The organism is Streptomyces sp. NPDC051286, from assembly GCF_044455345.1.
Classification (GTDB): Bacteria; Actinomycetota; Actinomycetes; order Streptomycetales; family Streptomycetaceae; genus Streptomyces.
Window position 1 is genome coordinate 1 of record NZ_JBITER010000015.1, and the last position, 56041, is coordinate 56041.

The following is a 56041-nucleotide window of genomic DNA, read 5'->3' on the forward strand; positions in this document are numbered from 1 at the left end:
CGAGTTCGAACGCACCATCAGCGAAGCACGAGCCGAGCACCACCAGAAGGACCAAGCCGCGTAAGGAAGGCCTCTACGTTTCCAGGGGATTGACATCCACGACCTCCCCAGGGAGCGACAGCACGACAGGCCACTACTCCCACGGGACCGCCGACCCTACGCCCGACCAGCGGAAACGCAGACCTCAAGTCCGGAAAGACAACAGCTTATAACCCGGACCACCGATTGATCACAACTCAATACGAGCCCTAGAGCTCAGAGGGCGATCGGCTTGTATGCCAAGGCCCGGTCGACGATCTCTTCGGCGCTCAACTCCTGGTCGGAGTCCCAGTAGATGTAGTCGCTGATGTGGGGGCACACCAGTCCGCGCTCCAGGGCGTCGAGGATCTCGCCTGTCTCCGATTCGTCGGCAACAACGTCCAAGAGGCACTGGACTAGGGACACGGCCTCTGCGCGGCTCATCGTTCGCTGCGGCTGCATGGTCACCGCGCCGTCGTCAGTCGGTGGCCGTCGTGGCTCCGGACATGAGGGCCTGCCCCGTCGAGGGCGTCGAGTAGCCGGACCGCGTACACCTCTGCCATCCGCTCAGCGACCTCTTCGGGGGTGAGCCAGTCAACTGCCGTCGACTCGGCGGAGGTTCGCTCGATGCCTCCTGACGGCTTGCAGCGGAACACCAGGGCGACGATGCCGCGGGTCGTGTTCTTGTAGACCCCTGTGAGCTCGTCGACCTCGACCCGGATGCCGGTTTCTTCCCGGCGTGTACCTGCAGACGCCGTACGGGACTTCATTACCCGCGAGATCGAGGAGGTTGCCTGATGGCCTCCCAGCGCAAGCGCAACCCCAACGGCGCGGGCACGATCACCAAGCGCAAGGACGGCCGCTATCAGGCTGCCGTCTACGTCCTCCAGCCGGATGGCACCCGGGCTCGCAAGTTCGCCTACGGCAAGACCTGGGCTGAGTGCGACGCCAAGCGCCGCGAACTACTCGACAAGGTCGACCAGGGCGTCCCCGTGCCCACCCGTTCGGCCAGGCTCTCGGAGTGGCTGCCGTACTGGCTCGACAACATCATCAAGCCCCGGCGCAAGCTGAGCACGTACGACAAGTACGAAGCTCACGTGCGGCTCTACGTCGTGCCCATGCTGGGCTCGAAGCGGCTGGAATCTCTTGGCGTTGCCGATGTCCGGCGCTTCATCGTTCAGCTGGAGAACAAGACGACCGCGGCCACTGCCAAGGAGTCTCACCGCGTGCTGCGCACGGCTCTCAGCGCCGCCTGCCGCGAGGAACTGGTGACCCGGAACGTGGCCGCCCTCGTCGAGCCGCCGCGTGCCAAGTCCCGGGAGCTGAGCCCCTGGACACTCGACGAGACCCTGGGCTTCCTCGCCGCCGCCCGTAAGGACCCGCTGTACGCGGCCTTCGTGCTCGCCATCGCCATGGGCCTCCGCCGGGGCGAGATCATCGGTCTCCGCTGGACCGATATCGACCTGGACAACCGCGTGATCTACGTCCGGCAGCAGACCCAGCGACGGCGCGGAGTCCTCTATGACGACGAGACCAAGAACCGCCGCCATCGTGCCCTGCCGCTCCCGGCGATGTGCATCCCGCCGCTGCGCTGGCATCGGATGCGCCAGGCGGCCGCGAAGCAGCGTGCGGGGGAGTCCTGGGACGAGAACGGCCACGTCTTCACCACCCGCACCGGTCGCCCGGTCGAGCCGCGCAACGTGTACCGCTCCTTCACCCGCGTAGCCGACTCCGCCGGCCTCCGCGTCGTCCGGCTGCACGATGCCCGGCACGGCTGCGCGACGCTCCTCACCGCGGCCGGGGTCGCGCCCCGCGTCGTGATGGAGATCCTCGGGCACAGCCAGATCAGCATCACCATGGACGTCTACACGCACGTCGTCCACGACACGCAGCGCGAGGCCATCAGCCACATGGACCGGCTGCTCAAGAGGCGCCCTAGCCGTGAGTGACCGCCCTCGTTGATGTCAAAAACTGATGGCAAAGGCCCCGGACCATGATCGGTCCGGGGCCTTTTGCCTGGTGCCCCCGGCAGGATTCGAACCTGCGACACCCGCTTTAGGAGAGCGGTGCTCTATCCCCTGAGCTACGAAGGCGGGGATCTGTCGGAAAACGTGTCTGAAAGTCTGCCGAGGTAGGCGGACCGATCAGGCGTGCTTGGCGACAGGTCGCGGTGGCAGCCCGGGAGGGCGTAGCCACCGCGGTCAGTGTAGCGGGTGGTGCATGATCCGTAGGCGGAGATACGTGCGCACTGGCTCAGGCAGCGAGGGCGTGGATGATCTTTGCTCGGGCGGCGGAGTTGCTGAGCCAGGCGTAGCCGATGTAGATCGGCAGCGCCGAATCGGCCCGGCTGTCGCCGCTCACGCGCGGTCCGATCCGGGAACGCGACTGGACCCGCCCCGGCGGGACGCGGGGCCGGGCCGGCTGTCAGACGTCTGCGGAAGCCGGACCGCCCACGGGCGTCGTCACCGCGATGCGCACCGCGCCGGTGTTCGAGGCTGCGACCTGTGCGATCGTGCCCTCTTCGGGGTGGCGGGCGACGACGACAGGGGTGCCCCCGCGCGTCGGCACCTGGCGCACGCTCCATCCCTCGCTCTGGAAGTACGCCTGCGCGAGTGCCAGGGCCCGTGCCGTCTCGTCCTCCGGCAACGGTTCGCTCGACCAGGTGTGGTGGACCGAGGTCCCGGACTCGCCCTGGACCGTGCTGAGGCCTTCCCCGGGCTGCGTGGGCGCCGACTCGATCCGCAGGGCGTCGTAGATCCGGCTGGAGTGGGCGAGGGCACGGCGCGTGGTGGGATTGTCGGCCTGCAGGTCCCCCAGTGCGGCGGGGTCGGCCATAGTCGACGCCGAGGACTTCCCCGGCGGGAGGAAACAGGGCGATGTCACCTTGAGAGAGGCGAGGCCCGCGCCCTTGGCGCGATCCACGACGCCGGTTATGGCGTCCATCCAGAAGTCGTCGGGCTCCGTACGCATGTAGACCGACGGAAAGGGGCCGGACCAGTCGTCCTCGCCCGACGAGTTGTACTTGTAGCCCTGCTTCAGCCAGGCGTCTCGTGCCTGCCGCACGAGGTTCTTGGCCTCGACCCCCGGAACACCGGTCAGTTTGTAGGCGAGGGTGACCTGCACGCGGTCGTCAGGGCCGTGGTCGTCTCTGGCGATGCAGGGGCCAACGGGCTGGGGGCCGATGCGCTCCAGTGTCGGCTTGGGGGACATCCCGTCCACCGCCTGGTGAATGATTTCCTCTGCCCGGTCGATCGCCTGCTGCTCATTCATCGTGACCTGCTTCGGTGTCTCTCCGCCGTTTTCCTGTCCGTCCTCCTGCGCCCCGCACGCGGTCACCGTGATCGTCATGGCCAGCAGTGCGGCAGCCGGGATTACTTTGCGTAGATTCACGGCTGTCCTCCAGTAATGATCTTTGCCAGGCTGCCAAGGGGCTTTTCGTCCCAGTACTGGGAGTGCGCGGGCATCATTTCGCCGCCCGAGCCCGGCAACTTCCCGTCGGGGACGTCGAAGACCCTGCCGCCGAAGTTGTCGGAGACCGGGTCGGTTCCGTGGACGATCGAGTGGTTGTCGAAGAGCTCCATGTACGCCTTCGGGTTGAGGGGGGCCAGGGGGCCTGCCGGGGGCGGGGCGAGGTTGATGAGGTCGTTCTTGGCGGTGGCCGCGAAGACACGGTCTGGCGCGATGTTCAGGTCCTTCGCGTGATCCACGCCCACGCCCGGACTGCCCACCATGATCGCGTTGTCGACCGGCAGGTCCAGGTGGGATCTCATCGTCTGGCCTGCCACCAAGGACCCATAGCTGTGACCCAGGAGTGTCTGGTTCACGTCGCGATGATTGGCTTCCTCGATGCCCTGCAGGAAGTTGCCCAGTGGCTCCTCTGCCTTGTCGGCCCACTTGGTCTCCGTCGCATCGGTCGCGATGGCCTGCGGGGCGTCGTACCCGAGCCACACGATCGATGCCGTCGAGTGGGCGGGATCCTGGCGCTCCGCCTCCAACTGGAGTGCCGCAGCCCTGCCGACGTCCCCGTCGATGGACTCCAGCTTGGCGAACGTGCCGGGCACGTACGTCACCACGTTGTCGGCGGTGTCCGGATTTCCGATGGAGACGATGGCGCGCCCCATGTCGTTGCCGTCGAATCCGAGCAGATAGGGGCGATTGCTCTCGCTCGTGTAGCTGTCGAAACGACTCTGGATGGCGTCCATGCCCTTGTAGCCGTTCTCAAGCTGCTTCTTCTTCTCGTTCCACTCCTTCCACTCCTCGGTCGGGACCATCGCGCCCTTCACGTCGCGACCCGTGATGGGGCTGATGTAGGGCTTGTAGTGCTCCGGTTCCTTCTTGAGCCAGGCGTCGTACTCCACCTGCTTGGCGGCGCGTTGTTCCGCGAGCACCATGCGGTTCGCGTCGTCGCGTACGTCGGAGGGAAGGCCATCGAGCGCTCCGATGCTCGCGGGGTGCATGGAGACGTAGGCTGCGCGCTGCTCCTCGGAGAGGTCTTTCCACCAATTGGCGTTGTCCTGGGGCCAGCCGTTCTTGGGCGGTGGCTTGATCGTGTCGAGGTAGGCATCGGCTGTCTCGCGCACGCCCCCCGTGTCCGACGTGACGTCCGTCCAGTCCCGGGCGGACACGGTCAGGTCGTCATCGGCCTTGAGGGCCCGTACTTTCGGCGCCCACTTCGCGTCCGCGTCCGTGGCTTCCTTCAGCGCGTCGGCGATCCGATTCGCGTACCCCATCGCCTTGCCGTAGTTCGGGTTCGGGTGGATGTTCGCCGCCTGGCGCTCCAGGGCATCGGAGGTCTGGCTGCCTCCGGCGCTCCCGGTCACCGTGCCGCCGTCAGCGACCTTCTCGTCGCCCGGCTTCTGACCCGCTGGATACGCGACCGAGCCGTCCCCGTTCACCCTGCAGCCGTCCGCCTGGGCGTCCTCGACCGCCGCGGTCAGCTTCTGCTTGGCGGCCGCCATGTCGTAGGCGAACCCGTTGAGGGCCGTGCTGATCACGCCGCATTCGGTCAGGGCGTAGTGGAAGTTCTTCGCCAGGGCTTGAAGCTGCCTCTGTGACGCCTCCGCCGCCTCACCGTTCAATGTCTTGCGCATGCCCGCGGCGACGGTCTTCTCGATGTGGTCCTTGGCCGCCTGGGCCATGCTGCCCATGGAGCGGTATCCGTCGGCGGCGTCCTCGAACTCGGACGGTTTGAAGGTTTTGAGGGTGGCGTAGTCCATGCCGCCGTCACCGGCCCTGCGCCTGGCCGCCGACGGCGTCCGTGTCCGCGTACGCGAGGTTCAGCTTGTGCATCTCGCCCTTGACCGCCTCATCGGTCGTCAACAGGTCGCGGCCCACCTGCTCCAGGATCTTCTGAAGTGAGCCGCACCGCTCGCTGACGCTTTCGGCGTACTTCTTCCACGAGTCGTACACGTCTTGCTGCGCCGCCGCGCTCAGACAGCCCGTGATCTCGCCGAGCCCTGCCTGGCCGTCCTCCAGTTTGGTCAGCGCGGTGCTGACGCTCTGGCGAAGGGAGCCCACCCCTTCCCCGGCCGTGGTCCACGCCTTCTTGCTGGACGTCAGGCCGCCCGTTACGGCGCTGGGCCCGGAGCCGGGCTCAATCGGAACATGGTTGAGCCGCATCGCTACGGGCTGCCGATTCGTCACATCGGCTTTGATCTGTTCCCACTCGTCCCACGCCATGCGTGGTCTCCTCCCCGTGGCCCGGGCACCGTCCGGGAGAGCGGCATTCAACTTCCGGTGTGCTCAATGAGGTTGCTGGTGCGGACGTTACGGGTCGGGTGCGCTGCGTGACGTCCGCGCGTTCGCTCAACCGGGCCTGAGTATCCGTACCTAGGCGTAGAGGTGCGTCCGCGACTGCGTACGACGACGAGGCGTGCAGCGGGGCAGGTGAAGGGGGTGCGCGGGGCGGGGCGGTGCCTTGACGGGGGATGGGGGCGGGCATAGCGTCGCGGAGTCCTGAGCAGGCGCTTGAAAGGTCGTTCGTGCCGCACCCCGATCCGACCCCATCCGCCGCCTCCACAGCTTCCCCGTCCTCCGCCGAATCGCCCGCCGCGGCCGAATCGCCCGCCGCCGCAGCGTCCGCCGCCCGAATCGACGCCGCGCTCACCGGACCCGGCGCGCCGTTCGCTGTCGTGCGGGCTCAGGACGGCGTGCAGGCGGGCTCGCTCATCTATGCGAGCGGGCCCAGGACCCTTCGCGAGTTCGTCGAGACCACCTGGGCCTTCGGGGACCACCCGTTCCTGATCGGCGCCGGGCGCAGCTACTCGTACGGGGAGTTCTTCGCCGCCGCATCCGCACTGGCGTGCCGGATGACCGAGGAGTACGGGCTCCGCCCCGGTGACCGGGCCGTTGTTGCGATGCGCAATCACCCCGAGTGGCAGATCGCCTTCTGGGCGGCGCAGCTGGCCGGTCTGGTCGCCGTACCGCTCAACGCCTGGTGGACGGAGGGCGAGTTCGCCTACGCGCTCGACGACTGCGAGCCGCGGGTGCTGCTGGTGGACGGTGAGCGGCTGCCGCGGGTTGCCGCCTGGGCGGAGAAGGCCGGGGCGCGCGTCGTCGTCTTCCACCACCGGGACGGCGCGGTTCCGGAGGGGGTCGAGCGGTACGAGGACCTGCCCGCGCCCGACCCGTTCGCCGCACCGCCCGAGGTCGGGATCCGGCCCGAGGACGACGCGACGATCATGTACACCTCGGGCACCACAGGGCGGCCCAAGGGCGCTGTCGCCACCCAGCTCGCCCAGGCGGGGGCCGCACTCAACCCGCGGTTCCATGCGGCCGCTTCCGCGCTGGGCCGCGGGGTCATCCCGGGACAGGGGCCCGCTCCTGTCACGCTGATGACCTTCCCGTTCTTCCATGTCGCCGCGTTCACCGGTTTCTACGCTGCGATGGCCGCGGGCGGCTCGCTCGTGGTCATGCGGAAGTGGGACGCCGAGGAGGCGCTCCGGCTGATCCGGGAGCACGGCGTCACCCACTACGCCGGCGTCCCGGCCACCGCCCTTCAGCTGCTCGCCGCCGCCGAGCGTGCGGACGACCGGCTGGAGAGCCTCCGGATGCTGAACACCGGTGGCGCCGCCGCCCCGCCCGACCTGGTCGCACGGCTCACCGCCCGCTACGGCGAGCGGATCGAGCCGCGCAACGGCTACGGCCTCACTGAGACGAGCGGCGGCGTCCTGGCCAACTTCGGCGCCGAGTACCGGCTCCACCCAGGCAGTGTCGGCCGGCCGACACCCGTCACCGAGGTGCGGATCACCGGTCCGGCGGGTGAGACGCTGCCCGAGGGGGAGATCGGCGAGCTGTGGCTGCGAGGCCAGTCGCTGGTCCGTGGCTACTGGCGCGATGAGGCGGCGACGGCCGAGGCGTTCACGGACGGCTGGTTCCGGACCGGTGATCTCGCGCTGGTGCGCGACGGGCGGGTCACCATCGTCGACCGGATCAAGGACATGGTGATCCGTGGCGGCGAGAACGTGTACTGCGTGGAGGTCGAGGCCGCGCTCCACGACCACGTGGACGTCGAGGACGCGGCGGTGCTGGGGGTGTCGCATCCGGTCCTGGGCGAGGAGGTCGCGGCGGTCGTCCGGCTGCGGCCCGGTGCCACCGTCACGGCCGACGAGCTGCGGGCGCACGTCGGGCGGAGCCTGGCCGCCTTCAAGGTCCCGGCCCATGTCCTCGTGCGGGACGAGCAACTGCCCCGGAACCCGACCGGGAAGATCCTCAAGCGTGAGCTGCGCAGGGTGGTCGACGAGGAGGTCCGCACTCTCAGACGCAGCGAGGAGGGGGTGTGATCAGAGGCGGGTGACGCGGACCCGGTAGTTCCCCCTGGAGTCCTTGTCGACGACGGATATGCGTATGCCGTTGGTCCGGTCGGTGAAGCTCTGGCCGGGCTGGAACGGGGCGTCGGAGAGTTCGGCATGCACATTGGGCAGCCGCGTGCAGCCGCCGCTGTCCTTGGTGCTGTCCACGACGGAGATCGGACCCTCGCCCGTGTCGACGTCGGAGCTGACCTTGTAGATCAGTACGCCGGGCCGGCAGACCGCCTGGTCGTTGCCCGCCTGGGTCCGTACCTCCATCGCGTAGCCGGACTGCCCGGTCAGCGGCACGAAGGCCAGCTTCCGGCCGCCCCGGGTGGCAAGGGGCGTGAGGACGTGGTCGGTGGTGCCTGGCTTGGACGCGCAGCTGACCTGGTTCTTGTCGAGCCAGCCGAGTTTCCACTTGTGCCAGCCGAGGAAGTCGTTGTTGGCCCCCCAGTCCTCGGACATGATGTCCCAGTGCCCGACCGAACCGCCGCCCTCCATGGTGTAAAGGTCGGGCAGGCCGAAGATATGGCCGTTCTCGTGCGGCAGGACGCGGTAGCCGGTCTGTGCGTACGAGCCCGAGCCGTCGTCCTGGCGGCTGTAGATGAAGGACGTGTTGGAGAGCGGGGCACCATCCGCGAGCGGTGCGTCGTCGTTGCCGGAGAAGGTCACGGACAGGACGGTGTCCAGGGCGGGGGGTCCGGCGTTCGGTGTGACCAGGATGTTGACCAGGTCGTACGCGCCGAAGTCCACCTTCGGGTCGGCGAGGGCCACGATGTCCTGGACCAGGTGCCGGTAGCCCGGCTCGTACGTTGAGCCGCGCCCTATCCCGTACGCCGAGAACGGCAGAGGCATCCGAAGCCAGCTCTTCACGGGGGCGTCGGGCCGGTAGATGAGCCGGCCGTACGAACTGGTGCGGAACCAGTTGGTGGTCTGCGGGAAGAATTCGGCGAGCCGTTTGAGCGCCGGCTCCGGTCCCGGCGCGTCCGGGAAGTCGATCATCAGGTTCAGTGCGTGGACCTGGCCCGTGGAATGGGCGTACCCCGTCGGCGTCGGCATACCCTCCGACATCTGCACGCCCATCGTCGCGGCTATTCGGCACGGTCCGACCCCTGCCGCCTCGGTGCTGGTCACCGGCCCCGCGCCGGCGTGGCCGGGCGGCACGAGCGTGCTGCTGGCGGAGGCCAGAGCCCCTATGACCAGGGCGCTTGCCCCCGCCAGTGCGACCGGGTGGCGCTGGTTGCGTATCCGGCGGCGGGGCTGCTGCATAGAGGCGCCTTCGGGGTCCGCGGCAGTCGGCCGACCCTGACTGCCCTCTCTGAATCACCCTCGGGCGGGCGGTACGGCGCCGCGCGCTGGGTGCGCCGATCGGTGTAATTTCCCGCCTGCGTGATGTGACCCAGGTCACGGTGGAGCGGGAAATAACCGGGGATCGATTCCCCGTTTGAACCTGGTGTCCCCAGCTAAACGGGGAGGCGGTCCCCGCTTGCCCGAGGTTGTGCGCGCGGAGGCCATCGCAGGACCTGCACGGCCAGGAAGACCCGGAAGAGAAGGACCATCTCGTGAAAACCGCTGACCGCCCCGCCGCCGGAACCGTGCCGCGCCGTACGACCCGCCCGCGGGCCGACGCGCTGCGCAACCGGGAGCGGATCGTCGCGGCCGCGCGCGATATGTTCGTCGAGTTCGGGCCGGATGTGCCGCTCGACGAGGTGGCCCGCCGTGCAAGCGTCGGCAACGCCACGCTCTACCGGAACTTCCCCGACCGCGCAGCACTGATCCATGAGATCGTCCTCTCGGTCACCTCCCGCACCACCGAACGCGCGGAAGAGGCGGCGGCAGAGGAAGCCGACCCCTTCGCCGCGCTCTGCCGCTTCGTGCACGCGGCGGCCGACGAACGCATCGGCGCGCTCTGCCCGATGCTGTCCGGCAGCTTCGACAGGGACCATCCCGAACTGCTCGCCGAGCGTCGCCGCTTCGAAGAGGCCGTCGAAGGGCTCGTGGCGCGAGCCATGTCCGTGGGGCGCCTGCGCACCGACATCGCCGTCGGTGACGTACTGGTCGGCCTCTCCCAGCTCACCCGGCCGCTGCCCGGCATCGCCTGCCAGGGCATCGACCGCTTCGCCCACCGTCATCTCCAGCTGTTCCTGGACGGCCTGGAGGCTCCGGCCCGGTCCGTTCTGCCCGGGACAGCGGCGACCTTGGAGGTTCTGCGGCGTCGCTCATGACGCCCGTGCCCGGCTCCTGAGACAGGTTCCGGGCCGCGTGTCCGCCATGCCCTCGCCACCCGACTTACCGCACGTCCACTTCCACCACCCTCACCTCCTCCGCTTTCACCGCTGACCGGGTGCACCTCTTCGCGGTCACGGATCACGGTTCACGACTCCTCGCGTCCACGCGCGTCCTTAGGTGGCTAGCCCATGTCAAAAACAGCTGATATCCGACTTCCCGACCCCAATCGCTGGAAAGCGCTGGCCTTCATCGCGCTCGCGCAGCTGATGGTCGTGCTCGATGCCACGATCGTGAACATCGCGCTGCCGCACGCGCAGACGGCCCTCGGCATCACCGATGCCAACAAGCAGTGGGTCATCACGGCCTACGCCCTCGCCTTCGGCGGACTGCTGCTCTTCGGCGGCCGGATCGCCGACCTCTGGGGACGTAAGCGCACCTTTGTCGTCGGTCTGGTCGGCTTCGCGCTGGCCTCCGCGCTCGGTGGTGCAGCGCAGAACCAGGGCATGCTGTTCGGCTCGCGTGCGCTCCAGGGTGCCTTCGGCGCCCTGCTCGCCCCGGCCGCACTCTCGCTGCTCGCCGTGACGTTCACCGACGCCAAGGAGCGCGCCAAGGCGTTCGGCATCTACGGGGCGATCGCCGGTGGCGGCGGCGCCGTCGGCCTGATCCTCGGCGGCTTCCTCACCCAGACGCTGAACTGGCGCTGGACGTTCTTCGTCAACATCCCGTTCGCCATCATCGCCGCCGCGGGCGCGTACTTCGTGATCCGTGAGCCGGCCGGCAGCCGTAACCGCTCCTCGCTCGACATCCCGGGCGTGGTCCTCTCCGCGCTGGGTCTGGTCTCGCTGGTGTACGGATTCACCCGTGCCGAGTCCTCCGGCTGGTCGGACCCGCTGACCGTCGGCATGTTCGTCGCCTCCGGTGTGCTGCTTCTGTCGTTCGTCCTGACCGAGGCCAAGGTCGCGTCGCCGCTGCTGCCGCTCCGCGTGCTGATGGACCGTAACCGCGCCGGCGTCTACCTCTCGCTGGGTCTGGCGGTCATCGGGATGTTCGGGCTGTTCCTCTTCCTGACGTACTACCTGCAGGTCGTGAGGGGTTACTCGCCGATCAGGACGGGCTTCGCCTTCCTCCCGATGATCGCGGGCATGATCACCGGTTCGACGCAGATCGGCGCACGGCTGATGACGCGGGTCCCGGCCCGCAAGCTGATGGGTCCGGGCTTCCTGACCGCCGCCGTGGGCATGCTGCTGCTGACGCAGCTGGAGGTCGACTCCTCGTACGCGGCGCTCATCCTCCCGGCGCAGCTCCTGCTGGGACTGGGCATGGGTACGGCGTTCATGCCGGCCATGTCGCTGGCCACGCACGGGGTCGAGCCGCGGGACTCGGGTGTCGCGTCCGCGATGGTCAACACCTCGCAGCAGGTCGGCGGCGCGATCGGCACCGCGCTGCTGAACACCGTCGCCGCCTCGGCCGCGACGGCGTACGCCACCTCGCACGCCGCGCTCGGCGCGACCGACCCGCAGCTGCTGAAGCTGCAGTCGATGGTGCACGGCTTCACCGGTGCCATCTGGTGGGCGGTCGGCATCCTGGTGGTGGCCTCCGCGATCGCGGTGACGTTCATCAACGCCGGGCGTCCGTCGACCGCCCCGGCCGGCTCGGGTTCCGGTGACGCCGATGGCGTGGAGGACGAGTTCAAGGTGCCGGTCGTCGCGCACTGACGCGGGACGCGCGACGTGAAGTGATGTGAACACGGGTCTGCCCCGGTTCCGCTCAGCGGAACCGGGGCAGACCCGTATGGGTGTGCGAAGGCGGCTCAGCGGAGCCAGGGCAGGTCGGCGTCCGTACCCTCCGGCTCCAGGCCGGTGGCGATGACCTGCATGATCTCGCCGAACGAGCGCACCTGCTCCGGTGTGAGCCGGTCGAACATCGCCTGGCGTACGGCGCGGACATGTCCCGGCGCGGACCGGCGGAGCATCTCGTACCCCTCGTCGGTGAGGACTGCGTTCTGCCCGCGCTTGTCGGACGGGCAGTCCTCGCGGCGCACCCAGCCGTTCCGCTCCAGCCGGGCGACGGCGTGCGAGAGCCGGGAGCGGGTGATCTTGACGTCCTTGGCCAGCTCGGTCATCCGCATCCGGCGGCCGGGCGCCTGGGAGAGCTGGACGAGCAGTCCGTAATAGATGTGCGGCATACCGGCATCGCGTTGCAGCTGGCGGTCGAGGTGGTCTTCCAGGAGCGTGGTTGCGTGGAGGTAGGCGCGCCACACGCTCTGTTCTTCGTCGGAGAGCCAGCGGGTCCCGCCGGTGGATGCCGTGGTCATGTACCCCACTGTACGACCTTTTCTTGAAAGTTGAACTAGATGCGGCTAAGGTCTCTTTGAGTGGGAACTTGAAGCTTCAATGAGCTGATCCCACCGCCGCAGAAGACTTGCTTTGAGCAGTAGTGGATGGGGAGTGTCATGACTGTCACCGCGGAGCGCATGCCCGCCCTCTATCTCTCCCACGGTGCGCCGCCGCTGGCCGACGACCCCGTCTGGCCCGGCCAGCTCGCCGCCTGGTCCGCCGAGCTGCCGCGCCCCACCGCGATCCTCATGGTCTCCGCCCACTGGGAGGAGGCTCCGCTTGCCCTCGGCGCCACCGAGGCCGTCCCGCTCGTCTACGACTTCTGGGGCTTCCCGGAGCACTACTATCGCGTGCAGTACGCGGCCCCGGGTGCCCCGCAGCTGGCGGAGAGCGTACGCAAGCTGCTGCGCGGCGCCGGTATGCCGGTCCAGGACATCCCGGACCGCGGGCTCGACCACGGGGCGTACGTCCCGCTGGTGGAGATGTTCCCGGGCGCCGACATCCCCGTACTCCAGATCTCCATGCCGACGCTGGACCCGCAGAAGCTGATGGACATCGGCCGCAAGCTCGCGCCCCTGCGCGACGAGGGCGTCCTGATCGTCGGCAGCGGCTTCTTCACCCACAACCTGGCAGCCCTGCGGCACGCGGGCGGCGGCAACCCCGGCTGGTCGGTGGAGTTCGATGACTGGGGGCACCGGGCGCTGCAGGCGCAGGACATCGACGCGCTGCTGGACTTCGAGCGCAAGTCCCCGGCCGGGCGGCTGGCCCACCCCCGCACCGAGCACTTCGCGCCGCTCTTCGTGACGCTGGGCGCCTCGGAGGGCGAGCTGGATCAAGGGCGCAGCATCATCGACGGGTTCTGGATGGGGCTTGCGAAGCGCTCGGTGCAGTTCGGCTGAGTGCTCAGAGGGCCGGGGGGATCAGTTCGATCGAGCGGAGCGCGGCGGCCAGGGCCGTCGTGTCACCGACGTCCAGTGCGGTGTCGGTGAACTTGATGGTGTGGTCGTTGCCGTGGGCCGCCGCCCGCGCGAAGATCTCGTCCGCGGAGGATGCCGACGGCGCCGCGGTGCACGGGACGGGGTCGGCCGGGCTGTACGCGGCGGTGACCGCGGCGCTCGCGGCCCAGGCGGCGGCCAGGCTCTGCGGCCACAGTTCACGGGGGAGGGCGGGCAGCGTACGCAGCACGGCGTTGGGTGCGGTCGCGGCGTGCACCAGCATGATCGGATCGCCATGGCCGTGGGTGGCGTAGCGGTGGGTCGCCGCGCTGACCAGTTCCGCCAGCCTGGCGCGCGCCACGTCCGGGTCGTCCGCGTACTGCTCCGGCCACAGCGGGAACGTGGTGAGCAGCGCCAGCCGGTCGCGGATGCCGCCGCTCTGGTCGGCCACCGGCGGTACGGCGTCCAGCGCGGCCGCGGCACTCGGCGCGGGCGCGAGCGACGCCGGTGGGCTCAGCGCGGGCAGCGGCTGGTGGCGGGCGGCCCAGTAGCCCAGGCCATGCGCGAGCTCGGTGACCCGGGGTGCGTTCGCTCCGCCGCCGAGCAGGGTGCGCACGGCGTGGCCGACCCGGATCACGGGGTGGGTGGCGCCCGCGGCGATGCCAGGCAGCAGTCGCGGCCACCATTCGGTGAGGACGTCCTGCCAGGGGCGCCCGGCCGTCTCCTGCGCGAAGTACATCGTCCAGTCGGCGATCCTCCGCGGGTCGCCCAGGGCTTCGTGCCAGTTCTCCGCGGTGATCCGGGTCGCGGGGGCCGGCATGTCCTCCAGCTTGTGGCTGTAATAGTCGAGCCAGCGGTGGACGGCCGGTGCCTGGCCGTGCCGTACGAGCGCCTCGACGGCCATCGGCCCGTGGTTGCTCAGCCAGCCGTCGCGCTCGGGACCCGCGGCGTGGAGCCGTTCCAGCGCCTCGTCGAGCGTGCCGGTGGGGTCGACCGGTGCCAGGTCCGGTGCGCTTGCCGAGTCTGTCCTGCCTGTCCTGCCTGTCGTGTCGGTCATGCCGGAACACGCTAGGCGCGGGGCCCGCCGCCGGTAACGGGCTGCGGACCTACGTCGAGACCCCGCCGGGTCCTAGGTCTCCCGCCCCAGCCGCTTCTCGTACCAGGCCACGTCCCAGTACGTGTCGAACTTCCGGCCCACCTCGGCGTACGTACCGACATGGTGGAAGCCGAAACGTTTGTGCAGTGCGACCGAGGCGTCGTTGGGCTGGGTGATGCCCGCGTACGCGCGGTTCAGGTCCTCGTCGGCGAGCGCCTCGAAAAGCGACGTGTAGAGGAGGGTGCCGATTCCGCGTGCGGTGGCCCACGGCGCGCAGTACACGCTCACCTCGACCGATGTGGCGTATGCCGCCTTGGGGCGGAAGGGGCTGCTGGTGGCGTAGCCCAGGATCGATGCGGGGCCGACAATGCGGACATCCTGAGCAACCAGAAGGCGGTGCGGGCCGTCTTCAGGGTGGGAGCGCAGCCACGGCAGCCGCTGTTCGGGTGTGAAGGGAGCGGTATCGAATGTGAGAGCGGTCTCACATACGTAGTGGTTGTAGATGTCCGTGAGAGCCACCAGATCACCCTCGATGCCGGGCCTGACCTGCACCTCTGTACCGAACTCCGACACGGGCACTCCCCCTCGCAGCCGGACAGGGTACTGCATGATCGCGAAAATGAATGCCAGCCATGGGAATTCTGTCCGGATTCCAGTCGTTGTTTCCATCGGATGCAGGGCACCCGAGAGGGTGTCGCGACCTACTCAGCAAGGGAGCACGCATGGCAACCCGTGCCGTCGCCCGTCGTTCGTCCGCCAGTGGCGGGACCAACCGGGCAAGCAGTGTTCGCGCCGCGGGCGGAGAGATCGCCGATCGCGACCTGGTCGGCATGTACCTGGACGAGATCGCGCGCACGCCGCTGCTCGATGCCGCCAAGGAAGTCGAACTGTCGCAGACCGTCGAGGCGGGCGTGTATGCGCGGCAGATCCTCGACGGTGCGGTGGAGAGCGAAGCCGGTGGAGCGACGCGTGAGGAGCTGGAGGCGCTGGTCGCCGAGGGCGAGCGTGCCAAGGACATCTTCATCCGTTCCAACCTCCGACTGGTGGTTGCTGTAGCCCGCCGCTACCCGCGGGCAGGTCTTCCGCTGCTGGACCTGATTCAGGAAGGAAACGCAGGCCTGGTGCGTGCGGTCGAGAAGTTCGACTACGCCAAGGGCTTCAAGTTCTCCACGTATGCGACGTGGTGGATCCGCCAGGCCATCACCCGCTCCATAGCCGACCAGTCCCGTACGATCCGACTCCCCGTCCACCTGGTGGAGGAGCTCGGCCGGATCCGCCGTGTGCAGCGCGAGTTCAACCGTGAGCACGGGCGTGACCCGGAGCACGAGGAGATAGCCGCAGAGCTGGACTCCACGCCCACGCGCGTCGGTGACGTCCTCGACTGGGCCCGCGACCCGGTCAGCCTCAATATGTCCGTGGACGACGAGGGCGAGACCCAGTTCGGCGATCTGCTGGAGGACACCTCCGCGGTGTCGCCCGAGCAGTCCGTCATGACGCTGCTGCGCAGCGAGGAACTGGAGGACCTGATCGGCAAGCTCGACCACCGCACCGCGTCGATCATCCGAATGCGGTACGGCATCGAGGACGGCCGTGAGCGGACCCTCACCGAGGTGGGCAAGCAGCACGGGCTGACCCGGGAGCGGATCCGTCAGATCGAGAAGCACGCGCTGCTCGAACTGAAGCGAATGGCCCACGACACGGGTTTTGACGCTGCGGCGTGACCCCGCGTCCAGTAGCCTCCGATATGGGTCGCTTCGTACGGACCCCCTGAGCTGAGTCCCGGCGCCCACCCCCCCTGGCGCCGGGGCTCATTCCTTTGCGCCGGGATGCGCGGGCCGCTCCGCCGGTGGCGACTCGGACGGAGCGGTCGCGCGGGTCAAACGGGCACCCAGCTCACTCAGGTGCGCCACCAGTTCCGGCGGCTCGTGAGCGGTGAACTCGCAGTCGACCAGCGCCAGCCGGAGCGCCACCCACTCCAGCGAGTCCGCCATGACCGCCCGCAGCCGGCAGCTGTGCTCGCCGGTCGGCTCCAGCGGGCGGAACACCGAGGGCAGCCGGGCGGTGACGAACTCCGCCGGGGCCGCGAAGCTCACCTCGACCGCCAGTTCCGGCTGCCGGCGCTGGATGGAGTCGGCAAGGAACTCCGCGGCGTCGCCCGTGGGCAGCTTGCGTGGGGTGAAGCGGGCCCCCGTGGCGAACGGCTCGCTCACCCGGTCGACGCGGAACGAACGCCACGCCTCGCGCCCCAGGTCGTACGCCACGAGGTACCACCGCCACCCCGTGCTCACCAGCCGGTACGGCTCGACCAGCCGCTTCGTCTCGGCGCCGTCCCCCGCCCGGTAGGCGAACCGCAGCCGCTCCTGTCCGGTGACCGCAGCCGCCATCACCGTCAGTGTCTGCGGGTCGATGGTTGCACCGTCGCCGCGGGCCAGGGGCACCGTCGCGTTCTGCAGGACCGAGACCCGATGCTGCAGCCGTGACGGCAGCACCTGTTCCAGCTTCGCCAGCGCCCGCACGGACGCCTCGTCGACCCCCTCGATGGCATGCCCGGCGCCCGCCCGCAGCCCCACCGCGATGGCCACCGCCTCCTCGTCGTCGAGCAGCAGTGGCGGCATGGCGGTGCCCGCGACGAGGCGATAGCCGCCGACCGAGCCGCGCGAGGCCTCGACGGGATAGCCGAGGTCGCGGAGCCGGTCGACGTCGCGCCGGATGGTGCGCGGGCTGACCCGGAGCCGCTCGGCGAGTTCGCTGCCCGGCCACTCACGCGGTGTCTGGAGGAGCGACAGCAGATTCAGCAGTCGTGCCGGGGTATCAGTCATGGACCCAGGATGCCTGCCCATTGGGTCATGATCTGACCTAATGGGCCTCTACCTTCGTCGTATGAATTCTTCCGAATCCCCTCTGCCGTCCACGGCGGCCGCTCCCGCGGTGTCCTCGGTCCCGTCGGACCGGCGCCGGTGGTTCGCGCTCGCCATCGTGATGACCGCGGCCTTCATGGACCTTGTCGACGTCACCATCGTCAACATCGCCATCCCGAGCATCCAGCGGGACACCGGCGCCTCGTTCAGCTCGATCCAGTGGATCACCGCCGGATACGCCCTGGCATTCGCGGCCGGTCTGATTACCGGCGGCAGGCTCGGCGACATCTACGGCCGCAAGCGGCTCTTCCTCATCGGCATCGGCGGCTTCACGCTGGCCTCGGCGCTCTGCGGCTTCGCCGCGAACCCGGAGATGCTGGTCGCCTCCCGCATTCTGCAGGGCGGCACAGCGGCGCTGATGGTCCCGCAGGTGCTGTCGATCGTGCACGCCACGTTTCCGGCGCACGAGCGCGGCAAGGTCTTCGGCCTCTTCGGCGCGGTCGTCGGTCTCGGCGCGGTCTTGGGACCGCTGCTGGGCGCGCTGCTCACCGAGTGGAACATCGCCGGTCTGGAATGGCGGCCGATCTTCCTGATCAACCTGCCGGTCGGCATCGCGGGGCTGGTCCTGGGGCGGAAGTTCATCACCGAGTCCAAGGCGCCGAAGGCGCTCCGCCTCGACCTGGTCGGTGTCGCACTGGTGACGCTGGGGCTGCTGATGCTGCTCTACCCGCTGACCCGGGGGCGTGAGCTGGGCTGGCCGCTGTGGGGGTACGCGTCGATGATCGGCAGCGCGCTGGTGTTCCTGGTCCTGGTGCTGTTCGAGCGGAGGAAGGCGCGCAAGGACGGTTCGCCGCTCGTCGAACTCTCGCTGTTCCGGGTCAAGAGCTTCGCGGCGGGCATCGCCGTCCAGCTGACCTTCGGGATCGCCCTCGGCATCTTCTTCCTGGTCTGGACGCTGTACATGCAGGTCGGCCTCGGCTGGAGCGAGCTGCGGGCCGGCACGACCGGCATCCCGTTCTCGATCGCCGTCTCGTTCGCCGCCGGGATCTCCGTACAGAAGCTGGTGCCCCGGTTCGGCCGCAAGGTACTGCAGGCGGGCGCGCTGCTGATGGTCGCCGGGGTGCTGCTCTACATCTGGGAGTCCGACCGGTACGGCATGTCCATCGCGCCCTGGCAGATGGCCCTGCCGCTGGTGGTCATGGGGATCGGGATGGGGCTGATCGTGGCCCCGCTGACGGACGCGGTGCTGTCCGAGGTGCCGAAGGAGCACTCGGGGTCGGCGTCCGGGCTGATCAACACCGTGCAGCAGATGGGCAACGCGCTGGGGCTCGGCCTGGTCTCGGTCGTCTTCTTCGGGTCGATCAGCGACCGGCTGGCGCCGGACGCGGTGGGTCCGGCGTTCGCCGAGGCGTTCCAGCACTCGCTCTGGTGGGTGGCCGGGGTACTCGCGGTGATCTTCCTGGTGATGTTCGCGCTGCCCGCGCGGCCGCGCCAGCACGTGGAGGGCGGCGAGGACGTCCAGGTCGCCGACGGTGTGCCGGGCGAGGTGGCCAAGGAGCCCGTGCTGACGTCCTGAGGGTGTCTGCCCCCACGCAAAGGTGCCCGCACCCACTCGGGGGCGCGGGCACCTTTGCGTGCGGCTCGGCGGCAGCCGCCCTCGGCCATCGGGCGACGGGCGGCGCAGCGGTCAGCAGATACGCGTACGGCTCTCCATCGCCTTGCGCGCCGTCTTCTCGTCCCCGTACACCTCGCACATGTGGCGACCGTCCGGCGTCGCCGTGTGCTCGACCTCCCAGAGACTCGTTTCACTGCCGTCGAGAAGCAGGAACGCGTGCTCGTACAGCGTGAATCCGGCGTCCCGCCCGTCGACCCGGCACTGCCTGCCGAAGATCTGGGTGATGTGGTGGGCGAACGCGGCCCGCAGGAGGCGCGCGGTCTCCTCGCCCGGAACGTCGCTGTTCTCCGCGCGGCGCAGGACCCGGCGGGCGTGGTCCGCGGAGTTGTCCGGCGCGTACATCCGGGGCAGCGGGGCCGATGGAGTGGCCATCAGGACCGTCAGTATCTCCAGGTCGGCCTGCGAGCCGTCCTCTCCGAACGCGGGTACGTCGGAGAAATTGCCGGACAGCCGGGCGGAAGCGAGATGGACGTCCGCCTCGTCGTCGTACAACTCGTGGCGCTGGAAAACGGGCTGCCTCCGCGACCGAGGGTCCGCCGCGTCCCCGGCGGTGCTGTGGACCAGCTCCCACAAGGTGAGCGCGGAGCCGTCGGCCAGCAGGTAGGTGTGCCGGTAGGTTTCGCGATGCAGCACGGAACTGTGGTGCGAGGAGTGCAGGGAGCTGCTGTGGGCCAGCGCGGTCCCGAGTTGCTCGACCGTGCAGTCGGGCAGGTCGAAAGAGTTGAGTGCCCGTCGTAGGAGTCGGTCGAGATGCTGCTCGGTTGTCTCGTACGGATCGCTCAAGGTGCTGTCTCCAGGCCGTCGCCGCGTGTTACTTGATGCGTGCTTAACGTAGTCCCTGGGTCCGACATCGTGACCGGGGTTCCTGAAAACGTATGACGCGTGCGGAAGGTTCCTGGCGTTTCGTCCGAACTTCCTTCTGCGGATGGCGAGTCGGTGGGCTCCCGGCTGCGGCGGGCGTCAGCGGGCGCCGTAGAGATCGTTGTACGAGGGGTGGACGCCCGCGCCCGGGCGGAGGCCGACGCCCTCCGCCGCCCGTACGGCCTTCACTACGGCGCGGGTCAGGGTGTCCGCGCCCGCTGCCAGGAGCTCGTTCAGAGCGATCGGGTTCTTCTGCGGCAGCGGGCGCTCGCCCGTGGCCAGCGCGAAGACCGTGTCCCCGTCGGTCAGCAGATGTACGGGCCGCACGGCGCGAGCCAGCCCGTCGTGCGCCGTGCCCGCGAGCTTCTGTGCCTGCGCCCGGGTGAGATCCGCGTCGGTGGCGACGACGGCGAGCGTGGTGTTGAGCGTGGGGAGCGCGTTCGCCTCCCGTGCTTCGGCCAGGCGGCGCACGGCGGTTTCGTGGACCTCCGCCGCGGGGTGCACGGGCGGCTCCGCGGCGCCGTACTCCCCATACAGCACCCCGGTCACCGGATCGACCACGGAGCCCGCCGCATTCACCACGACCAGCACGCCGACCGTGATTCCGGACGGCAGTCGCACGCTCGCCGTGCCCACTCCGCCCTTGAGCTGACCGGCGACCGCGCCCGTACCCGCACCGACCCCGCCCTCGGCGACCGGGGCCCCCGGCTCCGTACCGGCTGCGGCCTCCACGGCGGCGCGGCCGGTCGAGGCGTCCGGGCGGGCCCGCCAGTCGCCGCCCCGCCCCAGATCGAAGATGCACGCGGCCGGGACCACCGGCACCACCTGCGACGGATCGGGGCCGACCCGCACACCCCGCCCCTGCTCCTCCAGCCAGGCCATCACGCCGGACGCCGAGTCCAGGCCGTAGGCGCTGCCACCGGTCAGGACGACGGCGTCGATCCGCTGCACCAGATTGCGCGGGTCGAGTGCGTCCGTCTCCCGGGTGCCGGGGCCACCGCCGCGTACGTCGACAGCCGCGACGGCGCCGCCCTCGGGGGCGAGGACGACAGTGGTGCCGCTCAGTGCGCCGTCGCCCGGCACCTGCGCATGACCGACGCGCAGCCCGGCGACATCGGTCAGTGCGTCCACCACCCCTGCCGCCGGTGACAGCGGAATCTGTGCATCCTGTCCGGTCATCCCGTGCTCCTCACATCCGGTTCGGCGGAACCGCGGCGGCCGGTGCGCCCGGTGCCGGGCGCCGTGACAGCGGCACCCCGACGGCCACCGTCGCGGCCGTCACCAAACCGGCCGCGAGGACCGCCCACTCTCTGCTGAACGTACAGCCAAGGATGGCCACCGCGGCCAGGGGGAGGGGCAGTTGCTCCGCGAGGTCGCGCTTGAAGTGGCGGGCGTGGACCAGCCACACCGTCAGCAGACAGACCGCGGCGGGGACCGTCACGGCGGCCGAGGCGGCCGTCGTCGGCACATGCGCGTTGCCGATGAGCTCCTCTCAAGCTCGTGGATGCTCACGAGAAATAGCAGCAGTGCATGGGGACGGCCTGCCGCACGCGAGGGGACGCTGCCGGCGCCCCAACTCCTCGTCGGACGCAGCCCCGACCGCATTCCCGAACTGCCAGGCGCCCAGCGACGCGGTCCGGCCGCCTACGGCGACGCCTCGGACATGCGCACGGCGCTCGAGGGCGCGTCGACCCTCATCCTGGTCTCCGGACACCGCACGGGGCGCCGACTGGAGGAACACGCCACCGTGGTCGAGGCTCACCCACGAGGACATCGCCGACGTGATCACGGCCGTCGCCCTCGACGAGGGGCCCCGCTCCGAGCACGACGGCGTGAGGGCAACACCGCAACGGCCCGGCGGGGCGCGGGCTTCCTCTGCCTGTGCTTCGCGGTCGTCCTCGGGCTCCGGATGCTCGCCCCGAAGGGTCGCTGACAGCTGCCGCACCCGGGAGAGCCGCCGTACCCTGGACACATGAGCACCGCCCCCGCCTCCGGACCGCGCGATTCGAAACCGACACAGCCGGCACACCCCGTACAACCGGAACAGAGGAAGCCCAAGCCGGCTCTGATCTTCGACGATCCACTGGACCAGCAGTCCACGGACGATACGGACCGAGGGTGGGGTGAGCGGGCCCCGGTCGGCGACGGCTCCGCCGACCTTGCGCGCTTCCTCGACGAGAAGCCGCCCCACCACGTCTGAGCTGCTCGTCGTGCCCGCACCCCGGTTCCCTGGTGCCGCACGCGCCCACGAGCGGGATGATGACGCCCCTGACGATCGCGGTCGCGATGCCGGTGAATGCGGCCCCGATGGCGACCGCGGTCGCCACGCCGATCACATGGCCGCGCAGCAGGAAGGCCTTGAAGCCCTCCGCCGGGCCGGCCTTCTTCTTCTCGCTCACGAGTGAGGCTTCCGCCACGTGTGCCGTAGGCGGAGCGAACCGTTCCGCAACCTGGGGCAGTACGAGGCAGAACCACCCGATCCATGCCTTCGGTCCGGTTGCTTGACGGCGCATCAGTGCGCAGCGCGCGGTGGGTCGGGTTCAGCACAGGGTCACCGCCAGCCGGCCCGAGATCCCCGCGCCCGCCAGCGACGCGGCCGTGCTCCGTGGCACGGACAGCACGACGAGCGCGCCGCCCGCCGCAGGACCTTCCGCGGGATCCTCGGCCCAGCCCTCGGCCGGCGCCCGCGGGACCGCCGCCACTCGGGCCCCCTTCGCCACCACCCTGGCATCGGCCCCGGCGCCCCCGGCCGCGATCACATCGACGCGGTCGCCGGGGCGCAGCAGCCGGACAGTTGCCGCATCCGCGATCCGGACGGGTGCCGACACCAGCGGAACCGGCCGTCGCTTCACTCCCGGCCCGGCACCTGCCGCGCCACCGGCACCGCCTGGCGCCTCACCGCCGCCCAGTCCCGCGGCGGCCAGAGCCGCGGCCGTCAGTGCCAGCCCGGCCGCCATTGCGCGACGCTGCCGCCCCATCGCACGCCGCAGCCGGCGCCCCCCGCCCCCGCGCACCCGTAACGGCGCGAACGAGGGCACCCCGCAAGGCACGGGCGCCGACACCGGCGGCCCCGGGACGGACGGACGTACATGGGACGAGGAAGAGGTCGCAGAAGCGGGCGGGAACATGGCCAACACCACCAGTCGTGAGGAGCGCGGAGTCCGGACGAACGCCGACACCCCTCACCCTCCGCCTTCCGCGAGATTCCCGCTGAGCCCTGTGGACAGCCCCCACGATGTGGACAACTCCGTCACCCGCTCGTCACCGGGGCACCCCTCTACGGCAGTTCGAGCCCCGTCTCGATCCCGTCCAGCGCCTTCGCACAGGGACAGTGACGATCCTCCTCCGCAGGCAGCGCGGTCACCGCGTCGAAGAGCACCGACCGCAGCCGGTCCACGTTGGCGGCGAACACCTTCAGCACCTCCCCGTGGGAGACGCCCTCGCCTGCCTCGGCACCCGCGTCCAGGTCCGTCACCAGCGTCATCGTCGTGTAGCAGAGCCCCAGTTCGCGGGCGAGCACGGCCTCGGGATGCCCGGTCATCCCGACCACGGACCAGCCCATCGCCGCGTGCCAGCGCGATTCGGCCCGGGTCGAGAAGCGCGGCCCCTCGACGACGACGAGCGTGCCGCCGTCCACCGGCTCCCAGCCCCTGCCGCGGGCCGACGCCAGCGCGACCTTGCGCCCCTCGGGGCAGTACGGGTCGGCGAAGCCCAGGTGCACCACGTTCGGCGCCACCCCGTCCGCCCGGGTCTCCCCGTCGTAATACGTCTGCGTACGGGCCTTGGTGCGGTCCACCATCTGGTCCGGTACGAGCAGCGTCCCCGGTCCGTACTCCGGGCGCAGCCCGCCGACCGCGCACGGGCCGAGCACCTGACGTACGCCGACGGACCGCAGCGCCCACAGGTTGGCGCGGTAGTTGATGCGGTGCGGCGGCACATGGTGGCCGCGTCCGTGGCGGGGGAGGAAGGCGACCCGGCGGCCGCCGATCTCGCCGAGGAACAGGGAATCGCTCGGCTGTCCGTACGGGGTGTCCACGCGAACCTCGGTGACGTCCTCCAGAAAGGAGTACAAGCCCGAGCCGCCGATGACACCGATCTCTGCGTTCACCATGCGGTCACACTAGTGCCCCTCCCGGCAGGCTTTGCCCCGTCGCAGACACTGCCGGTCACGGCACCAGCGGGGCCGTACATGCCCAGGGCCCCGCCGATCGGATCGGCAGGGCCCTCGGATGAAGTGTGAAGCTGCGTACCCCGGCTCAGGCGGCCGACGTACCGCTCGACGACGACGCGGAGGACGACGACGAGGAAGAGGAGGAAGCGGTGGACGACGACGCGGACGACTTCGAGTCCGACCCCGTCGAAGAAGACGAAGCGGAACCGGATGCCTTCGCGGACGAAGACGACGGCGTGCTGCTCGACGACGATCCGCGGCTGTCGTTCCGGTAGAAACCGGAACCCTTGAAGACAATGCCGACCGCCGAGAACACCTTCTTCAGGCGTCCCTCGCAGCTCGGGCACACGGTCAGGGCATCATCGGTGAACTTCTGCACCGCCTCGAGGCCCTCGCCGCACTGGGTGCACTGGTACTGATAGGTCGGCACTTGATCCTCCTGGCACTCTGACTCAATGAGTGCTAACGACGCTCCATACTGACGTATTCCGTTGGATCAGTCCACCGTGACCGGCTCTCGGTGACCGATACCACGTGCCACGGTCCGCCCCGATGCCCTCGGTGCCAGCCGCGAACGCAGGGTCACCAGCGTCGCCAGGGCCAGCAGGGTCCCCACCAGCGGCACCACGAAGCCGGTGCTCGCGCCGTGGGCGTCCGCGAGCCGTCCCGCGACCGTCACCGCAGCCGCCTGGCCGAGCGCGATCGAGCCCGTCAGCCAGGTGAACGCCTCGGTCCGCGAGGACGCCGGAACCAGCGTCTCGACCAGCGTGTATCCGCTGATCAGCGCGGGTGCGATGGAGAGCCCGACGAGCAGTCCGAGCCCGGCCAGCAGTGGCACGGAGTGCACCGCCCACAGCCCCGAAGCGGTCAGGGTCAGCGCTGTGTACCCGGCGATCAGCCTGCGCCGCGGTCCGGTCTTCCAGGCGATGGCGCCGCAGGCGATCCCGGCCAGCATGTTGCCGGCCGCGAAGATCCCGTACAGCAGGCCGTTCGCGCCGGGCCGGCCGATCTCCTCGGTGAACGCGGTCAGCGAGACCTGCATGCCACCGAAGACCGCGCCGATCCCGAGGAAGGCCACCGCGAGCACCCGTACGCCCGGTACGGACAGAGCGGAGACACGCTGTCCGGAGGCGCCGGCCGCGGCGGCGCGGACCGCGGGCTGGGTGCGGTGCTGCGCCGCGAAGAGCAGCCCGCCCAGCAGCGTCAGCGCCGCTTCCGCGATCAGCCCGGCCGCCGGGTGCACGCCGGTGCACAGCGCGGTGGCGAGGACCGGCCCGATGACGAAGGTGAACTCGTCCGTCACCGACTCGAAAGCGGCGGCGGTCGGCATCAGCGGCGAGGCCTTCCGGCCCGGGGCCGCGCCCAGCAGGGCGGCCCAGCGGGCCCGCACCATGGGCCCGATCTGGGGGACGGACGCACCCGTCGGCACGGCGGCCAGGAACAGCAGCCACAGCGGCGCGTCCGCCAGGGCGAGTGCGGTCAGTGCCGCTACGGACGCCGCGTGCACGAGGACGCCCGGCAGCAGTACGGCGCGCTGGCCGATGCGGTCGGCGAGCTTGCCGCTCTGGGGTGCGAACAGCGCCATGGAGACGCCGGTGACAGCGGCGACGGCACCCGCGCTGCCGTACGAACCGGTGGTGTGCTGCACCAGCAGGACGATGCCGATGGTCAGCATCGCGAAGGGCTGCCGTGCGGCGAAGCCCGGAAGAAGGAAGGTCCACGCACCGGGGGTGCGCAGCAACTGCCCGTAACCGGGGCGGTCGGAGACCGTGGATGCCACGGTCCATGCCTTTCTGCCGCCTGGTAGCGGTGCCCCCGCCGGTCCGCACCTTGTGGGTGCCGGTTCTGTACGGGGGGCTGCCGAGAGCTGTCCTCTTCGCGCGGAACTGCGGTAGATGCCGGGCGCTCGCTGCAGAGGCGGAGGACGCCACGACCGCCATACGGTCGCGCCAGCTCTGCATCAGGCAGAGTTGGTCGATCAGGTTTCCTTCATGCTACAGGCAGGAGCCTGCCTGCCTGCGATGGTGCGCGGGCTCCTGGTCGTGCGCTTCGGATGGTCAGTGATGGGCCCTCGCGCCGCTGCTGCGCCCGTCGGTCCCCAGCCAGCTGGCCAGCTTGCCGCCCTCGCCGACTGCCCGCAGCCGCGACTCCGCCGCGTCACGCACCGGATCGGTCGCGACGACCAGCAGTTCGTCGCCGCGCCGCAGCACCGTCGACGGCGCGGGGACGAAGCTCTTGCCTTCCCGTACGACCAGGGTGACCGCGGCGCCGGCGGGCAGTCGCAGTTCGGAGACCTCCACGCCATGCATCTTCGACTTGGCGGGGATCGCCACCGACAGCAGATGACCGCGCAGCCGTTCCAGCGGCGCCGACTCGATGCCCAGGTCAGCGGCCTCGGACGGGTCCTCGGCGATCTTCAGGGCCTTCGCCACCCAGGGCAGCGTCGGTCCCTGGATCAGGGTGTATACGACGACGAGCACGAAGACGATGTTGAAGACCCGGGTGGAGCCCTCGATCCCGGACACCATGGGAATGGTCGCCAGGATGATGGGTACGGCGCCGCGCAGCCCCGCCCATGACATGAGGGCCTTCTCCTGCCAGGACATCCGGAACGGGATCAGGGAGATGAAGACCTCCATCGGGCGCGCCACCACGGTCAGCACCAGACCCACGACGACCGCGGGCCAGAAGTCGTCGAGCAGATCGTGCGGCGTGACAAGCAGACCGAGCAGGACGAACATGCCGATCTGGGCCAGCCAGCCGAGCCCGTCGGCGAAGCCGCGGGTGGCCGGCCAGTGCGGCAGCTTGGCGTTGCCGAGGATCATCGCGGCCAGATAGACGGCGAGGAAGCCACTGCCGTGGGCCATGGCGCCCGCCGCGTAGGCGGCCACGGCGATCGCCATCACCGCGATCGGGTAGAGACCGGACGCGGGCAGGGCCACGCGCCGCAGTCCGAACGAGCCGAGCCAGCCGACGGTGATGCCGACGGCCGCGCCGATCGCCAGTTCCAGAGCGATCTCGCCGACCAGGACGTACCAGCTGTCGACCGGTCCCTTGGTCGAGAAGGCCACTACCAGGATCACCACGGGGGCGTCGTTGAAGCCGGACTCGGCCTCCAGCACGCCGGTCACGCGGGCCGGCAGCGGCACCTTGCGCAGCACGGAGAAGACGGCTGCGGCGTCCGTCGACGAGACGACCGCACCGATGATCAGCGCCTGCCGCCAGCCCAGGCCGACCAGATAGTGCGCCCCTGCCGCGGTGACGCCCACACTCACCGCGACGCCGACGGTCGACAGCATCGCGGCGGCGGGCAGCGCCGGCTTGATCTCTTTCCACTTCGTACCGAGGCCGCCCTCGGCAAGGATCACGACAAGGGCCGCATAACCAAACATTTGGGTCAGTTCGGCATTGCTGAACTTGACGTGGAAGATCCCGTCCTGCCCTATGGCGATCCCGATGCCGAGATACAGGAGCAGGCTGGGGAGCCCGCTGCGGGACGAGATGCGCACCGCCGCGACGGCGACGAGCAGCACGAGCGAGCAGACGAGCAGGAGTTCGTTGAGCGCGTGGACAGTCAGTGGCCGTTCCTTCCCTGCGTACGCCTGCCGAATCGTCTTCCGGCGGCCGGTACTTCGTTACCTTACCTAATCTTTAACGTTTTCTTGACGGCCTCGAGCGTTCGTGCGATCGCTCCTTGATTCGATGCATCCCGATACCGCGTCGGAGCCGCTTCGGCGCTGCGCCTATGGTTGCTCCTGCACTCCCAGGACCACCCTGCCCCTCGAAGGACAGCGATGCCCGCCAACACAACCGCCTCTTCCGGCTCTTCCGGCTCCGCCGGTGGGAAGACCGGCAAGAAGAAGGGGCGACGCGCCCGCCTGATCGTGATCGTCCTGGTGCTGGCGCTTGTCGCGGGTATCGGCTACGGCGCGTTCTGGTCCGTGACCACCGTGCGGGCCTCGTACCCGCAGACGAACGGCTCCATCAAGATCGACGGCCTCGACGGCAATGTCGACGTCAAGCGCGACAGCTACGGGATCCCGCAGCTCTACGCGGACTCCGACGCCGACCTGTTCCGCGCCCAGGGCTTCGTGCAGGCGCAGGACCGCTTCTGGGAGATGGACGTCCGTCGTCATATGACGGCCGGCCGGCTCTCCGAGATGTTCGGCTCCGGGCAGGTCGACACGGACGCCTTCCTGCGCACGCTGGGCTGGCGCAAGGTCGCGCAGGAGGAGTACGACACCGTCCTGTCCGCGGACACCAAGAAGAACCTCCAGGCGTACGCGGACGGGGTGAACGCCTACCTCAAGGGGCGCGACGGCAAGGACATCTCCGTCGAGTACGCCGCGCTCGGCCTCACCAACGACTACAAGCCGACCAAGTGGACCCCGGTCGACTCGGTCGCCTGGCTCAAGGCGATGGCCTGGGACCTGCGCGGCAACATGCAGGACGAGATCGACCGCTCGCTGATGACCAGCAGGCTCAGCAAGAAGCAGATCGAGGACCTGTACCCGGCGTACCCGTACGACAAGCACGCCCCGATCGTCAGCCAGGGCGCGATCTCGCCGGTCACCGGCACGTTCGACCCGAAGGCGACGCCGGCCTCCGGCGTCGGCGCGAGCACCGTGCAGGGTGCCACCGAGGGAGTGAACGCCCAGCTCGCCTCGCTCTCCGACACTCTCGACCGGATCCCCGCGCTGCTCGGCCCGAACGGCAACGGCATCGGATCCAACTCCTGGGTCGTCTCGGGCAGGTACACGACGACGAACAAGCCGCTGCTCGCCAACGACCCGCACCTGGCGCCGCAGCTGCCCTCGCTCTGGTACCAGATGGGGCTGCACTGCCGGCAGATCAAGCCGACCTGTCAGTACGACACCGCCGGGTACACCTTCTCCGGCATGCCGGGCGTGATAATCGGTCACAACCAGGACATCGCCTGGGGGTTCACCAACCTCGGCGCCGACGTCACCGACCTCTTCCTGGAGAAGGTCTCCGGCGACGGCTACCAGTACGACGGCAAGGTGAAGCCGTTCGTCACCCGTGAGGAGACCATCAAGGTCGCGGGCGGTGCGAGCCGGCACATCACCGTGCGCGAGACCAACAACGGCCCCCTGATTTCCGACCGCAGCAGCGAGCTGAAGAAGGTCGGCCAGAAGGCCCCGGTCACCAATTCCGCGCCGGACCGCGCCAACGGTTACGCGGTCGCCCTGAAGTGGACCGCACTGGAACCCGGCAAGTCCATGGACGCCGTCTTCGAGCTCAACCGCGCCAAGGACTTCACCACCTTCCGCGCGGCTGCCAAGCACTTCGAGGTTCCCTCGCAGAACCTGATCTACGCCGACACCAAGGGGCATATCGGCTATCAGGCGCCAGGAAAGATTCCGATTCGCGCCAATGGATACGATGGGTCGGTTCCGGCGCCTGGTTGGGACCCGAGGTCTCAGTGGAAGGGGTACATCCCATTCCGTGAGCTGCCGTACGAGGAGGACCCCGAACGGGGCTACATCGTCACCGCCAACCAGCCCGTCATCGACGAGAAGTACCCCCACCTGCTCACCAAGGACTGGGGCTACGGCACCCGCAGCCAGCGGATCAACGACCTCATCGCGTCGAAGATCAAGGGCGGCGAGAAGATCTCGACCGAAGACATGCAGAAGATGCAGATGGACAACACCAGCGAGATCGCCGCGCTGCTGGTGCCCGAACTGATGAAGATCAAGGTCTCCGACAAGAGCGTGCGCGAGGCGCAGAAGCTCCTGGAGGGCTGGGACTACACCCAGGAGCCCGACTCGGCGGCCGCCGCGTACTTCAACGCGGTCTGGCGCAACATCCTGAAGCTGGCCTTCGGCGACAAGCTGCCCAAGGAGATGCGGGTCAAGGGAGAATGCCTCACCGTGCTCCCGGCCGACAGCACGGGCCCGGTCGACGAGCAGGACAAGCCGGTACGCGAATGCGGTCAGCGCGACGCGGACTCGGCGCAGCCGGACGGCGGCGACCGCTGGTACCAGGTGGTCGCCAACCTCATGGACGACGAGAACAACGACTGGTGGAAGGCGCCGAAGAACCGCAGGGACAAGGCGACCGACAACCGTGACGAGCTCTTCGCCCGCGCCATGAAGGACGCCCGCTGGGAGCTGACCGCCAAGCTCGGCAAGGACATCTCCACCTGGAGCTGGGGCCGGCTGCACCAGCTGACCCTGAAGAACCAGACCCTCGGTACCGAAGGCCCCGATCTGCTCCAGCGGGCCCTCAACCGCGGCCCGTGGAATCTGGGCGGCGGCGAGGCCGCGGTCAACGCCAGCGGCTGGAACGCGGCGGGCGGCTACGAGGCCATCTGGGTTCCGTCGATGCGCATGGTCGTCAACGTGGGGGACTGGGACAAGTCCCGCTGGATCAACCTCACCGGCGCGTCCGGTCACGCGTTCAGCGCGCACTACACCGATCAGACCGACAAGTGGGCCAACGGAGATCTGCTCGACTGGTCCTTCGGGACGAACGCCGTGGCCAAGTCGACGAAGGACACACTGACGCTCAAGCCGTCGTAGGGCGGCGGCCCCGGCACCGCGGGGTCCGGGCCGGCAGGCCCGGCGCGGTGCCGACCGCGCTCAGTCGGTGAAGCGCCGCGTTCCGGCCGGCGTCACCACGGCGTCCACGGGGTGGTCGTGCGGTTCCACGGGAACCGTCGCGACCACCTCGTTGTCGTAGAGCAGGACGATCAGGGCGGGATGCGCCCCCGCGGCCGCGAGCCGGGCCAGCACCCGGTCGTACGAACCGCCGCCCCGGCCGAGCCGCATCCCGCGTCCGTCCACCGCGAGCCCCGGCAGCAGGACTGCGTCCGCGTCGAGGACGGCGTCGGGTCCGAGCCGTGGACCGTCCGGCTCCAGCAGCCCGCGGCCCGCCGGGCAGAGGCGGCCGACACCTTCGTACGGCGCCCAGTCCAGATCGTTGTCCGGGAGGAGCACCGGCAGCAGTACCTGGACGCCCCGCGCGCGCAGCGCGTCCAGCAGCGCGCGGGTTCCCGGTTCACTCCCGACCGAGACATAGGCGGCGACGGTACGGGCCCCGGCCAGCTCGGTGAGACCGACTGCGCCGCGGGACAGAGCCATCGCGGCATTTTCGACTTCTTCGCTGGTCAGGAGGGCTCGCGAGGCGAGTAGTTGACGCCTGAGCGAGGCCTTTCCGGACATCTCGGTGTTCAACGTGCACCTACATATCTCTCGTATGCGCATATAGAAGTACAAAGTTAACCGGAGGCTCATCTGCCACCCATGCCCACCGGTTATGGTTGCGCGCATGACTCAGTTGCACCCCAGGATCAGCAAGGCTGTCATTCCGGCCGCGGGACTCGGTACCCGCTTCCTGCCGGCCACCAAAGCCACTCCCAAAGAGATGCTGCCTGTGGTCGACAAGCCCGCGATCCAGTACGTCGTCGAGGAGGCGGTGGCGGCCGGTCTCTCCGACGTACTCATGATCACAGGCCGTAACAAGCGTCCGCTCGAGGACCACTTCGACCGCAACTACGAGCTGGAGTCGGCGCTCACCCGGAAGGGAGACGCCGACCGGCTCCAGAAGGTCCAGGAGTCGAGCGACCTCGCCACCATGCACTACGTCCGCCAGGGCGACCCGCGCGGCCTCGGCCACGCCGTGCTGTGCGCCGCACCGCACGTCGGCGACCAGCCGTTCGCCGTTCTCCTCGGCGACGACCTGATCGATCCGCGGGACCCGCTGCTCGCCCGCATGGTCGAGATCCAGGAGCGCGAGGGCGGCAGCGTCGTCGCGCTGATGGAGGTCGAGCCGGAGCAGATCCATCTGTACGGCTGCGCGGCCATCGACACCACCGTCGAGGGCGATGTCGTCAGGGTCACCGGCCTGGTCGAGAAGCCCGAAGCGGCCGATGCGCCCAGCAATCTCGCGATCATCGGGCGCTACGTCCTCGACCCCGCCATCTTCGACATACTGCGCAAAACCGAGCCGGGCCGCGGGGGCGAGATCCAGCTCACCGACGCGCTGCAGCTGCTCGCCGCGGACGAGAAGATCGGCGGCCCGGTGCACGGTGTCGTCTTCAAGGGACGCCGCTATGACACCGGCGACCGGAGCGACTATCTGCGTGCCATTGTCAGACTCGCGTGCGAACGTGAAGACTTGGGACCGGATTTCCGGGCCTGGCTCCGCAGTTATGTCGCCGAGGAGATGTAGCACTTTGAGCAGCACGATCTGGTCGGTGGACGAGCACCTGGAAGACATTCTCGGCGCCGTGCGGCCGCTTGAACCCATCGAGCTGCAACTGCCCGAGGCCCAGGGCTGTGTCCTCGTCGAGGACGTCATGGTGGGGGTCGCCCTGCCGCCCTTCGACAACAGCTCGATGGACGGGTACGCGGTCCGGATCGCCGATGTCGAGGGCGCCAGCGAGGAGTTCCCCGCGGTGCTCACGGTCATCGGTGACATCGCGGCGGGCAGCGACGGGCTCTCCGGCGACCGGACCGTGGGACCGGGCGAGGCCGTACGCATCATGACCGGCGCACCGCTGCCGGCCGGTGCCGAGGCCGTCGTCCCGGTCGAGTGGACCGACGGCGGTACGGGCGGCGGCCCCGCGGACACCATGCGCGCCCACAGCCACGCCCCGCAGGACGCGGGCGGCGAGGTCCGTGTCCACCGCCCGGTCGAGGCCCGCGCCCATGTCCGGGCCCGCGGCAGCGATGTGCGGCCCGGCGATCTGGCGCTGCGGGCCGGTTCGGTGATCGGGCCGCCGCAGATCGGCCTGCTCGCCGCGATCGGCCGCTCCACCGTGAAGGTGCGTCCGCGGCCGCGGGTCGTCGTCATCTCCACCGGCAGCGAACTCGTGCAGCCCGGTGAGGAGCTGACCCGTGGCCGGATCTACGACTCGAACAGCTTCGCGCTGACCGCCGCCGCGCGCGACGCCGGAGCGATCGCCTACCGGGTCGGAGCCGTCACGGACGACGCCGATTCACTCCGCGCCACGATCGAGGACCAACTGATCCGCGCGGACATCGTCGTCACCACGGGCGGGGTCAGTGTCGGTGCGTACGACGTGGTCAAGGAAGCACTGTCCTCCGTCGGCGACGAGGACGAGCCGGGCAGCGGCATCGACTTCCGCAAGCTCGCCATGCAGCCGGGCAAGCCGCAGGGCTTCGGATCGATCGGCCCGGACCACACACCGCTGCTGGCGCTGCCGGGCAATCCCGTCTCCGCGTACGTGTCGTTCGAGCTGTTCGTGCGGCCCGCGATCCGCAGGCTGATGGGCCTGGAAGAGGTGACCCGCCCGACCGTCAGGGCCACGCTGAACACCGGCAAAGCACTCTCCTCGCCGCCCGGCAGGCGCCAGTTCCTGCGCGGCACGTACGACGCGGAGGCGGGCGCCGTGACCCCCGTCGGCGGCTCCGGATCGCATCTGATCGCGGCCCTCGCCCAGGCGGACGCGCTGATCGTGCTGCCCGAGGACGTCACCTCCGCGGAGCCCGGCACGGTCACCGAGGTGATCCTGCTCCGCTGAACGCCAGCCGGTGGCGGTACGGTGTCTGCCGCTGTGCCTTACCGGGGACACCCCTCGGGCCCCCGGCCGCACCCCGGTGCAGGCCGAGCGGGCAACCGGCGCCCTACCGCTAGGCGGAGTTCAGTGAGTACGCAGAACAGGCTGACGCATCTCGACGAGGCGGGCGCGGCCCGGATGGTCGACGTGTCCGAGAAGGACGTCACCGCGCGCGTCGCCCGCGCCAGCGGCCGGGTCCTCGTCTCGCCGCGCGTTGTCGAACTGCTCCGTGGCGAGGGAGTCCCCAAGGGTGACGCCCTCGCCACCGCCCGCATCGCCGGGATCATGGGTGCCAAGCGCACCCCGGAGCTGATTCCGCTCTGCCACCCGCTCGCCGTCTCCGGTGTGAAGGTCGATCTGAGCGTCGCCGACGACGCGGTGGAGATCACCGCCACGGTGAAGACGACGGACCGCACGGGCGTGGAGATGGAGGCGCTGACCGCGGTCTCGGTCGCCGCGCTCACCGTGATCGACATGATCAAGGCGGTCGACAAGAGCGCGGTCATCACGGATGTCCGGGTCGAGGCGAAGTCCGGCGGCAAGTCCGGCGACTACCGGCGCCCGGCGCCGGAGGGGTCGGACGCATGACGGCGCCCACTGGAGCGGCGCCGCCCGCCCCGTACACCGCCCTTGTCGTCACGGCGTCGAACCGCGCCTCGGCCGGTGTCTACGCCGACCGGGGCGGCCCCCTGATCGTCGAGGCGCTCACCGCGCTCGGCTTCGCCGTCGACGGGCCGCAGGTCGTCCCCGACGGCGACCCCGTCGAACAGGCCCTGCGGGCCGGGGTGGCCGCCGGGTACGACGCCATCGTCACCACCGGCGGTACGGGCATCTCACTGACTGACCGCACCCCGGACGCCACCCGCCGCGTCCTTGACCACGAGATCCCCGGCATCCCGGAGGCGATCCGCGCCGAGGGCCGTGAGAAGGTCCCCACGGCCGCGCTCTCCCGTGGCCTCGCGGGTGTGGCGGGCGGCACCCTCATCGTGAACCTGCCCGGTTCCACCGGCGGGGTCCGGGACGGGCTTGCCGTCCTCGAACGTCTTCTGGTGCATGCCGTCGACCAGCTCCGCGGCGGCGACCACCCCCGACCCGGGAGCCCGAGCTGAACGTCCCGACCTGGCCGGTGACCCTGACGGACGGCGCCATCACCCTCCGGCCGATAAAGCTGCGGGACCAGCGCGTGTGGCGTGAGGTCAACCGGCGCAACCGCGAGTGGCTGCGCCCTTGGGAGGCCACCGTTCCACCGCCTGCGCCGGGCGGCCCGGTCGCCCGGCGCCCCACGTACCGTCAGATGATCCGCCATCTGCGTGCCGAGGCCAACGCGGGCCGGATACTGCCCTTCGCCATCGAGTACGAGGGGCGCCTGGTCGGGCAGTTGACGGTTGCCGGGATCACCTGGGGGTCGATGTGCTCGGGACACGTCGGCTACTGGGTGGACCAGGACGTGGCGGGCCGCGGTGTGATGCCGACCGCGGTCGCGCTCGCGGTCGACCACTGCTTCCGGACGGTCGGACTGCACCGCATCGAGGTGTGCATTCGGCCGGAGAACGGGCCCAGTCGGAGGGTCGTGGAGAAACTCGGATTCCGTGAGGAAGGGCTGCGTCCGCGCTATCTCCACATCGACGGTGCCTGGCGGGATCATCTGATCTTCGCGCTCACGGCGGAGGAGGTGCCCGACGGGCTGCTCCGGCGCTGGCACCAGGCACGACCGGAACGCCACGCGAAATAAAATAAGTGTTCGAAATTGATCGATGTGCGGTCGCTGACGAACGTGCAAACGCCGACTTCCGGTCTGAACAATCACAAAAAAAGTCCGCGATATCAGCCGGATCGTGCGACACACCGGGCCAATTGGCGGATGCCTCCGTGCAAACCCCTCTACGGTGTGAGACGTGAGCAGCAGCGGCCTCATCTACGCAGTCATCGTCGGGGCCTGGGCCGCCTACTTGGTGCCGATGTGGCTCCGCAGGCAGGACGAGCTCAATGAAGCCCGTCCGACGGAACGCTTCAGCACCGCCATCCGGCTGCTGTCCGGACGGGCGGCCATGGAGCGCCGTTACGCCAAGGAGCTGCGGGAACGCACCGCCGAGGAGGCGGGCCCCGACGCCGACCCGGACGCGGACACGGACCGAATGGATTCCGTGGACGTCCGGGCCTTTGCCGCGCCTCCGGCGCACACCGAAGCCCGGTTGCACGACCCGGCGCGCGCACCAGAGCCGCAGGCCCAGGACAGGCCCGTACCCGCGCCCGTGTCCGGACGGCGCGCACGACCCGGCGGGACCGACGCCGAGCGCGCCCGGCGCGTCCAGCGCTCCCAGGTCCTCGCGCGCCGGCGGCGCACCACCTCGATCCTCTTCCTCGCCTTCACCCTCGGCGCAGTCGTCGCCGCTGTCGGCGGTTTCCGCTTCCTGTGGGCGCCCGCGGTGCCGGCCGTGCTGCTGAGCATGTACATCGTGCATCTGCGCGCCCAGGAACGGCGCCGGTTCGTCTTCACCATGGACCGGCGCAGGGCGGAGGTCGCGGCGCAGCGCCTGCGCGAGAACCGTCCCCGCAGGCACCAGCCCGCGACGACGGCCCCCGCCGAGTCCGACGAGGAGCCCGAAGCGCGGCACCCGGAGCCCGAGCCCGCCCCCGCGGTCTCTCCGCAGGAGGCAGGCCGCCGCGCCCTGGTCGAGCAGACGGACCACGCGGAATGGGTCGACCAGCAGCGTGAACGCGGCCGGGTCCAGGGCGACAGCTGGGAGCCGGTCCCGGTCCCGCTGCCGACGTACGTCACCGCACCGGTCGCCCCGCGCGCCACGGGTGGCGTCGAGGTCGGCAACCCGGAGACCTGGAGCGCGGCCCGCTCCAGCACGGCCGAGCCGACCCAGACGGGCGCCGCGTCCCCCGCCGCACCCCCGGTCGAACCGGCGCCACGCCAGCGCACCGGCTCGTCCCGCCGCTCCCGCGACCACGGCCGGACCCCGCTCTTCGACCAGTACGAGGACGGCGACCGGCCCCGCGCCGCCAACGAGTGAGACCCGGTCCGATACCGACCCGGCTGACCAGCAAGGGAACGGATTTCCAAGCACCCCTGTGAGGGTGCTAGAGTTTCACTCGTTGCAAGGGCCTGTGGCGCAGTCTGGTAGCGCACCTCGTTCGCATCGAGGGGGTCTGGGGTTCAAATCCCCACAGGTCCACCGCACGGTGAAGTCCCGTCCGATCGAAAGATCGGACGGGACTTCGTCGTTTCCAAGACGGCTTGATCTCCAGGGAAGTTCGGCCCATTCGATGCTTCCCCCGCGGACGTATTGCGGCAGGATTGAGGCGCAGCCCCTGCCCGCGATTCCCCGTACGGAGGAGCGTCCTGTGACGGCCGGCCCGCCCACGCCCCGGATCGACACCAGCAAACCCCACCCGGCACGCGTCTACGACTGGCTGCTGGGCGGCAAGGACAACTACCCGGTCGATCAGGCTGTGGGGGAGAAGCTGCCTCCGGAGGCGCGGGGCAACGCGGCGCGGAACCGGGCCTTCATGCATCGCGCCTCCGCCTGGCTGGCGCGGCAGGGCATCGATCAGTTCCTCGACGTGGGCACCGGCATCCCCACCTCGCCGAACCTCCATCAGATCGTCCAGGCAATCACGCCCGCCGCCCGGATCGTGTACGCGGACAACGACCCCATCGTGCTGCGCCACGCGGAAGCGCTGTTGGTCGGCAGTCCGGAAGGGGCCACCGACTACATCCACGCGGATGTGCGGAAGCCGGAGCTGATCCTCGATCACGCCCGTCGGCTGCTGGACTTCCGCAGGCCCGTCGCCCTGTCGCTGATCGCGCTGATGCACTTCCTGCCCGACGACCAGGACCCGTACGGCATCACCCGCACGCTGGTCGGCGCCCTGCCGTCGGGGAGCTATCTGGTGCTGTCGCACGGCACGGCCGACCAGCACCCGGAGCTCCGGGCCGAGACCGAGTCCGCCTACAAGAAGGGAGCCATCACGCTGCGGATGCGCAGTCGCAGCGAGGTGGAGCCGTTCTTCGACGGTATGGATCTCGTCGAGCCGGGGCTCGTGCCGGCCGCGGAGTGGTACCGGGAGGAGCCGGCGCCGGAGAACGAACGCAGCGGGTTCTATGCGGGTGTTGCCCGCGTGCGGTGAGGGAACGCACACGCCGGTCGCGGGCGGTGAGGCCCTGCACCGGCTGATCCCGCATTCCGTGCTCGTGGTCGTCGACCGTGCCGCGCATGTGCCGAACCCGGAGCAGCCGGAGCGGTGCAACGCCGCGCTGCTCGGGTTTCTCGAAGGGCGCTGGACCAGGGCAGGGCCCGGATCACGACTCCTGGAGCGGTTTGGCGAAGCAGCGGCTGCTCTCGTACGTGCGGTAGTAGCCGAACTTCTCGCAGAGGGTGTAGCCGCTGGAGGTGTACAACGCGATCGCCTCCGGCTGCTGGTCGCCGGTCTCCAGCACCATCCGGGTGCGGCCGGCCGCCCGCGCGTCCGCTTCGAGAGCGGCGAGGATCCGGCGGGCCAGACCCTGCCCTCGGCACTCCCGGATCACGAACATCCGCTTGAGTTCGGCGTCGCCGTCCAGGTAGCCCTCCTCGTTCTGGTCCTGCGCACGCCAGCCGCCGGTGGCGACCGGTGCGCCCGACTCGTCGTAGGCGAGGAGGTAGAGGCCGCGCGGAGGCCGGAACATGGACGGGGCGAGTGGTGTGACATCGCCCTCGTCCCCGTAGCGCTCCGCGTATTCGAGCTGCACCTGGTCGTTGAGTTTGACGGCGTCGGGGTGGTCGAACGAGCAGGGCTGGATATTCATGTGGAAAATGGTACAGGTATGCAATCGCTGGTTCTCGGTATTGTGCCCTGATGCTCACCGTGACCACCGTGAATGTGAACGGGCTCCGCGCCGCCGCGAAGAAGGGCTTCGTCGAGTGGCTGGCGGGGACCGAAGCCGATGTGATCTGCCTGCAGGAGGTGCGTGCCGAGCCGCACCAGCTCGCCGACGAGGTGCGCGAGCCCGACGGCTGGCACACCGTCCACGCACCGGCGGCCGCCAAGGGGCGGGCCGGGGTCTCCCTCTACACGCGCCGGGCGCCGGAACGGGTGCAGATCGGGTTCGGCGGCTTCGGGGGCACCGGGGGTGAGGAGTTCGACGACAGCGGCCGGTACGTCGAGGTCGACCTGCCGGGTGTCACGGTGGCGAGCCTGTATCTCCCGTCCGGTGATGTCGGTACGGAGCGGCAGGACGAGAAGGAGCGCTTCATGGCCGCGTTCCTGCCGTATCTGAAGGGGCTCAGGGAGCGGTCCGCGGCCGGCGGCCGTGAGGTGCTGGTGTGCGGCGACTGGAACATCGCCCACCGGGAAGCCGACCTGAAGAACTGGAAGGACAACCAGAAGCGCGCGGGCTTCCTGCCGGAGGAGCGGGCATGGCTGACCCGGGTCTTCGACGAGGCCGCGTACGTGGACGTGGTGCGGGCGCTGCACCCGGACGCGGCGGGACCGTACTCCTGGTGGTCCTACCGGGGGCGCGCCTTCGACAACGACGCGGGCTGGCGCATCGACTACCAGGTGGCGACGCCCGGTCTCGCCGGGCGCGCGAGGAAGGCATGGGTGGAGCGGGCCGCCACGCACGGTGAGCGGTGGAGCGACCACGCGCCGGTGACGGCCGTCTTCGAGCTGTAGGGGGCTGCTACCCGGCCCGCCGGTAGCTGCTGCCGTCCTTGGGGCGGGTCAGCAGGCCTGCCACGACCAGGAAGCGGCGCAGCGCCGGGTAGTCGTCGTGCACGGTGAGCAGTGCCTCGTTGACCTCGCGCTCGCTGTACGTGCGGTCCGGCTCGAACAGGGTCTGCGCCAGGTGGGCGAGCAACTGCTCCCGGCGGGCGGGCTTGCGGGGGATCGTGGTCAGCCGCCCGTGGGAGAACAGGGCGGCAACCCCGTGCGAACCGCTCGGATTGTTGTCGGACATGGGGGAAGCCTGTCGTGCGGGGGAGGGGCGGTCAACGCGGTTTCGTCGCGGGGCGGTCGGCTCCTGCGCCGCCACCGGGTGTGTACCGCTGTTCAGCGGCCCCTGACGCCCGAGGTCACGTCTCCGGCTCCTTCGGTGGCTGCGTTCCGTCGTCGCGGCGCAGCCGCCGGTCCAGGGCCATGGAGAGCTCGGCGTCCACCACCGCGCGGGCGAGCGGGCGGAGTCGGGGCAGTTCGGTCTGGGCGGTGTGGGCCTGCAGCACCTGTACGAAGAGTTCGGCGAGGGCGTCCGCGTGTTCCCGGACCCGGCGGCCCGCCGCGAGCACCGTGGAGAGCGGCACGCCCTCGCGTACCAGCTCCGCCGAGGCCTCCAGGAGGCGGCGGCTGATGTGCACGATCTGGTCGCCGTCGGTGGCGAGATAGCCCAGGTCCAGGGCGGCGGCGAGGTTTTCCGGGGTGACCTCGCCCTCGAAGTGGTCCGCGAGCTGTTCGGGCGTGAGGCGGACCGGGGTCTCCTCGGTCGGCTCGCCCAGCCCCAGCACCTCGGCGACATCGCGGCCGCTCTCGAAGGTGCGGGCCAGATCGGCGATGCCGGTGAGGGTGTGGCCGCGCTCCAGCAGCCCGGCGATGGTCCGCAGCCGGGCCAGGTGGTGGTCGTCGTACCAGGCGATGCGCCCCTCCCGGCGCGGGGGCGCGATCAGGCCGCGCTCCCGGTAGAAGCGCAGGGTCCGCACGGGGATGCCGGCCTCCTTGGCCAGCTCCTCCATGCGGTATTCGCGGTGCTCGCGTCCTTCAGCCACCACCGCACCCTATGTTGTACCGTCGGTAACTTTCCCTGGCCGGACCCCTACCCATCGGTACGGGGCTGCTCTACTCTCCCAACAATGCCAGCGATTGCTGGCAGAGTCGTGTGACGTACCGCGGGAGGCGCCGGCATGGCCCAGCACGAGCATGTACGAGTGGCGGTGATCGGATCCGGATTCGGGGGCCTGGGGGCCGCGGTCCGCCTGCGCCGCGAAGGCATCACCGACTTCGTCGTCCTGGAGCGGGCCGAATCCGTCGGTGGCACCTGGCGCGACAACAGCTACCCCGGCTGCGCCTGCGACGTACCGTCCCACCTGTACTCGTTCTCGTTCGCCCCCAACCCGGACTGGCCGCGCACCTTCTCCGGGCAGGAGCACATCCGCGCCTACCTGGAACGTGTCGCCGACACCTTCGGGCTGCGCCCGCACATCAGGCTGGGCCATGAAGTGACCATGATGCGGTGGGACAACGACGAGCTGAACTGGGTGATCGAGTCCGCGAACGGGACGACGATCGTCGCCGATGTCGTCGTCGCCGCGACCGGCCCGCTCTCCGACCCGAAAACGCCGGACATACCCGGTCTCGCCGGCTTCCCCGGCAAGGTCTTCCACTCGGCCCGCTGGGACCACGACTACGACCTGACCGGCAAGCGCGTCGCCATGGTCGGCACCGGCGCCTCCGCGATCCAGATCGTGCCGGCGATCCAGCCGAAGGTCGGCAGGCTGACTCTGTTCCAGCGCACTCCGCCGTGGGTCATGCCGCGCATGGACCGGAACATCAGCGGCGTCGAGCGGTGGCTGCACCGCGCGCTTCCGATCACCGGCATCGCGCGCCGTGGACTACTGTGGGGCATAAGGGAGTTGCAGGTCGGCGCCTTCACCAAGCACCCCGACGAGCTCGGCCTGGTGGAGAGGATGGCCAAGTCCAACATCGCGCGGGCCATCAAGGATCCGGCGCTGCGGGCCACGCTGACGCCCTCGTACCGCATCGGCTGCAAGCGGATTCTGCTCTCCAGTACGTATTACCCGGCGCTCGCCCAGCCGAATGTGGATGTGGTCGCCTCCGGGCTGACCGAGGTGCGTGGCTCGACCGTCGTCGCCGGAGGGGGCGCCTCCCAGGACGGAGTCTCTGGGGGAGGCACGGAGGCCGAGGTCGACGCGATCATCTTCGGCACCGGCTTCCATGTGACGGACATGCCGATCGCCGACCGGGTCGTCGGCGCGGAAGGCATCACGCTCGCCGAGTCCTGGAAGGACGGCATGCGCTCGCTGCGGGGCGCGACCGCGGCGGGCTTCCCCAACTGGATGACGATCATCGGCCCCAACACGGGGCTCGGGAACTCGTCCATGATCCTGATGATCGAGTCCCAGCTGAACTACATGGCGGACTATCTGCGCCAGCTGAACGTCCTGGGCGGGCGGGCCGCGCTCGGTGCGCGGACGTCGGCGGTCGAGGCGTGGAACCGGCGGGTCCAGGAGCGGATGAAGCGGACCGTGTGGAACACCGGTGGCTGCACCAGCTGGTATCTGGACGCAGGCGGGCGCAACACCACCGTCTGGCCGGGAACGACAGGTGAGTTCCGCCGGGAGACACGGACGGTGGACCTCGGGGAGTACGAGGTCATCCGGCCCCGGACGGCCGATGCCGCCGAGACCGCCGTCGACGGGAAGGCCGTCGCCGAGGAGGCCGCGCGATGAGCCGGCCGCTGCGGAGCGAGGACGCCCCGCCGGTGCCCGCGCGCGAACTGGCCGCCGTCTCCGCCGACGGCTCCCGCATCCACGTCGAGCTGCACGGGCCGGACGGCGCCCCCGCGGTCGTGCTCGCGCACGGCTGGACCTGCAACACCCATTTCTGGGCCGAGCAGATCCGTGACCTGGCGGCCGACCACCGGGTCGTCACCTACGACCAGCGCGGCCACGGCCGCACGCCCGCCGTCCGCCCCGAGGGGTACAGCACCGGCGCGCTCGCCGACGACCTCGAAGCGGTGCTGGCCGCCGCGCTGGCCCCCGGCGAGCAGGCGGTGCTCGCCGGGCACTCCATGGGCGGCATGACGCTGATGGCCGCCTCGCGGCGGGCCGGGCTGCGCGAGCACGCGGCAGCCGTACTGCTGTGCAGCACCGGCAGTTCGCGGCTGATCGCCGAGTCGCGCGTCGTACCGATGCGGGCCGGTACGGTCCGCGCCCGGATGACCCGCGCGATCCTCGGGGCGCGGGCTCCGCTCGGGCCGGTCACACCCGTCTCGAAGCGGATCCTCAAGCACGCGACGATGGGCGCCGGTTCGGCCCCGGAGCGGGTCGAGTCCTGTGCCCGGATCGTGCACGCCTGCCCGCGGGCGGCCCGGGTCTCCTGGGGGCATGTGCTCGCGGAGCTCGATCTCGACGCGGAAGTAAGGGAGTTGCGGGTACCGACCGCTGTGATCGCGGGTACGGAGGACCGGCTGACGCCGCCCGTCCACGCGCGCGCCCTCGCGGCGGCGCTGCCCGAATGCCTGGGGCTCACCGAGTTGGCGGGGATGGGCCACATGACACCGGTGGAGGCGCCGGAGGCGGTCACCGCGAGAATCCGGGAACTGGTCGCCGGGTATGTCACCGCTGCCACCGGGACGGTCAGTGGCACTGTTGAGGAGGAGGTCGTATGAGCGGCAGGCGCAGTCTCGAAGGACAGGTCGTGGTCGTCACCGGCGCGGCGCGCGGCGTGGGCGAGCTGCTGGCCCGCAAGCTCTCGGCGCGCGGCGCGAAGCTGGCGCTGGTCGGCCTGGAGCCGGACGAGCTGAAGAAGGTCTCCGAGCGGCTGCACGCGGAGAGCGACCACTGGTACGCGGACGTCACCGACCATGTGGCGATGGCACGGGTCGCGCAGGAGGTGAAGGAGCGCTTCGGCAAGGTCGATGTGGTCGTCGCGAATGCCGGGGTCGCCTCTGGCGGGCCGTTGGCCGACTCCGACCCGCAGGCGTGGCGGCGGGTCATCGAGGTCAATCTGATCGGCGGCGCGGTGACAGGGCGGGCGTTTCTGCCTGTACTGATGGAGAGCCGCGGCTACTTCCTGCAGATCGCGTCGCTCGCCGCGATCACTCCGGCGCCGATGATGACCGCGTACTGCGCGTCGAAGTCGGGCGTGGAGGCGTTCGCGCACAGTCTGCGGGCGGAGGTCGGATACCGGGGCGTGAAGGTCGGTGTCGGCTACCTGTCCTGGACGGACACCGACATGGTGCGGGGTGCCGACGAGGACGACGTCATGCGGGAGTTGCGGCAGCGGCTGCCGTGGCCGGCGAACCGCACGTATCCGCTGGGACCGGCGGTCGACCGGATCGTGGCCGGCATCGAGCGGCGTTCGGCACACGTGTACGCGCAGTGGTGGCTGCGCGGCATGCAATCGGTGCGGGGATACCTGCCGGCGGTCATCGGGGTGGTCGGGCAGCGCGAGATGAAGCGGTTCGGGTCGCGGCTGGAGGGCGTGAGCAAGGGACTTGTGGGCGCCGGAGGTGCTGCGGACGAGGCCGCGCGGGGTGCGAGCACGCAGCGTAAGTGATCGAAATGCGTGGAATGTCCTGCCGTGTAAGTCTGGTCGAGGCCCCAACGGGGTCACCCCCCAACGCATCCCGAGCACCCCACTAGGAGTGAACAGCATGGGTATCGCAGACCAGTTCAAGGACAAGGCGCAGGAGCTCGCCGACCAGGCGAAGAAGAACACGGGCGAGAAGAAGGGCGAGCCGCGCGGGCGGACGTCCGCTGCGTCGGAACGGGCGCGTGACAAGGCCCGGGACGCGGCGCAGGGGGCGCGCGACCGGTACGACGACGAGTCCTGACTCGGCGGTGCGAGGGGCGCGTTCGGGAGACCGGACGCGCCTTTCGCGTGCGTGGGGCCTGTTCGGGGGCGCGCCCCCAGCCCCCTTCGTTTGTCCTCGATCGCCGGCCGGGCCTGATGTGACGGGCCGCGGGACCGGGCTTGATGCGGTGCCTATCGTGGCGGCAGCGGTGGCCGTGCGCGGTTCGGGGCGTCCTCGTACGTCGGCGGGGTCGACGCCGGGTGGGACTTCAGGAGTTCGAGCGCGATGTGCACCGCGTCGTCCAGCACCGCGTGCCGGCCCTCCGCCCAGTCCAGCGGAGTGCGCAGCGCCTCCAGGTCCGGTTCGACACCGTGGTTCTCGATCGACCATCCGTACGCGTCGAACCACGCCGCGTTCATCGGCACCGTGATCACCGTGCCGTCGCCCAACCGGTGCCGGCCCGTCATGCCGACGACCCCGCCCCATGTCCGCTGGCCTACCACCGGGCCCAGTTCCAGCAGGCGGAACACCGCAGTGATCATGTCGCCGTCGGAGGAGGTCGCCTCGTCGGCGAGAGCCACCACCGGGCCGCGGGGGGCGTTGGAGGCGTACGAGACCGGCTGGGCGTCGCGGGTCAGGTCCCAGCCAAGGATCGTGCGGGTCAGTTTCTCGACGACCAGTTCGCTGATGTGGCCGCCCGCGTTGCCGCGTACGTCGACGATCAGGGCGGGGCGGGAGACCTCCATCCGCAGGTCGCGGTTGAACTGGGCCCAGCCGGAGCCGCCCATGTCGGGGATGTGCAGGTAGCCGCACTTGCCGGCACTCAGCTCCCGTACGACTTCGCGGCGTTTGGCCACCCAGTCCTGGTAGCGGAGCGGGCGCTCGTCGATCAGGGGGACGACGGCGACGCGGCGGGAGGGGCCTTCGCCCTCGGGCGGGCGGAAGGTGAGTTCGACGGTGGTCCCGCCCGCCTGGGAGAGGAGGGGGTAGGGGCCCGCGACCGGATCTACCGGGCGGCCGTCCACATGGGTGAGGATCGCGCCGTCCCGGATGCCCGTGCCGGCGAGCGGTGAACGCGCCTTGGAGTCCGAGGAGTCGCCCGGCAGGATCCGCCGGACCAGCCACTTGCCGTCCCGGCACACCAGGTTCGCGCCGAGCAGTCCGATCGCCCGCTGGTAGTGCGGTGGGCCCTCGTTGCGGCGGGCGGGTCCCACGTACGCGTGCGAGGTGCCCAGTTCGCCGAGGACCTCGCGCAGCAGGTCCGCGAACTCGTCGGGGGTCGCGACCCGTTCGACCAGCGGACGGTACTGGTCGAGCACGCCCGGCCAGTCGATGCCGCACATGTCGGGTTCCCAGAAGTAGGAGCGGATGATGCGGCCCGCTTCCCCGTACGCCTGCCGCCATTCCGCCGCCGGGTCGACATCGTGCAGGATCCGCCGCAGGTCGAGGTAGACCGTCGAGTCGCTGTCGCCGGCCTCGGTGGCCGGTACGGCGCGCAGTTCTCCGTCGTCCATGACGACCAGCCGGGTCGCGTCGCCGCTGACGGCGAACCAGTCGAGATGGCCGACGAGTTCGGTCTTCCTGGCCTTCGTGATGTTGAAGTGTTCGAGCGTGGGACGGCCCGACATGTCGGCCGGGTTGGCGAACGTCTCGCCGAGCGCGCCCGAGATCGGCCAACGCAGCCAGACGAGCCCGCCGCCGCTGACCGGGTGCAGCGCCGAGTATTTCGACGCGGTGACCGGGAACGGCGTCACCCGGTTCTCCAGCCCCTCGAACTCGACCGTGACCGTGGCTCCTTCGGCCGGAGTCGCTTCCGGGGTTTCGCCCGGGTCGAGGCCGCCCGCCGCCGGGCGCCCCTCCGGTGAGAGAGCGAAGGGGGACGGGGTGGCGGAGGAGAGCGGCACCAGGTACGGGCGGCAGCCGAGCGGGAAGGAGAGGTCGCCGGTGTGGACGTCGTACACCGGGTCGAAGCCGCGCCAGGAGAGGAACGCGAGATACCGGCCGTCGCCGGTGAACACCGGGTTCTGGTCCTCGAAGCGGCCGTTGGTGACATCGACGATCACCGGGGCGCCCGGTCCCATGATCCGGGCCAGTTTGATCTGCCGCAGCGAGCGGCCGATCCCGGGATGCGACCAGGTCAGCCAGGCACCGTCCGGTGAGAATGCCAGATCGCGGACCGGTCCGTTGATGGAGCGGATCAGCTCGGTCGGTTCGCCGGTGGACTCCTCGGCCGTGTCGAGGAGCAGCAGCCGGCCGTCGTGTGTGGCGATCGCGAGCCGTTCGCCCTCCGGGTCGGCGATCAGTTCGTGGACCCGGCCGATCTGCCCGGAGGCCAGCCGGCGCGGTGCCCGGTCACCGCTGGCGCGCGGCAGGTACGCGATCTCGATGGCGTCCTCGCCGTCCGCATCCGTCACGTAGGCGACCTGGCCCATGCTGCCGAGCATCTCGGGCAGCCGGACCCGGACCCCGGGGGTGTCGGCGATCGTGCGGGCGGGCCCGTCGCGGTGAGTCAGCCAGTACAGACTGCCGCGGACCGAGACGGCGCTCGCCCGGCCCGTCTCGTCCACGGACAGCGAGTCGACATTGCTGGCGGCGGGCACCTGGTACGTACGCCGCCCGGCCCGCGGCCCGCCGAGCCGCACCTGCAGCTTCCGCGGCACCGCGTCCGGTGATTCGAGGTCGTCGACCAGCCACAGCTCGCCCGCGCACTGGTAGACCACCCGGCGTCCGTCGCTGGATGCGTGCCGGGCGTAGAAGGCGTCGTGGTCGGTGTGGCGGCGCAGGTCGGAGCCGTCGGGCAGGCAGGAGTACAGGTTGCCGACGCCCTCGTGGTCGGAGAGGAACGCGATCCGGCCGGCGACGAACATCGGCGAGTCGAGATGGCCGCCGATATCGGGCAGCAGTCGCTTGCCGTGCAGCCACAGCCGCCCCATCGCCCCGCCCCGGTACCGCTTCCAGGCGGCCGGTTCGTGCGGGGGTGTGCCGGTGAGCAGCAGTGTGCGCCGTTCGCCGTCGATGTCCGCGACCGCGATGTCGGAGACCGGACCCCACGGGAGCTTGCCGCCGGGGGAGCCGTCCGTGGGAAGGCTGTAGGCCCAGGAGAAGTACGAGAACGGCTGCGCATGCGAGGACACGGCGAGGATGTGCGACGTCTCGTCCGGATCGGGGGTCCAGCCGCAGACGCGCGCGTCGGTCGACCCCCAGTAGGTGAGCCGGCGGGCCGGTCCGCCCTCGACAGGGGCAAGATGGATCTCGGGATCCAGGGTGCGCCAGGTCGTGTACGCGATACGGGTCCCGTCGGGCGAGAAGCGCGGGTGACTGACCCGGGTCCGGTCGACGGTCACCCGCCACGCCCGGCCGGGCTGCTGCCCCTCGGAGGCGAGGGGGGAGACCCAGAGGTCGTCCTCGGCCGCGAAGCAGAGCAGGTCCTTGTGAAGGTGCGGAAAACGGAGATACGCGACGTCGTCACTCACCCCCCAATGCTTTCCGCGTGAGCGGGACGCGGCAACTCGTGGTGCGGAAGCAGCTGTGGTGCAACACACAAGCGAAACGATGCAGTTTCGCTCAGTGGCGGGGTACCTTCGAGGTGTACGAAACAGTTTCGTTTGGCTGACATACCAGTGACATGACAGGAGGTCGGCCCATGGCACGCACCCGTCTCACGCCCGAGCGCGAGAGCGAGCTCTACGCCGCGGTGCTCGACCTGCTGAGCGAGGGCGGCTACGACGCCCTGACCATGGATGCCATCGCTGCCCGTACCCGCTCCAGCAAGGCCACCCTCTACCGCCAGTGGGGGAGCAAGCCGGAGCTGGTCGTCAAGGCGCTGCGCCACAACAAGCCGGGCGACCTTTCCGAGATCGACACCGGTTCGCTGCGCGGAGATTTCCATGCCGCGCTGGCCCGGACCGACGACTGCAAGATGCAGAAGAACTCCGCGCTGATGCGGGGCCTGATGCAAGCCGTCCACGACAGTCCCGATCTGTACCAGGCGCTGCGTGAACAGCTCATCGAGCCGGAGATATCCAGCCTCGATGTGCTGCTCCGCCGAGCCGTGGACCGGGGTGAACTGCGTCCGGACAACCCGGCGCTGAAATATGTACCGCACATGCTGGTCGGTGCTTTCACCGCTCGGCAGCTGGTCGAGGACCGCCCCATCGACCATGCGTTTCTCACCGACTACGTCGACTCCGTGATCCTCCCCGCTCTCGGCGTCTGACCCCGTCCCTTCCGTACGGCCCTCTCCCCAAGCCTCACCTGACACGCCGCTCTCGTCGTCGGGCTGGTTCCTCACGCCCTTTTCCACCCACACGACCTGACCGGGAGTACACCTCCGTGGCCACATTCCTTTACAAGCTCGGACGGTTCGCTTTCCGGCGCCGCCGCTATGTCGCCCTTGTCTGGGTGGCACTGCTGGCGCTCGCCGGATTCGGCGCCGCCTCCGCGTCCACCGCCACCTCCAGCTCCTTCTCCATTCCGGGTACGGAGGCTCAGAAGGCCTTCGACCTGCTGGAACAGCGTTTCCCCGACTCCAGCGCCGACGGCGCGACCGCGCGGGTCGTCTTCAAGGCCGACAACGGCCAGAAGATGACGGACCCGGCGAACAAGGCCGAGGTCAACAGGATCGCGGACGAGCTGAAGTCGGGTTCGGACCAGATCGCCTCGGTCACCGACCCGTACACCGGCAACGCCGTCAGCAAGGACGGCTCCACGGCGTACATCTCCGTGTCCTACAAGGTCAACTCGATGGCGCTGACCGATGCGACCCGGAGTGCCCTGGAGGACGCGGGCCACGCGGCGCAGAAGAGCGGGATGACCGTGGAGATCGGCGGCGACGCGCTCCAGGTGATGCCGGAGACCGGGGCCACCGAGATCATCGGTGTCGCGATCGCCGCAGTGGTGCTGGTCATCACCTTCGGCTCGCTCGTCGCGGCGGGTCTGCCGCTGCTCACCGCGCTCATCGGCGTCGGCATCGGCGTCTCGACGATCACGGCCCTGGCCAACGTGCTCGACCTGGGCTCCACCACCTCCACCCTCGCGATGATGATCGGCCTCGCGGTCGGCATCGACTACGCGCTCTTCATCGTCTCCCGCTACCGTGCCGAGCTGGCCGAGGGCCGCGAGCGCGAGGAAGCGGCGGGGCGGGCGATCGGCACGGCCGGTTCCGCGGTCGTCTTCGCCGGTCTCACCGTCGTCATCGCCCTGGTCGGCCTGGCCGTGGTCAACATCCCGATGCTGTCGAAGATGGGCTTCGCCGCGGCCGGCACGGTCGCGATCGCCGTCCTGATCGCGCTCACCCTCGTCCCGGCGGTGATGGGCTTCGCGGGCAAGCGGGTCATGGGACGCAAGGCGCGCAAGGCCGCCGAGGCTTCGAGCCGGCCCGAGGCGAAGCCGAACATGGGTACCCGGTGGGCGCGGTTCGTCCTGCGCAAGCCGGTCTGGGTGCTGCTGGTCGGAGTCCTCGGCCTCGGGGCCATCGCCGTACCGGCCGCCTCGCTGGAGATGGGCCTGCCCGACGACGGCTCCCAGCCCACCAGCACCACTCAGCGCCGCGCCTACGACCTGCTCTCCGACGGCTTCGGCCCGGGCTTCAACGGGCCGCTGATGGTCGTCGTGGACACGGCGAACAGCTCGGACGGCAAGGCCGTGGTCAAGCAGGTCTCCGATCAGGTCTCCGGCATCCCGCATGTCGTCGCGGTCACCCCGGCCCACTTCAACAAGGCCGGCGACACCGCCATGATCACTGTGATCCCGAAGGACCGGCCGAGCTCCGCCGAGACGGAGAACGTGGTTCACGCCATCCGTGACGCGGGCACGGGCATCAAGTCCGACACCGGCGCCGAGGTCCTGGTCACCGGAGCCACGGCGATGAACATCGACTTCTCGCAGAAGATGAACGACGCGCTGCTGCCGTATCTGGCGCTCGTCGTCGGCCTGGCGTTCCTGCTGCTGATGCTGGTCTTCCGGTCGGTGCTGGTGCCGCTGAAGGCGGCCCTCGGCTTCCTGCTCTCGGTCGTCGCAGCCCTGGGCGCGGTCGTCGCGGTCTTCCAGTGGGGCTGGCTGGGCTCGCTCTTCGGCGTCGAACAGACCGGCCCGATCATGTCCATGATGCCGATCTTCATGGTGGGTGTGGTCTTCGGTCTCGCCATGGACTACGAGGTCTTCCTCGTCACCCGGATGCGCGAGGCGTACGTCCACGGGGAGAAGGCCCCGCAGGCGATCGTCACCGGCTTCCAGCACGGCGCCCGCGTCGTCACCGCCGCGGCCGTGATCATGATGGCGGTCTTCTCCGGGTTCATCGGCTCCAGCGAGTCGATGATCAAGATGATCGGCTTCTCGCTCGCCATCGCCGTCCTCTTCGACGCGTTCGTCGTCCGGATGGCGATCGTGCCCGCGGTCCTCGCCCTGCTCGGCCAGCGCGCCTGGTGGCTGCCGCGCTGGCTGGACCGGCTGCTGCCCAATGTCGACGTGGAGGGCGAGGGGCTGCGCAAGCAGCTCGGCGAGGCGTCCGGCGAAGGCGGGCAGAGCGACCCGCAGGACGAGCGTGAGCTGACGCGCGTCTGATCCGTACGAGCCCCGGGGCCGCGTCCGAGCGGAACGCGGCCCCGGAATGCACCCGGCCGTTACCTGTGGGGACGGGGCCGGAGCGGCGATGAGCCCCCGTGCGAGCGGCACGGGGGCTCATCCGTGCCGTCACTTTGTCGGGGTCACGCCGGTGCGGTCTCGGACTGCCTGCTCTCGCCGTGGGTGCGGTCCAGGAAGCGGATCAGCGGCGCGTTGTCGAACTGCACCACCTCGACGCCGTCCGGCGAGTGCCGCTCCACGACCAGCTGCGCCCGTCCCAACGGCCAGATCCGTATCGCGCCGTGCCCGGTCGGCGCGTGCAGCCCGTCCTCCAGCAGGTCTCGGCCGAAGGCCCAGTCGATGCCGCCGGGGAAGGTGAGATGCACCGTACGCGGGTCGACGGCCGCGTCGTACCGCAAGTCGACGGGGACGGAGAAGGTGTCGGTCGCCTCGGTGATGAGCCGGGCTTCGGCCTGTTCTTCGATCACAGGGGGCATGGGCCGAATCCTCCTATTACCGACTGTTTATGAATGTTTGATATCTAATGTCGCATATTTTGACCAAAGGGCACGATAAGGAAACCAGGTACTTGTTGGAGATGCGCTCTTGCGAGCCATTCGCAACAAGGTCCTATCATTGAGAGGTTCATGACCCCGCGCAGCAGTGCAGGAACGCAGGAAGCGGAGCCTCCCTTATGCATGTACCCGACGGATTCATCAACGCCCCCGTCTCCGTCGCCGCCGGTGTGGTTGCCGCGGGTGCCGTGGCGGTCAGCCTGCGGGGCGCCCGCCGCGAACTGGATGAACGCACCGCGCCGCTCGCGGGGCTCGTCGCCGCGTTCATCTTCGCCGTGCAGATGCTGAACTTCCCGGTCGCGGCCGGTACCAGCGGGCATCTGCTGGGCGGGGCGCTCGCCGCGATCCTGGTCGGGCCGTACACCGGGGTGCTCTGCATATCCGTCGTGCTGCTCATGCAGGGCATCCTCTTCGCGGACGGCGGGCTCACCGCGCTCGGTGTGAACATCACCGTCATGGGCGTCACCACCACCGTCGTCTCGTACGCCCTCTTCCGCGGTCTCGCCACGGTCCTGCCGCGCACCCGCCGCTCCACGACCGCCGCGGCATTCGTCGCCGCACTGATCTCCGTGCCGGCCGCGGCCTGCGTCTTCACGCTGATCTACTGGATCGGTGGCACCACCGACATCCCGATCGGCAAGGTCCTCACCGCGATGGTCGGCGTGCACATCCTGATCGGTATCGGCGAGGCCGTGATCACCGGGCTGACCGTCGGAGCCGTCCTCGCCGTCCGCCCCGATCTGGTCCACGGCGCCCGCGGTCTCACCGCCCCGCTCAAGCTCCGGATCGACGGCGAGCTCGTAGACGCCCCCGCCCGGCAGTCCGTCGCGCCGGTCGCCGCCCGCTCCACGCGCGGGCTCTGGGCCACCGGCCTGGTCACCGCCCTCGTGCTGGCGGGCTTCGTCTCCTTCTACGCCTCCGCCAGCCCGGACGGCCTGGAGAAGGTCGCCGCCGACAAGGGCATCGACAAGAAGGCCGAGGAGCACGCGGCCAAGGACTCGCCGCTCGCCGACTACGGCGTCAAGGACATCTCCGACGCGCGGCTCTCCGGCGGCCTCGCCGGGGTGATCGGGGTCGGCGCCACGATCGTGGTCGGCAGCGGGGTCTTCTGGGCCGTCCGCCGCCGCCGTACGCCGGACGCACCCGCCGACAGCCGCACCAAGGAAGCCGTCTGATGGGCGCCGGCCACGCGCACAAGCTCTACCGGCACGGGCACTCGCCGGTCCATGACCTGCCCCCGCACTGCAAGCTCGCCGCTGTGTTCAGCTTCGTGCTGGTCGTCGTCCTGACGCCGCGCGAGGCGGTCTGGGCGTTCGCGCTGTACGCCGCGCTGCTCGCCGGGGTCGCGGCGATGGCCCGGATCCCCGCCGGGTTCCTGCTCAAGCGGCTGGTCATCGAGGTGCCGTTCGTCGCGTTCGCCGTGCTGATGCCGTTCATGGTGCCGGGTGAGCAGACGGAGCTCCTCGGCGTCTCCGTCAGCGTCCCCGGTCTCTGGGGCGCCTGGAACGTCCTCGCCAAGGGCACCCTCGGCGTCGCCGCCTCGGTGATCCTCGCGTCCACCACCGAGCTGCGCTCGCTGCTGCTCGGTCTGCAGCGGCTCAAGCTGCCGCCGATGCTCGTCCAGATCGCCTCCTTCATGATCCGGTACGGGGATGTGATCACCGGCGAGATGCGACGGATGTCGATCGCCCGCCGCTCCCGCGGCTTCGAGGCGCGCGGGGTACGGCAGTGGGGCGTCCTCGCCAAGTCGGCGGGCGCGCTCTTCATCCGTTCCTACGAGCGCGGCGAACGCGTCCACCTCGCGATGGTCAGCCGCGGCTACACCGGCTCGATGCCGGTCATCGACGAGGTGACGGCGTCCGGCGCGCAGTGGGCGTACGCCTCGGCACTCCCCGTGCTCGCCCTCGCGGTCTGTCTGCTGGGATGGACCCTATGAGCCCGTCCAGTAGCACCGCGCCGTCCCTTGAGGTCAGTGGCCTCGCCTACGCCTACCCCGATGGTCACCAGGCGCTCTTCGGCGTCGACCTGACCGTCGCACGCGGCGAACGCGTCGCCCTGCTCGGCCCGAACGGCGCCGGCAAGACCACGCTCGTCCTCCACCTCAACGGCATCCTCGACGCGGGCGCGGGCACCGTCCGGGTCGCCGGTCTTCCGGTGGAGAAGCGCAATCTCGCGGAGATCCGCCGCCGCGTCGGCATCGTCTTCCAGGACCCCGACGACCAGCTCTTCATGCCGACCGTCCGCGAGGACGTCGCCTTCGGGCCCGCCGCATCCGGGCTGCGTGGCGCCGAACTGGAGGAGCGGGTCACCGAGGCACTCGAACAGGTCGGCATGGCGGGGTACGCGAACCGCCCCCCGCACCATCTGTCGTTCGGTCAGCGCCGCCGCGTCGCCGTCGCCACCGTCCTCGCCATGCGGCCGGAAATCCTCGTCCTGGACGAGCCCTCGTCCAACCTGGACCCCGCGTCGAGGCGCGAACTCGCCGACATCCTGCGGTCGTTGGACGTCACCGTGCTGATGGTTACGCACGACCTGCCGTACGCCCTGGAGCTCTGCCCGCGCTCCGTCATCCTCAGCGAAGGCGCCATCGCGGCCGACAACCGTACTCAGGACCTGCTCTGTGACGAGGAGTTGATGCGTGCCCACCGGCTGGAGCTGCCCTTCGGGTTCGACCCGCGCTCCGTGACCATGGGCGCGTGACCGACGACGGCACCAGCCATCCTGCGGCCTCGCTGCCGCCCGTCGACCAGGAGCCGGCCGCCAGGCCGGTCGACAGTGCGCACCGGGTCTGCCCGTACCCGGCGCCGCCCGCGGCAGCGCCGACGTCCCGATCGTGCTGAGCTGAGGGTCACCCGCGGTACGGCTCACCTGGGCGGCGATGCACCATGGGGGGATGAGCGGGAGTGCAGGAGCAGGCGTGGACGTACGGGGCACGGTGGCGACCGGATTCGAACCGGTCAGGGACGCCTTCATCCGTAACTTCGAGCAGCGGGGGGAGCGGGGGGCGGCGGTCGCCGTCTACCGGGACGGGCGCAAGGTCGTCGACCTGTGGGCCGGTACGAGAGACGTCGACGGCGTCGAACCGTGGGCGGTCGACACGGTGCAGATCGTCCGCTCCGCGGGCAAGGGCATCGCCGCGGCCGTACCGCTGCTGCTGCACCAGCGCGGACAGGTGGACCTGGACGCCCCGGTCGGCACGTACTGGCCGGAGTTCAAGGCGGCCGGCAAGGAGCGCGTGCTCGTGCGGCACCTCCTCGCCCACCGTGCGGGAGTCCCCGCCCTCGACCGGCCGCTGACGCCCCAGGAGGCCGCCGACGGGAGCTCCGGGGCGCACGCCGTCGCCGCGCAGCGCCCGCAGTGGGAGCCCGGTACCGCACACGGCTACCACGCGCAGACGTACAGCTGGCTGATCGGCGAACTGGTGCGACGGGTCACCGGGCGAACCGTGGGCCGCTGGATCGCCGAGGAGATCGCCCGTCCGCTCGGCCTCGACTTCTGGTTCGGGCTCCCGGCGGAAGAGGCGCACCGGGTGGGCCGGATCGGACCGGTCGAGCCGCCCGTCCCGGGCGGCAGCGGCGGGGCGCTGCGGATGCGCCCCAAGCGGTCGGTCGTGGACGCCTACCGTGATTCCGAGTCGCTGACCCGCCGCGCGTTCGGCGCCATCGACCCGTTCCCCGACGAGAACGACGCCGGCTACCGGGCGGCCGAACTCCCCGCCTCCAACGGCATCGCGACCGCCCGCGCGCTGGCCCGCGCCTACGCCGCGATGATAGGCCCGGTCGACGGTCACCGGCTCTTCGCCCCGGCCACGCTCACCCTCGCCCGCACCGAGGAGTCCGTGGGCCCGGACCGGGTGCTCGTCGTGAACACCCGCTTCGGGCTCGGTTACATGCTGCACGGCCCGGCCGCCCCACTCCTTGCCCCCGGCTCCTTCGGTCACCCGGGCCGCGGCGGCTCGCTCGGCTTCGCCGACCCCGAATCGGGCATCTCGCTCGGCTATGTGACGAACGGTCTGCAGAAGGGAGTCACCGCCGATCCTCGTGCCCAGGCCCTGGTCAGAGCAGTACGGTCGGCGCTATGACTCCTACCGGTGATTCCAGGTTCGACGGATACGGCGTACTCATCACGGGCGCGGGGCAGGGCATCGGCGCTGCCACGGCCCGTCGGCTGGCCTCCGAGGGCGCACGCGTCCTGGTGACCGATCTGGACGGTGACCGCGCCGAGCACACGGCGGCGGCGATACGGAAGACGGGCGCCACCGCCGAGGCGCTGCCCTGTGACGTGGGCGACCGGACGGCGGTCGAGGCAGCAGTGGCCCGTGCGGTCGAGGCGTTCGGCACGCTCGACGTGCTGGTCAACAACGCGTACCGCTGCACGCCCGACACCCCGTTCTTCGAGGACGAGCCCGACGACGTCTGGCAGGGCGATCTCGACGCCACGCTCACCGGCCCGTACCGCTGCTCACGGGCGGCACTGCCGCACCTGGTGGCGTCGGGCAGGGGCGCGATCGTCAACATCGGCTCCGTCAACGGGGAGCAGGACTTCGGCAACCACGCCTACAGCGCCGCCAAGGCGGGCCTGGGCAGCCTGACCCGTACGCTCGCCGGCCACGCCGGCCCGCGCGGGGTCCGCGTCAACCTCGTGGCCCCCGGCACGATCCGCACGGACGCGTGGGCGGACCGAGCCGACGTACTGGACCGGGTGAGCCCGCTCTACCCCCTCGGCAGGGTCGGCGAACCGGACGACATCGCGGCGGCGGTCGCCTTCCTCGCCTCCCGCGACGCTGCCTGGATCACCGGGACGACGCTGCGGGTGGACGGCGGGCTGCTCGCCGTGAACGCGGGGTTCCGGAGGGCGATCGCGCAGGACTGAGAGC

General features: G+C 70.1%; 54 protein-coding genes, 2 tRNA genes and 1 pseudogene. 31 read left to right on the forward strand and 26 right to left on the reverse strand.

The annotated features are described in order from the left end of the window. Window positions 1-255: 255 nt before the first annotated feature. Both ACIBB8_RS17125 and ACIBB8_RS17130 read right to left on the reverse strand, forming a co-directional pair. Window positions 256-423: an e9imm peptide gene (locus ACIBB8_RS17125; protein WP_366694055.1), complete on the reverse strand. Its 168-nt coding sequence runs from the start codon at window positions 421-423 to the stop codon at window positions 256-258. A gap of 59 nt (window positions 424-482) precedes the next feature. Beyond that, window positions 483-788: an NUDIX hydrolase gene (locus tag ACIBB8_RS17130; RefSeq protein WP_366694054.1), complete on the reverse strand. Its 306-nt coding sequence runs from the start codon at window positions 786-788 to the stop codon at window positions 483-485. A gap of 27 nt (window positions 789-815) precedes the next feature. On the opposite strand from ACIBB8_RS17130, the gene ACIBB8_RS17135 reads away from it, so the two are divergent. Then, entirely contained in the window at window positions 816-1967 is a 1152-nt protein-coding gene (locus ACIBB8_RS17135) for a tyrosine-type recombinase/integrase (RefSeq protein WP_398952839.1), read from the forward strand. Between the two features lie 68 nt (window positions 1968-2035). Here the strand turns inward: ACIBB8_RS17135 and ACIBB8_RS17140 are convergent. From ACIBB8_RS17140 to ACIBB8_RS17155, 4 genes are all read right to left on the reverse strand, one after another. Further along, window positions 2036-2111, reverse strand: a tRNA-Arg gene (locus tag ACIBB8_RS17140). A 331-nt stretch (window positions 2112-2442) separates the two neighbouring features. Next, window positions 2443-3408 carry a hypothetical protein gene (locus tag ACIBB8_RS17145; RefSeq protein WP_398952841.1) on the reverse strand — a complete coding sequence of 322 codons (966 nt, stop codon included), beginning with the start codon at window positions 3406-3408 and terminating at the stop codon, window positions 2443-2445. Continuing rightward, a complete protein-coding gene (locus ACIBB8_RS17150; protein WP_398952843.1) occupies window positions 3405-5234 on the reverse strand; it encodes an alpha/beta hydrolase in 1830 nt (609 codons plus the stop codon). Before ACIBB8_RS17150 ends, ACIBB8_RS17145 begins: the two co-directional genes overlap by 4 nt. Before the next feature lie 7 nt (window positions 5235-5241). Further along, window positions 5242-5697, reverse strand: coding sequence for a hypothetical protein (locus tag ACIBB8_RS17155; RefSeq protein WP_366694050.1), 456 nt, complete (start codon window positions 5695-5697; stop codon window positions 5242-5244). A gap of 302 nt (window positions 5698-5999) precedes the next feature. Here ACIBB8_RS17155 and ACIBB8_RS17160 point away from each other — a divergent pair, with 302 nt between their 5' ends. Continuing rightward, window positions 6000-7799 (forward strand): class I adenylate-forming enzyme family protein, encoded by a 1800-nt coding sequence (locus ACIBB8_RS17160; RefSeq protein ID WP_398952845.1) that lies wholly within the window; start codon window positions 6000-6002, stop codon window positions 7797-7799. On the opposite strand, the gene ACIBB8_RS17165 is transcribed toward ACIBB8_RS17160, so the two are convergent. Next, entirely contained in the window at window positions 7800-9077 is a 1278-nt protein-coding gene (locus ACIBB8_RS17165; protein WP_398952847.1) for a M6 family metalloprotease domain-containing protein, read from the reverse strand. A 293-nt stretch (window positions 9078-9370) separates the two neighbouring features. Here ACIBB8_RS17165 and ACIBB8_RS17170 point away from each other — a divergent pair, with 293 nt between their 5' ends. Continuing rightward, on the forward strand, window positions 9371-10033 hold the full coding sequence (locus ACIBB8_RS17170; protein WP_398952849.1) for a TetR/AcrR family transcriptional regulator: 663 nt from the start codon (window positions 9371-9373) through the stop codon (window positions 10031-10033). Between the two features lie 192 nt (window positions 10034-10225). Continuing rightward, entirely contained in the window at window positions 10226-11752 is a 1527-nt protein-coding gene (locus ACIBB8_RS17175) for an MFS transporter (protein ID WP_398952851.1), read from the forward strand. Window positions 11753-11847: 95 nt separating this feature from the next. Here ACIBB8_RS17175 and ACIBB8_RS17180 read toward each other — a convergent pair whose 3' ends face one another. After that, the gene (locus tag ACIBB8_RS17180) at window positions 11848-12360 is read right to left on the reverse strand and encodes a MarR family winged helix-turn-helix transcriptional regulator (RefSeq protein ID WP_398952853.1); all 513 of its coding nucleotides are present in this window, start codon (window positions 12358-12360) and stop codon (window positions 11848-11850) included. 129 nt (window positions 12361-12489) lie between these two features. Between ACIBB8_RS17180 and ACIBB8_RS17185 the strand changes: the two genes are divergently transcribed. Continuing rightward, the gene (locus ACIBB8_RS17185; protein ID WP_398952855.1) at window positions 12490-13272 is read left to right on the forward strand and encodes a dioxygenase; all 783 of its coding nucleotides are present in this window, start codon (window positions 12490-12492) and stop codon (window positions 13270-13272) included. A 4-nt stretch (window positions 13273-13276) separates the two neighbouring features. On the opposite strand, the gene ACIBB8_RS17190 is transcribed toward ACIBB8_RS17185, so the two are convergent. Next, window positions 13277-14365 (reverse strand): questin oxidase family protein, encoded by a 1089-nt coding sequence (locus ACIBB8_RS17190; protein WP_398952857.1) that lies wholly within the window; start codon window positions 14363-14365, stop codon window positions 13277-13279. Window positions 14366-14437: 72 nt separating this feature from the next. Further along, on the reverse strand, window positions 14438-15013 hold the full coding sequence (locus tag ACIBB8_RS17195; protein ID WP_398952859.1) for a GNAT family N-acetyltransferase: 576 nt from the start codon (window positions 15011-15013) through the stop codon (window positions 14438-14440). A 113-nt stretch (window positions 15014-15126) separates the two neighbouring features. On the opposite strand from ACIBB8_RS17195, the gene ACIBB8_RS17200 reads away from it, so the two are divergent. Further along, window positions 15127-16125: an RNA polymerase sigma factor RpoD/SigA gene (locus tag ACIBB8_RS17200; RefSeq protein WP_398952861.1), complete on the forward strand. Its 999-nt coding sequence runs from the start codon at window positions 15127-15129 to the stop codon at window positions 16123-16125. An 87-nt stretch (window positions 16126-16212) separates the two neighbouring features. On the opposite strand, the gene ACIBB8_RS17205 is transcribed toward ACIBB8_RS17200, so the two are convergent. Further along, window positions 16213-17223 carry a helix-turn-helix transcriptional regulator gene (locus ACIBB8_RS17205; protein ID WP_398952863.1) on the reverse strand — a complete coding sequence of 337 codons (1011 nt, stop codon included), beginning with the start codon at window positions 17221-17223 and terminating at the stop codon, window positions 16213-16215. 61 nt (window positions 17224-17284) lie between these two features. Between ACIBB8_RS17205 and ACIBB8_RS17210 the strand changes: the two genes are divergently transcribed. Further along, window positions 17285-18838: an MFS transporter gene (locus ACIBB8_RS17210; protein WP_398952865.1), complete on the forward strand. Its 1554-nt coding sequence runs from the start codon at window positions 17285-17287 to the stop codon at window positions 18836-18838. Window positions 18839-18949: 111 nt separating this feature from the next. On the opposite strand, the gene ACIBB8_RS17215 is transcribed toward ACIBB8_RS17210, so the two are convergent. From ACIBB8_RS17215 to ACIBB8_RS17225, 3 genes are all read right to left on the reverse strand, one after another. After that, window positions 18950-19720, reverse strand: a complete 771-nt coding sequence (locus ACIBB8_RS17215; protein ID WP_398952867.1) for a DUF6227 family protein — start codon at window positions 19718-19720, stop codon at window positions 18950-18952. A 177-nt stretch (window positions 19721-19897) separates the two neighbouring features. Continuing rightward, complete coding sequence (locus tag ACIBB8_RS17220) at window positions 19898-20977, reverse strand: P1 family peptidase (protein ID WP_398952869.1); 1080 nt, start codon at window positions 20975-20977, stop codon at window positions 19898-19900. 10 nt (window positions 20978-20987) lie between these two features. After that, complete coding sequence (locus tag ACIBB8_RS17225) at window positions 20988-21266, reverse strand: hypothetical protein (RefSeq protein ID WP_398952871.1); 279 nt, start codon at window positions 21264-21266, stop codon at window positions 20988-20990. Between the two features lie 36 nt (window positions 21267-21302). Between ACIBB8_RS17225 and ACIBB8_RS17230 the strand changes: the two genes are divergently transcribed. After that, entirely contained in the window at window positions 21303-21731 is a 429-nt protein-coding gene (locus ACIBB8_RS17230; protein ID WP_398952872.1) for a hypothetical protein, read from the forward strand. Between the two features lie 39 nt (window positions 21732-21770). After that, a complete protein-coding gene (locus ACIBB8_RS17235; protein ID WP_398952874.1) occupies window positions 21771-21998 on the forward strand; it encodes a hypothetical protein in 228 nt (75 codons plus the stop codon). Window positions 21999-22026: 28 nt separating this feature from the next. On the opposite strand, the pseudogene ACIBB8_RS17240 reads toward ACIBB8_RS17235, so the two are convergent. From ACIBB8_RS17240 to ACIBB8_RS17265, 6 genes and pseudogenes are all read right to left on the reverse strand, one after another. Next, window positions 22027-22197, reverse strand: a pseudogene (locus ACIBB8_RS17240) (MscL family protein); the annotation flags it as partial. 141 nt (window positions 22198-22338) lie between these two features. Next, on the reverse strand, window positions 22339-22926 hold the full coding sequence (locus ACIBB8_RS17245; protein WP_398952876.1) for an RcpC/CpaB family pilus assembly protein: 588 nt from the start codon (window positions 22924-22926) through the stop codon (window positions 22339-22341). Window positions 22927-23075: 149 nt separating this feature from the next. Beyond that, window positions 23076-23909, reverse strand: a complete 834-nt coding sequence (locus ACIBB8_RS17250; protein ID WP_398952878.1) for an S-methyl-5'-thioadenosine phosphorylase — start codon at window positions 23907-23909, stop codon at window positions 23076-23078. A 145-nt stretch (window positions 23910-24054) separates the two neighbouring features. Continuing rightward, window positions 24055-24399: an FmdB family zinc ribbon protein gene (locus ACIBB8_RS17255; protein ID WP_398952880.1), complete on the reverse strand. Its 345-nt coding sequence runs from the start codon at window positions 24397-24399 to the stop codon at window positions 24055-24057. Window positions 24400-24465: 66 nt separating this feature from the next. Then, window positions 24466-25749 carry an MFS transporter gene (locus tag ACIBB8_RS17260; RefSeq protein ID WP_398952882.1) on the reverse strand — a complete coding sequence of 428 codons (1284 nt, stop codon included), beginning with the start codon at window positions 25747-25749 and terminating at the stop codon, window positions 24466-24468. 277 nt (window positions 25750-26026) lie between these two features. After that, window positions 26027-27520, reverse strand: a complete 1494-nt coding sequence (locus ACIBB8_RS17265) for a potassium/proton antiporter (protein WP_398953096.1) — start codon at window positions 27518-27520, stop codon at window positions 26027-26029. 243 nt (window positions 27521-27763) lie between these two features. On the opposite strand from ACIBB8_RS17265, the gene ACIBB8_RS17270 reads away from it, so the two are divergent. Beyond that, window positions 27764-30514, forward strand: coding sequence for a penicillin acylase family protein (locus tag ACIBB8_RS17270; RefSeq protein ID WP_398952884.1), 2751 nt, complete (start codon window positions 27764-27766; stop codon window positions 30512-30514). Window positions 30515-30574: 60 nt separating this feature from the next. Here the strand turns inward: ACIBB8_RS17270 and ACIBB8_RS17275 are convergent, their stop codons facing one another. Beyond that, window positions 30575-31168: a 5-formyltetrahydrofolate cyclo-ligase gene (locus tag ACIBB8_RS17275; protein WP_398952886.1), complete on the reverse strand. Its 594-nt coding sequence runs from the start codon at window positions 31166-31168 to the stop codon at window positions 30575-30577. A 94-nt stretch (window positions 31169-31262) separates the two neighbouring features. Between ACIBB8_RS17275 and galU the strand changes: the two genes are divergently transcribed. The 8 genes from galU (at window position 31263) to ACIBB8_RS17315 (ending at window position 37653) form a co-directional block, all read left to right on the forward strand. Next, entirely contained in the window at window positions 31263-32165 is a 903-nt protein-coding gene (galU, locus tag ACIBB8_RS17280; RefSeq protein WP_398952888.1) for a UTP--glucose-1-phosphate uridylyltransferase GalU, read from the forward strand. A 4-nt stretch (window positions 32166-32169) separates the two neighbouring features. Continuing rightward, the gene (gene glp, locus ACIBB8_RS17285) at window positions 32170-33480 is read left to right on the forward strand and encodes a gephyrin-like molybdotransferase Glp (protein ID WP_398952890.1); all 1311 of its coding nucleotides are present in this window, start codon (window positions 32170-32172) and stop codon (window positions 33478-33480) included. A gap of 123 nt (window positions 33481-33603) precedes the next feature. Beyond that, complete coding sequence (moaC, locus tag ACIBB8_RS17290) at window positions 33604-34104, forward strand: cyclic pyranopterin monophosphate synthase MoaC (protein WP_393303988.1); 501 nt, start codon at window positions 33604-33606, stop codon at window positions 34102-34104. Then, window positions 34101-34625 carry a molybdenum cofactor biosynthesis protein B gene (locus tag ACIBB8_RS17295; RefSeq protein WP_398952892.1) on the forward strand — a complete coding sequence of 175 codons (525 nt, stop codon included), beginning with the start codon at window positions 34101-34103 and terminating at the stop codon, window positions 34623-34625. The genes moaC and ACIBB8_RS17295 overlap by 4 nt, the downstream gene beginning before the upstream one ends. Before the next feature lie 17 nt (window positions 34626-34642). Beyond that, window positions 34643-35248 (forward strand): GNAT family N-acetyltransferase, encoded by a 606-nt coding sequence (locus ACIBB8_RS17300; protein WP_398952894.1) that lies wholly within the window; start codon window positions 34643-34645, stop codon window positions 35246-35248. Window positions 35249-35411: 163 nt separating this feature from the next. Continuing rightward, window positions 35412-36536 carry a gephyrin-like molybdotransferase receptor GlpR gene (gene glpR, locus ACIBB8_RS17305; RefSeq protein ID WP_398952896.1) on the forward strand — a complete coding sequence of 375 codons (1125 nt, stop codon included), beginning with the start codon at window positions 35412-35414 and terminating at the stop codon, window positions 36534-36536. An 88-nt stretch (window positions 36537-36624) separates the two neighbouring features. Continuing rightward, window positions 36625-36698, forward strand: a tRNA-Ala gene (locus ACIBB8_RS17310). A gap of 169 nt (window positions 36699-36867) precedes the next feature. Next, on the forward strand, window positions 36868-37653 hold the full coding sequence (locus ACIBB8_RS17315) for an SAM-dependent methyltransferase (protein ID WP_398952898.1): 786 nt from the start codon (window positions 36868-36870) through the stop codon (window positions 37651-37653). 172 nt (window positions 37654-37825) lie between these two features. On the opposite strand, the gene ACIBB8_RS17320 is transcribed toward ACIBB8_RS17315, so the two are convergent. Beyond that, on the reverse strand, window positions 37826-38311 hold the full coding sequence (locus tag ACIBB8_RS17320; protein WP_398952900.1) for a GNAT family N-acetyltransferase: 486 nt from the start codon (window positions 38309-38311) through the stop codon (window positions 37826-37828). Window positions 38312-38361: 50 nt separating this feature from the next. Here ACIBB8_RS17320 and ACIBB8_RS17325 point away from each other — a divergent pair, with 50 nt between their 5' ends. Beyond that, window positions 38362-39177: an exodeoxyribonuclease III gene (locus tag ACIBB8_RS17325; protein WP_398952902.1), complete on the forward strand. Its 816-nt coding sequence runs from the start codon at window positions 38362-38364 to the stop codon at window positions 39175-39177. A gap of 7 nt (window positions 39178-39184) precedes the next feature. Here ACIBB8_RS17325 and ACIBB8_RS17330 read toward each other — a convergent pair whose 3' ends face one another. Together ACIBB8_RS17330 and ACIBB8_RS17335 are read right to left on the reverse strand one after the other, a co-directional pair. Next, window positions 39185-39460, reverse strand: a complete 276-nt coding sequence (locus tag ACIBB8_RS17330) for a DUF2087 domain-containing protein (RefSeq protein WP_398952904.1) — start codon at window positions 39458-39460, stop codon at window positions 39185-39187. A 115-nt stretch (window positions 39461-39575) separates the two neighbouring features. Further along, window positions 39576-40226 carry a MerR family transcriptional regulator gene (locus ACIBB8_RS17335; RefSeq protein ID WP_398953098.1) on the reverse strand — a complete coding sequence of 217 codons (651 nt, stop codon included), beginning with the start codon at window positions 40224-40226 and terminating at the stop codon, window positions 39576-39578. A 168-nt stretch (window positions 40227-40394) separates the two neighbouring features. On the opposite strand from ACIBB8_RS17335, the gene ACIBB8_RS17340 reads away from it, so the two are divergent. From ACIBB8_RS17340 to ACIBB8_RS17355, 4 genes are all read left to right on the forward strand, one after another. Next, window positions 40395-41960 (forward strand): flavin-containing monooxygenase, encoded by a 1566-nt coding sequence (locus ACIBB8_RS17340; RefSeq protein WP_398952906.1) that lies wholly within the window; start codon window positions 40395-40397, stop codon window positions 41958-41960. Then, entirely contained in the window at window positions 41957-42901 is a 945-nt protein-coding gene (locus ACIBB8_RS17345; protein ID WP_398952908.1) for an alpha/beta fold hydrolase, read from the forward strand. The genes ACIBB8_RS17340 and ACIBB8_RS17345 overlap by 4 nt, the downstream gene beginning before the upstream one ends. Continuing rightward, window positions 42898-43791, forward strand: coding sequence for an SDR family oxidoreductase (locus ACIBB8_RS17350; protein WP_398952910.1), 894 nt, complete (start codon window positions 42898-42900; stop codon window positions 43789-43791). The genes ACIBB8_RS17345 and ACIBB8_RS17350 overlap by 4 nt, the downstream gene beginning before the upstream one ends. A 97-nt stretch (window positions 43792-43888) precedes the next feature. Then, on the forward strand, window positions 43889-44068 hold the full coding sequence (locus ACIBB8_RS17355) for a hypothetical protein (protein WP_398952912.1): 180 nt from the start codon (window positions 43889-43891) through the stop codon (window positions 44066-44068). 152 nt (window positions 44069-44220) lie between these two features. Here ACIBB8_RS17355 and ACIBB8_RS17360 read toward each other — a convergent pair whose 3' ends face one another. Continuing rightward, complete coding sequence (locus ACIBB8_RS17360; RefSeq protein ID WP_398952914.1) at window positions 44221-47502, reverse strand: S41 family peptidase; 3282 nt, start codon at window positions 47500-47502, stop codon at window positions 44221-44223. 170 nt (window positions 47503-47672) lie between these two features. Between ACIBB8_RS17360 and ACIBB8_RS17365 the strand changes: the two genes are divergently transcribed. Together ACIBB8_RS17365 and ACIBB8_RS17370 are read left to right on the forward strand one after the other, a co-directional pair. After that, the gene (locus ACIBB8_RS17365) at window positions 47673-48245 is read left to right on the forward strand and encodes a TetR/AcrR family transcriptional regulator (protein ID WP_366690894.1); all 573 of its coding nucleotides are present in this window, start codon (window positions 47673-47675) and stop codon (window positions 48243-48245) included. Between the two features lie 116 nt (window positions 48246-48361). Continuing rightward, entirely contained in the window at window positions 48362-50590 is a 2229-nt protein-coding gene (locus ACIBB8_RS17370) for an MMPL family transporter (protein WP_398952917.1), read from the forward strand. Between the two features lie 143 nt (window positions 50591-50733). Here the strand turns inward: ACIBB8_RS17370 and ACIBB8_RS17375 are convergent, their stop codons facing one another. Further along, complete coding sequence (locus ACIBB8_RS17375; RefSeq protein WP_398952918.1) at window positions 50734-51087, reverse strand: SsgA family sporulation/cell division regulator; 354 nt, start codon at window positions 51085-51087, stop codon at window positions 50734-50736. A gap of 197 nt (window positions 51088-51284) precedes the next feature. Here ACIBB8_RS17375 and ACIBB8_RS17380 point away from each other — a divergent pair, with 197 nt between their 5' ends. The 6 genes from ACIBB8_RS17380 (at window position 51285) to ACIBB8_RS17405 (ending at window position 56037) form a co-directional block, all read left to right on the forward strand. Continuing rightward, entirely contained in the window at window positions 51285-52340 is a 1056-nt protein-coding gene (locus tag ACIBB8_RS17380; protein ID WP_398952920.1) for an energy-coupling factor ABC transporter permease, read from the forward strand. Next, the gene (gene cbiQ / locus ACIBB8_RS17385; protein ID WP_398952923.1) at window positions 52340-53101 is read left to right on the forward strand and encodes a cobalt ECF transporter T component CbiQ; all 762 of its coding nucleotides are present in this window, start codon (window positions 52340-52342) and stop codon (window positions 53099-53101) included. The genes ACIBB8_RS17380 and cbiQ overlap by 1 nt, the downstream gene beginning before the upstream one ends. After that, window positions 53098-53865 carry an energy-coupling factor ABC transporter ATP-binding protein gene (locus ACIBB8_RS17390; RefSeq protein ID WP_398952925.1) on the forward strand — a complete coding sequence of 256 codons (768 nt, stop codon included), beginning with the start codon at window positions 53098-53100 and terminating at the stop codon, window positions 53863-53865. The genes cbiQ and ACIBB8_RS17390 overlap by 4 nt, the downstream gene beginning before the upstream one ends. After that, window positions 53862-54005, forward strand: coding sequence for a hypothetical protein (locus ACIBB8_RS17395; RefSeq protein ID WP_398952927.1), 144 nt, complete (start codon window positions 53862-53864; stop codon window positions 54003-54005). The genes ACIBB8_RS17390 and ACIBB8_RS17395 overlap by 4 nt, the downstream gene beginning before the upstream one ends. A 77-nt stretch (window positions 54006-54082) precedes the next feature. Beyond that, window positions 54083-55246: a serine hydrolase domain-containing protein gene (locus tag ACIBB8_RS17400; protein ID WP_398953100.1), complete on the forward strand. Its 1164-nt coding sequence runs from the start codon at window positions 54083-54085 to the stop codon at window positions 55244-55246. Then, window positions 55243-56037 (forward strand): SDR family NAD(P)-dependent oxidoreductase, encoded by a 795-nt coding sequence (locus tag ACIBB8_RS17405; protein WP_398952929.1) that lies wholly within the window; start codon window positions 55243-55245, stop codon window positions 56035-56037. The genes ACIBB8_RS17400 and ACIBB8_RS17405 overlap by 4 nt, the downstream gene beginning before the upstream one ends. The last annotated feature ends 4 nt before the right edge of the window (window positions 56038-56041 follow it).

Excerpts from the sequence above, each read along its gene's own strand:
- ACIBB8_RS17345 (WP_398952908.1), top strand. The coding sequence starts at position 41,957 with ATGAGCCGGCCGCTGCGGAGCGAGGACGCCCCGCCGGTGCCCGCGCGC.
- ACIBB8_RS17375 (WP_398952918.1), bottom strand. The coding sequence starts at position 51,087 with ATGCCCCCTGTGATCGAAGAACAGGCCGAAGCCCGGCTCATCACCGAG.
- ACIBB8_RS17150 (WP_398952843.1), bottom strand. The coding sequence starts at position 5,234 with ATGGACTACGCCACCCTCAAAACCTTCAAACCGTCCGAGTTCGAGGAC.
- ACIBB8_RS17175 (WP_398952851.1), top strand. The coding sequence starts at position 10,226 with ATGTCAAAAACAGCTGATATCCGACTTCCCGACCCCAATCGCTGGAAA.
- ACIBB8_RS17155 (WP_366694050.1), bottom strand. The coding sequence starts at position 5,697 with ATGGCGTGGGACGAGTGGGAACAGATCAAAGCCGATGTGACGAATCGG.
- ACIBB8_RS17200 (WP_398952861.1), top strand. The coding sequence starts at position 15,127 with ATGGCAACCCGTGCCGTCGCCCGTCGTTCGTCCGCCAGTGGCGGGACC.
- ACIBB8_RS17210 (WP_398952865.1), top strand. The coding sequence starts at position 17,285 with ATGAATTCTTCCGAATCCCCTCTGCCGTCCACGGCGGCCGCTCCCGCG.
- ACIBB8_RS17335 (WP_398953098.1), bottom strand. The coding sequence starts at position 40,226 with ATGGAGGAGCTGGCCAAGGAGGCCGGCATCCCCGTGCGGACCCTGCGC.
- ACIBB8_RS17330 (WP_398952904.1), bottom strand. The coding sequence starts at position 39,460 with ATGTCCGACAACAATCCGAGCGGTTCGCACGGGGTTGCCGCCCTGTTC.
- cbiQ (WP_398952923.1), top strand. The coding sequence starts at position 52,340 with ATGGGCGCCGGCCACGCGCACAAGCTCTACCGGCACGGGCACTCGCCG.
- ACIBB8_RS17185 (WP_398952855.1), top strand. The coding sequence starts at position 12,490 with ATGACTGTCACCGCGGAGCGCATGCCCGCCCTCTATCTCTCCCACGGT.
- ACIBB8_RS17130 (WP_366694054.1), bottom strand. The coding sequence starts at position 788 with ATGAAGTCCCGTACGGCGTCTGCAGGTACACGCCGGGAAGAAACCGGC.
- ACIBB8_RS17165 (WP_398952847.1), bottom strand. The coding sequence starts at position 9,077 with ATGCAGCAGCCCCGCCGCCGGATACGCAACCAGCGCCACCCGGTCGCA.
- ACIBB8_RS17230 (WP_398952872.1), top strand. The coding sequence starts at position 21,303 with ATGCTCACGAGAAATAGCAGCAGTGCATGGGGACGGCCTGCCGCACGC.
- ACIBB8_RS17295 (WP_398952892.1), top strand. The coding sequence starts at position 34,101 with ATGACGGCGCCCACTGGAGCGGCGCCGCCCGCCCCGTACACCGCCCTT.
- ACIBB8_RS17390 (WP_398952925.1), top strand. The coding sequence starts at position 53,098 with ATGAGCCCGTCCAGTAGCACCGCGCCGTCCCTTGAGGTCAGTGGCCTC.
- ACIBB8_RS17355 (WP_398952912.1), top strand. The coding sequence starts at position 43,889 with ATGGGTATCGCAGACCAGTTCAAGGACAAGGCGCAGGAGCTCGCCGAC.
- ACIBB8_RS17135 (WP_398952839.1), top strand. The coding sequence starts at position 816 with ATGGCCTCCCAGCGCAAGCGCAACCCCAACGGCGCGGGCACGATCACC.
- ACIBB8_RS17250 (WP_398952878.1), bottom strand. The coding sequence starts at position 23,909 with ATGGTGAACGCAGAGATCGGTGTCATCGGCGGCTCGGGCTTGTACTCC.
- ACIBB8_RS17220 (WP_398952869.1), bottom strand. The coding sequence starts at position 20,977 with ATGACCGGACAGGATGCACAGATTCCGCTGTCACCGGCGGCAGGGGTG.
- ACIBB8_RS17365 (WP_366690894.1), top strand. The coding sequence starts at position 47,673 with ATGGCACGCACCCGTCTCACGCCCGAGCGCGAGAGCGAGCTCTACGCC.
- ACIBB8_RS17245 (WP_398952876.1), bottom strand. The coding sequence starts at position 22,926 with ATGTTCCCGCCCGCTTCTGCGACCTCTTCCTCGTCCCATGTACGTCCG.
- ACIBB8_RS17270 (WP_398952884.1), top strand. The coding sequence starts at position 27,764 with ATGCCCGCCAACACAACCGCCTCTTCCGGCTCTTCCGGCTCCGCCGGT.
- ACIBB8_RS17235 (WP_398952874.1), top strand. The coding sequence starts at position 21,771 with ATGAGCACCGCCCCCGCCTCCGGACCGCGCGATTCGAAACCGACACAG.
- galU (WP_398952888.1), top strand. The coding sequence starts at position 31,263 with ATGACTCAGTTGCACCCCAGGATCAGCAAGGCTGTCATTCCGGCCGCG.
- ACIBB8_RS17405 (WP_398952929.1), top strand. The coding sequence starts at position 55,243 with ATGACTCCTACCGGTGATTCCAGGTTCGACGGATACGGCGTACTCATC.
- ACIBB8_RS17325 (WP_398952902.1), top strand. The coding sequence starts at position 38,362 with ATGCTCACCGTGACCACCGTGAATGTGAACGGGCTCCGCGCCGCCGCG.
- ACIBB8_RS17350 (WP_398952910.1), top strand. The coding sequence starts at position 42,898 with ATGAGCGGCAGGCGCAGTCTCGAAGGACAGGTCGTGGTCGTCACCGGC.
- ACIBB8_RS17190 (WP_398952857.1), bottom strand. The coding sequence starts at position 14,365 with ATGACCGACACGACAGGCAGGACAGGCAGGACAGACTCGGCAAGCGCA.
- ACIBB8_RS17205 (WP_398952863.1), bottom strand. The coding sequence starts at position 17,223 with ATGACTGATACCCCGGCACGACTGCTGAATCTGCTGTCGCTCCTCCAG.
- ACIBB8_RS17320 (WP_398952900.1), bottom strand. The coding sequence starts at position 38,311 with ATGAATATCCAGCCCTGCTCGTTCGACCACCCCGACGCCGTCAAACTC.
- ACIBB8_RS17380 (WP_398952920.1), top strand. The coding sequence starts at position 51,285 with ATGCATGTACCCGACGGATTCATCAACGCCCCCGTCTCCGTCGCCGCC.
- ACIBB8_RS17195 (WP_398952859.1), bottom strand. The coding sequence starts at position 15,013 with ATGCAGTACCCTGTCCGGCTGCGAGGGGGAGTGCCCGTGTCGGAGTTC.
- ACIBB8_RS17340 (WP_398952906.1), top strand. The coding sequence starts at position 40,395 with ATGGCCCAGCACGAGCATGTACGAGTGGCGGTGATCGGATCCGGATTC.